This is a genomic window from Robinsoniella sp. RHS (assembly GCF_001029355.1).
In the GTDB taxonomy this organism is placed as follows: Bacteria; Bacillota; Clostridia; order Lachnospirales; family Lachnospiraceae; genus Robinsoniella; species Robinsoniella peoriensis.
Genome location: NZ_JNGB01000032.1, coordinates 57,672 through 98,222 on the forward strand (window position 1 = coordinate 57,672; position 40,551 = coordinate 98,222).

The following is a 40,551-nucleotide window of genomic DNA, read 5'->3' on the forward strand; positions in this document are numbered from 1 at the left end:
TTAGAAGCATTGTCCAGGTGCGGGCGCAGTGATCTGGCTTTCCGGATCCTGCTTGATAAAGAATACCCCGGCTGGCTGTATCCTGTGACTCTAGGTGCCACTACTATGTGGGAGCGGTGGGATGCACTGAATCCGGACGGAAGTATGAGTGACAGCGGCATGAATTCCCTGAACCATTATGCCAATGGCTCCGTACAGGAATGGATGTATTCCCGGATGGCAGGAATTAAGCCTCAAAGTGACGGCGCCGGTTTTAAACACGTATCTATAAAGCCTCAGATCCATCCGGGAGCAGGGTGGATGGAGACGGTGCTTAAGACAGCAGCCGGTGTATATAAAATCCGCTGGGAAATCCAAAAGGACAATAAAATGTTATTAACCTGCAGCATTCCATTTGATGCCACAGCAGAAATTACTCTGCCCTGCTGTCCTGGCAAAGTAATTCTAAATGGAGAAGAACAGCCATACCAGCCGGAAAGCATAATACCTGCAGATGCAGGCGAGTGGGTATTCGAATATGTACTTTCCGATAATTACCGCCCATGTTATCACTTGGAGGACAGTGTGAAAGAGCTGGTGCACAATCCGGTCATTAAAGACTATCTGTATAAAAAAGTACCTATGCTGGTTCATACAGATGGAGCGGAGATACAGAATATGACTCTTACTGAGATGTCAAAACTGCCATTTTTTCTTGGGATCGGAACCAGGCTGGGACTGGATGAGGAGGTTTTGGAGGAAATTGAGGGGTATGTTTGTGGGATTGGGAAGTGGTAAAAGATGAATTAAAAAGGAATATTTCATATATTAGATAATTGGGATATCGCAATAATTGAAAAAGTTAACTTGTTGGAATAAAAAATTGAAGTAATTGGATTGTTAATAGAAAATTATAAGCAAGTATAAAATCGTCACTATGGAAGTGGCGATTTTTTGATATAATGAATAAAAAATATTGCTGTTTGTATTTAAATATTGGGTAAATTTATATACTTAAGTAGAAACCAGATGAATATATGGTAAAAAATTACAATTACTTATATACAAAAGGTTAATGTTTTAGTATAATTATAAATATTAAAATTTAGAATAAACCTATAAAGAAAGGAATTACAAACTATATAATTAGAAAGGAAATATTATATGGAAAATAAAGAAAAATATAATCAATTGCTATTGAGTATGAGTACCTTCTATGCTTTTAATGGGAAAGTAAAAACTTCGGAAGATTTACAGGCATTATTAAAAAAGTATATAAATATAAATTCAACAGATGAACAAGAAGAATGTAGGAAAGTCATATGGGAATATTCAGATCTGGAAAAGGATCAGGAGGGTGAGAAAATCACTGGATTAAGTCAGTTAGAAGTGATCCCTAAAAAGCTGATTGTAGATTTGAGAAATGCAGGTGAACAATTAGATGAGATTTTAATAATTTCTACGGAAGAAACAGAAAAAAATATTTCATTTACTGTTAAAGAAAATGATAAGACAGAAAATAGTAGTAGTACCGCTAATGATAATAATAATTCTGAAAAGATAATAACTTCAAATATATCTTCCAGAAAATTTTTTGAAGAACGAATTAAGAATTGGTGCAAATTAAAAGAATATCACATTCCAGATTTCAAACCTGTAATAATAAAGGAAGAATCTAAAGTACCAGGAGATAAATTCCTTGAGATAGTAACTAAAATACGCGATAAAAAGAATAATAAGGATTATAGTCTATGGATAGATACACATGGCGGATTGAGAAATATTCAATTTTTAATGAATGCCATAATCTATTTGTTAAAGGATGAAGAGATAGAGCCGAAAGGGATATATGGTATTGAGGCTAATAATAATACGAAAAAAGGTAAAATTATCACGGAAAATGAAAAATATCAAGTATTTACTTTTATGGCGGGAATGAATGAGTTTATTAATTTTGGGAGTGCAGCCAGACTAAATGCTTATTTTAACGCAATCAAACAAGATGGTGACTACAGTGAATTGTTGAAATGCATTACTGGAATATCTGAAGCAATCCAGCTGTGTAATATGACTGCTTTTGGAGAAAATGTAAAGAATTTAAAAAGTTTATTTAAAAATAAGGAAATTAAAAAAAGTAATTCTATTATAGAAATTTTTATTGATAGAATAAATAATGAGTATCAAGATTTATTCGATGATTATTCCTGTGAAAACCAAATACGTTGGTGTCTTAAAAAGAATTTTATACAGCAGGCATTAACTTTGGTTGAAGCTAAGATGCCGACAGAGATTGTTAAAGCCGGACTTCTTGTAGAACAAGATAATAATAGTATGGTAATTAATAAATTAAAAAGTAACAAAAAAAAATCAATTGAAAATTGTATAGTTGAAACTGTAGCAACAAAAATATATTATAGTGGTACTTTGAAATATAAAAAAGAAAAAGTCTTATATTTAAGTATAAATATCGAAAATAAGAAACATTATTTTAATATATTTGTATTTGACAACATCGAAAATCATAAAAATATTTTAGAATATTTTTTATATCTTCATTATAAGTTAAAATCGCACCGAAATAATGCCAATCATGCACTTGATATAAAGCGTATTGTCAATGAGGTAGATGAAGTGACAAATAAAATAAATGATTATCTAAAATTATTTGATTTACTTAAAGAAACTAACATTAATAAAGAGATAAAGTCCTTAGATATTGAGGAACATATATTGGACAAAAATCTTTGGGAGACTTGGAAAACAGAAAAATAAAATAATAAGGGAGGAACGGCTATGAAAAAACAATTAGCTATGTACGACATACGAGGAATACAAAACTACATATTTAAAACCAACAAACTAAAAGAAATTATTGGTGCATCTATGCTGGTGGAAGACGTTATAATGGGTTCACTTTATAAAGTATTCCAGGAATACAAAAATGAGTTTCCAGATTTTACATATTTCATGGATTGGGAAGAACAAGAAGAGTTTGAAGACGTATATCATGCAAATGTTCTATTTGTTGGTGGTGGAAATGCATATGTAATCTATGGTGATCAACAAATTGCACATAATATAAATCAAAGGCTCGCGCGTAATATATTAGAGAAAACATATTCTCTGCAGCTTGCTACGGCCATGGTAGATATTTCTTATAATTATACGAATGACTATGAAAATATACAACAAAAGATGAGTGAAGTTAAATCAGCTATGCCTAAGTCCACACTTTTGGGAGCATTGCCAATTGTTCGCAAAGAAGTGTCAACCGGGTTTCCACTTGCAAGAGTTTCTGAAACTGATTGGAATAAATTTGAAGAAGTAAGTGAAGAGACTTACTTGAAATTATCAAAAGTAAAAGAGATGAATGAGACATACATTAGCCTTGATGAAATGACGAAAAAGTTTGAGGACAGTACAATCGCTATCGTGCATATTGATGGCAATAACATGGGGCAGAGAATCCGCAAATTGCTTAGCGGGATATCTATGTATGAAAAAGCAATACCCAGAATTCGTGAAATTTCTAAGAATATAAAGAAAAGTTTTCAAGAAACCTATGAAAAAATGGAGAGCATATCAAATTCAATTCAAGATAATAAGAGATGTATTCAAAAAATTATTCTTGGCGGTGATGATGTCACATTTGTATGCAAAGGCAAATATGCGCTAAGTCTCACAGAATGGTTTTTAAAGGATATTATGAACAAAAAAATGTATGGAGAAAATAATGAAGAAGATCTGATAAATTATGGTTTTACTGCATGTGCTGGAATCGCATATGTACATTCTCACTTTCCATTCTCCTTTGGCTATGAGATAGCAGAGCAGTGTTGCAGCAGTGCAAAGAAAGCGGCAAAATTATCAGCCAGAGAAAGTATGTGTCATGTAGAAATAAACAATGGATCAGATCCCCTACAGATCGTTGGCAGTTATGTGGATTTTCAGATTTGCAAGGAAGTACAGGCCGTGAATCTGCAGGAGTTTCGGCGTAAAAATTATAACGTGCCCGACGAAACATTCCTTTTAAGACGTCCGTACTATATCCCATTTCGGGAGGATAATTCAGTATGGACAGCAGTAAATTTACAGAAGAAAAATATAGAGTGTAATATTGATGATTTTAAAAAAGACTATAACTATTTTAAAAACATAAAGGGGTTTTCAAGGAAATTAAGAGATGCTTATTCAGGCGGAAAACATGAAGTGAAGCAGATTTTGGAATATGGAAAAGCAAAAGGAAAAATAGCAAAGGACGATGTGTTATTCACAGAAGAAGCATATATTGGTGATCAGAAGAATATAGCTGCATGGTATGATGTGGTTGAAATGATAGATCTATATGAGGAGGTGGGCATAAATGGCTAAAATCAGAATTACATTACTAAGTGACACTTGTATTTCAGATGGGGAACGATATAACAGCTATATTGATACCGACATCTGTTATGATAGTTATGGATTGCCTTACATTCCGGCAAAGCGTATTAAGGGGTGTTTAAGAGAGACTGCTATGGAATTGAATGACATGGGAGAGAAGATAAACATCGATTGCTTATTTGGTAAAACTGACAGCATAATAGCCGGAGTTTCTTTTGGAAATGGAAAACTGATAGATGAAGCTGACTATATGGAAGATATTAATAAAATAATGAATACAGACAGCCCAACTATTATTCATGAACAAAATGTATTAGATCATTTCACCTATATCAGGACACAAACAGCTATTAACGCAAATGGGGCGGCAGAAGATAACTCACTTAGATCAATTAGAGTTCTAAAGAAAGGACTTGTATTCATTGCCAAAGTAGAATGTTCCAAAGACAATGAACAAGATCTGGAAAAATGCTGTAAAGTGTGGAGACATGTGGGATATAACAGAACCAGAGGACTGGGTGAGATAAAAGTCTCTTTGATAACGGAAGCCCAAGCTTGCGAAAAGCAAAAATATGAAGTTCATAATAGAAATCCAGAGATAATAGAACAGGAAGCAGTTTCAAATAAAAATGTTACAATGAAGTATTGGATTGAATTAAAGTCTCCTGTATTATTCAGGGGAAGTGGGAACGGACTCATACATAATCAGGATTATATAGAGGGTGGAAAGCTGTTAGGGTATATTGCGGGGCAGCTTGGTAACATCGCATACGGTCAATTCATGAAAAAGGGGAATTTTCAGATAAGTAATGCCTATTTATCTGAAGATGAAGAACGATATACACCCATTCCCGCATCTTATTATCATGACAAAGATGATTTTCCTGACTTCATTATAAAAGATAGAGTTCACGAGGACAGTCAGTCGGATTCGGCTCAAGTTTTGCCAATGGCAGGAGGGTATATGCATTCTTATGAAGAAGGAATAAAGTATCTGATTCCTGAAAGTGAAATCAAATATCACCATTCCAGGTCTGAAGATAAAGGGGTAGGGAGAACGAGGTTAAATGAGAATGGCGCAGAGCTTTACCAATTATCTGCACTTTGTAAAGGACAGAAGTTTTGTGGGTTTTTGAGGGGAAGTCATAGCCAGATTATGGAAGTAAAGCAAATGATGGAAAGAAAGCCTTATTTCAGGATGGGTAACAATAGAACCGCAGAGTATGGAGAAGTGAGAATAACTTTTGATAAAAATATAGAAGGACCTTCAGTGTTTCATGAGTCCAAACGGTTTGTTTTAAAATGTAATGCACCGTTGATTTTATATAATGATGATGGTATGTATACTACTAGTATAGCAGAAATAAAAGCTACTGTTGCTAGAAAATTAAAGCTTGATCCACAAACGATAAAGGTTGAGAAATCTTTTGTAAATTATACAACAATTGGTGGCTATAATGCAACATGGAAGATGGACAAGCCATGGATACAGGTAGTGGATAAAGGCAGTGTTTTTGTATTCAAAACAGATATACCGGTGGATATTGGTATTCTAAAAAACGATTTCTTAGGCGAAAGAACAAGTCAGGGATTTGGAGAGTGTGAGGCATATGATATTCCTGAAAATTATCACCAGAAAGTGAAAAAGGATTTGGAAAGAAAAAGCGGCGGTTCCGATTTATTCAAAATAGACTTAGAACAGATGAAATCTTCGCTAATAAAAGATATTTTAACGAGACAAGTTAAAATCAAAATAGAAACAATAGCTATAAATTGTACGAAAGAACATGAAAAAAGCTTACAAAAGAAAAGTTCTAATGCTGCTATTGCAAAGTTGCTTCTTGTTATAAAGGAGCATACACATAAACAGGAAATTTTGGAAGAAGTTGAGGCCTGGGAAGATGAGAATAAGAAAGATATTGCAATTAGTTGGTTAAATAGTATGAAAGATTATAAGTGCAAGAAGCCGGAAGAATGGACTAGCATAGAAAAACTATATTCTAAGATAAATATGTCAGAAGACGATGCCTATCATTGTTATATCAAAGCGTTTATGTTGCAGTTGAAAAATTTAAATGAATCGAAGAAAAAACAGCAGGGGGAGTAGAATTATGAAAAATACCATTACAGACAGAATATATCTGTCAATGCAAATACAATTGGAGTCTCCTCTTTGCGTTGCAAGTGGAGAAATGCTGTTAACGGATCATGATATTATACGTGATTTTGATGGTAAGCCCTTTATTCCCGGAACAACAATAGCAGGTGTAATGAGAAGCTATCTGGAAGAAGAAGTTAGTAGAAATTTATTTGGATATAGCGAAAATGAGCAATCTAGGATGAGCAGTATTTTTATATCAGATGTATATTTAAAGAACATAGAGGGAAAAGATGTCTCTACTCAAATTAGAGATGGGGTATCTTTGAAAAATAAAATAGCAGTTACAAATAGAAAGTATGAAATGGAAGTGGTAGACACCGGGGCGGTGGGAATGCTTTATTTGGAGTTTATTCTCAGGGAAAAAAATTCATTAAATACAGGTGAGTTGAAAGAGGAAATTAAAAAAATAATATTTGGTTTGGTAAGTGGAGAAATTCGATTTGGACATCGGAAAAACCGTGGATACGGGAAAGTCAAAGTGCTAAATGTCTGGTTCAATCATTTTGTGGTTGGAAAACATTCTGTAGCAGACTGGATTGAATTTAATCCTAAAGATGTAAAATGTTATAGGGAATCATATGGAATAAAAGAAATCAATTGCATCTTAGATGCGAATATAAAACGAAAATATATAGAATTGAAGGTTCCTCTTAAACTTACAGGAGGAATTAGCATACGGCAATATCAAGCGAAAAAAGATGCGCCTGATTATAAACATATTACAAGTAATCATATTTCGGTTATTCCGGGAACGAGTTGGTGTGGAGCGATCAGAAACGGTGCAGAGCGTATCTTAAAGGAACTAGGACTTAGGAATATCCAAGAAAAGCTGGAATATTTGTTTGGAAATATAAATGAAGGGTCTGCAGAGGCGAAAGAATCCAAACTTATCGTTAGTGAAAGCTGTTTGCAGGATGGCAGACAGAAGATAATAACGAGAAATAAAATAGATCGGTTTACAAATGCTTCCGTTCAAGGGGCATTATATACAGAGCAGATGTACGTAGGGGGTAATCTGTATTTAAATCTGAAAGTGCAGGATCTGGACGGGTACCAATGGGTGGTCGGATTGCTGCTTCTAATAGTAAAGGATATTCAAAATGGTTACATTCCTGTAGGTGGAGAGACTGCCATAGGTCATGGAATAATGGAGAAAGGTGAAAAAGAAATATATATATCTAAAGGGAAATCAGATGATTATATGCGGTCATTGGAACAAATATGTGTTCAAGAAAGGAGGAGAGTATATTGATTTATAACTTGAAAAATTTAGGGTTAGAAAAAATTAAAAACGCGCCATCAACGGGGTACATTTTGGCATATTGTAAAAAAGGAGTTCTATTTAGAATATATGATGATACAGTAAATAATTTCAGAGAACCTCAGGACTGGGAGGACGGAGAGTTACTGGAACTACATATTTTTAATGAGAAAAAAGAGTATAGGGCAGTGTTTTCGGAAGAGAGACAGAAGTATATAGAAGCAATAATACAAGAACAGAATGATGAGGGAGTAGAATTTGTAAAAGTAGAAAATATGTTCTTGAAAAATAGCAGTAAAAAGTTAAAAGTAGTTAATTATATTACATATGATGAGAATGATATGATTGTAATTAATAATTATAGATTGGCAGGAGTGATTTCAGATCTTTCGGAGAGGAGAATGTGAGATATGGAAAATTTTATAAATCCTTATCATTTTATACCGTTGCCAGAGAAAAAGACAGAGTTTCATTCGGAGGAAGAAGAATTAATTTCGGGTGTGATTGAATATGAAATAACAACAAAGTCACCATTGTTTATTCCAGATACAGAAAATGACCACGCGTTTGAAAAATATATAAAAAGGGATAAGATGGATACAACAGAGAAACATATCTCTTATGATTTTTATTCATATCGAGACATAGAAACTGATAACCCAGCAGAAACATGTCAAAGACCTGTGATACCAGGGAGTGAACTTAGAGGTGTGTTTAGAAGTATTTACGAAACATTAACAGGTTCATGCTTTAATAATGCTATGGAAGATCAGTTAATTAGTAAGCGGACGCCGGAAATATTTAAAGCCGGTTTACTGTACAAGAAAGATGATAATAAATTTCAACTTTATGAGGCAGAAGATTATATCTATTATCCTTATAAGGGGAAAGATTATAAACAAAAAGAATATGAAAATGAAAGATACAAAGAAGGGCAGCGGGTATCGGCAGAATGTCATGGAAGAAAGAAGGGCAAAGGGAAAGTAGTTAAAATTATAGATAGATATGATACACGTGGTGAAAAAAAGAATGTGAAAGAAGGATATATAATAAAAGGAGAGCCAGGACCCAAGTTAGGAGATCCGAGAAATGAGAAGCATAATATGCATATCTTTGTATCAAAGAAGATTAAAGTCTCTAATCTAGATGAGAATCATCTTAAGAGGCTGCATAATGCAATTGAAACATATCAGAAACAACCGAACGCAAATAATCCCTATGAACAATATTATGTTAATTTACAGGCATTTGAAAAAGGAGATAAAGGTAGTTATTTTCCTGTCTACTATTCAATTGTGAAGAATAAATTATTATATTTATCCTGTGCATCTATTACAAGAGAAGTATATTATAACACCATTTATAATATTCTGGAAAAAAAAGAAATTAATAAATGCAATTCCATAAACAAATTATGTCCGGCGTGTTCTTTGTTTGGAATGACGGGAGATAGCAATGACTGCTCTATTGCCTCAAAAATTCGGGTAACAGATGCACAAAGTAAAATTTTGATAAATAATGAAAATTATTATGAAAAAATAGTTACCATTCCTGAGATGGGACAGCCAAAACCTTCTAATACAGAATTTTATTTACAAAAACCTGGATTAAAGAATGAAAATATAGATTTTTGGACTTATGATTATTATCTACAGTATGGGAATCAAGGAAAAGAACTAAAACTCTATAATGATAAAAATACAGCATATACACTGAAATTAAATGGTCGCAAGTTTTATTGGCATCAGAATTTAGACTGCAATAAGTTCAAGGACAAAGATCATAAACACATAAAATCATCTTGCAGGAATCGTACGATACGACCTGTTAAAAAAGGTGTAGAATTTATAGGAAAGGTCTATTTTGATCAGATATCTAATAAACAATTGAGACAATTGATATGGATATTAAACTGTGGCAGCAAGAAAGATAAGACCGATGGTGGGAACGGATATAAAATAGGAATGGGGAAACCTCTGGGATTTGGAAGCATTGAATGTAAAGTCACGGATGTAAAAATTAGAACTTTAGCTTTTAATAATAATCAAATAGAATATACTCAAAATTCCTTGTTTCAAAATAAGAAAGATGATACAGAAGATAAAATCGGTACATATAAAGAGGTCGGTTTTATTGAGGATGAAAAAATTAAAAATGCATTTTTTTTAATGACTTCTTTTAATGCGCTAAAGGATAAGATTGTGTCCTATCCATTTGTGGAAGGACAGAGAGACGAAATAAATGGAGAATTTGAAGGATATCGATGGTTTGTAGATAATCATGGATCCGGTATGAAAAATTGTAGAAGTAAAATGATAATTAAAAAAAGTCTACCTCGAATGGAAAGCTATAAATTAGAACAAATGAATAAGAAGAAAACATCTCGCGAATAAAGTATTAGGCATTGTGACAGAAGTCTGCTTTGTCCGGCTTTCCGGCAAAATATTATTGACAGCAAACAGTTACACACATTTCACACTGAACTGCCGAAAACACACTCTGCTGAGAAAACCAGCTTTGTGGCGACAACCTGAATCTCGGAAAGATACAAGTTTCCCACTCCCATCTTTCCGTGAACCATCTCAATTTACAAAGCGTTCCTTAATCAGCTAAACCACAACATAATAAACCTGCAATATGATTAAGCGTTTCTACCAACTGCCGTAAATAATTGATTATAGTTCTTTGAATTATAGTAATATTTTTACGGCAGTTGTTCTTTACCAAAATAAATTTAGAAAGAGCGATTCCAATGGACTACAAATATCTGGATATGGACGAATACAAAAGAAAAGCACATTTTGAGTATTTTAATAGTTTTGATTATCCATATGTCGGGTTAACTGCAAATGTCGATATAACAATCTGATCTAAACAGAAAAATCAAAAAAATTACCCGAGCATATTCTTATGGTCAGTCTATTATAGTATAATTATTTTTTGCAATTTCTATGCCTCCACCCCGCCTATCCACGCAAAAACGCCGCCCGCAGTCTTCTTTTGTAAATCTTGATGGTAAAGTATTTCAGGGAGTCCCTGTTTCAAGTAATGACACATAAAATTATTTGTAATAGTAAGCCATATAGGAAAAAGTTGCGAAATTACGAGATGTAGCGGGCTGCACAGACTATTTTCTGAATATGTCAAGAGCATGACTTGTAATACCCAGTAAATCTTCCCGCTCGCAGGTGGCAAAGTGATAATTCAAAAACAATTCAAATGCTTCATCGTCCATTGCATCTACATCTTCCCGCATCAATAAGGCACAGCCGTCAGATGCTGCGTAGTGCAGCCGGGACACAGAAAATGCAGACATCAAATCGTCTATGTTTTCTTTGCGGACAAGTTCAAATAAATCCTTTGGCTGGGACTTTGCGGCAAATGTTTTGGGATCAATCAAGCCCTTTTCAATATATCCGGCAACACTGATATTACCGCGTTTGAACCCTTCGTCAAGGAGACAGCCGTCAGATATGACATACGCGGCGAAAATCACACCGCCCGGTTTTGTCACACGGATTGCTTCGCGCAGGGCCTGTTGTTTGTCTTCTTTGGTGTAAAGATGGTACAGAGGACCTAACAGCAGAGTGATGTTATATTGATTGTCAGAAAAAGCAGACAAATCCAGAGCATTACCTTGCGTAATGGTGATAGTCTCATCAGACTGGGTATTTTGACGGAAAATGTCTATGTTATGCTGGATTAGTTCCACTGCGTCTACGGCATAACCCTGACGTGCCAGTGCGTGGGAATACCGGCCGGTTGCAGCGCCGATTTCAAGCACCCGGTTACCGGGTCTTATGTATTTTTCGATATAATGCATCGTAGTGAGGAATTCAACCGACCCATGCTTTAACGCCAGCCGGCTGTCTTCATCATAATTATTGTAAAATTCGGTTAGGTACTGGTTTGTTTTCATATGGTATCCTTTCTTTCAAGTCAAGCTAATAGATAAAGCCCATTTGTTTCTGGATTCTGATATCACAGATAATATTGGCAATCGTAAATTAAAATAATTAAAGCCCATTTGTTTCTGGATTCTGATATCACAGTCGATATTGGCAATCGTAAAATCTTAAATAATTAATTCCCATTTGTTTTGCAGTCTGATAACACATGCTGTATTGACAAGGTGAATCTCAAATAGATAAATTCCAATCTGGTTTTTCCTGTCTTATAAGAGCAGACAATAAATTTACCACCATTTTTTCAGCACTATTTCTATCCAATTCTATTTTTTTCGTCGCGGTTAGGACTGCAATACCATGAGTATATAGGAATAAATCCAAAAATATTACTTTTGCGCATTCTAACTCGACTCCAATGGCTTCCGAAAAAGATCTTGCTTTATTTTCATTATCAATTTCTTTATAAAAATCCTTTGCCTCTGCCATTTTCAAATCCATATCGTTGATAAATAACAACTTAAATAAATGTGTTTCTTCCTGGGCAAATTCAATGTAGGAAAGAGGAAGAATTAAATGGGGACTGATTTTTTCAGAATTACCATAATGGATAACATACTGTTCATAGTATTCATATGCAGAGGCAAGGAAATCCGTTTTTAATTGATCCATGTTTTCATAACAGGTAAAAATAGGTCTTGTAGAACATTGCAGTTTATTTGCAATACTCCTTGCATTTACAGTTTCAAATCCCGACTCTCTTGTAATTTCCAGAACAATATTTAAAATCATTTCTTTCGTTATTTTTGCTTTCGGCGGCATAGTCCAATTCACTTTCTTATATAAAATTATTAAATAACATATGTTGCATAACTATTGTTGCATATTAAATAGTATATGTCAAGCGGGAATTCTAGATGCTTCTTGAGGGTGCACTTTAATTATTTCCCAATATTTTGTGAAAAATAAAAAAATACTATTATTTTAGATACGAATATTGTAGAATATAGTCGAAATATATTTGGGCAATATAAAATAATGTGGTTATTTTGCTGAAATTACCATTAAATTCCACAGAATACAGGATAAAATGTCTGGTGGTGACAAAAGATTTAAAGTAAAATAGAAACAGAAGGTGACAAAAGAGTATTTTTTGTAAAATGGTGGAGGAAAGTTTATGATCAAGGTAATGATTGCGGATGATGAAGAAAAGGTGTGCCGATTGATTTATAAACTAATTGATTGGACTTCATTGGAAATGGAAGTAACGTCGATAGCTTATAACGGGATGGAGGCGTTGGAACAAATAAAAGTTTTTAATCCCGATATTGTAATTACGGATATCCGAATGCCTGGATGTGATGGTTTAGAGCTGATACAAAAATCAAAAGAGCTTAATGAATTTGTAGAATTTATCATTATCAGTGGTTATCGACATTTTGACTATGCGCAAAGTGCCATTAAATATGGGGTCAATGATTATCTGTTAAAACCTATTAAAAAAGAAGAACTGATGCAGACTCTGAATAAAATGCGAGAAAAATATCGTAAGAAAAATGAAAACAGCTCCAGGGAGGAAAAAATAAAGCGGCTGCTGGAACAGAGTATTCAGAAGATCCGTTCCAGTATTTTTATAGATTTACTGATGCAGCAGACGGAAGAAGAGAAATTCTATTTAGAAGATATAAATAATAGATATCAGTTTCAATTTCAGGAGGGCTGTTTTCAGGTTATTATAATAAAAATTGATCACAGTGGTGATTTAAGTAAAGCAAGTATTGAGTATCTGGGAGATAAAGTTGCTAATGCCGCATTGAACCGGATTAAAGAACTATGCTGGGAGATAGAATGTTACTTTATAGCAGGGGCTGAATACTGCCTGTTAAATTATAAGGAGGAAAATAAAAAGATTATCCGAAAACAAATCAAAGCGTTACTGGATGAAATAACCCTTCAGGAAGCTTTATTTGAACAGGTGAAATTTACAATAGGAATTGGTACAGCGGTGGAAAAAATACAAAAACTGCATCAGTCATCCAGAGCAGCGGAACTGGCACTGGAGCAGCGGTTGATAGCGGGCACCGGCAAAATCATAGAGGAGGTTTCATCTGAAACTAAAAATATTTCAGCAAACCCAATGTTCTTTGCCTTTAATAAATCTTTGACGGATGCTTTCGAGCGGATGGATGCTGAATTGGCTAAATCGTCCGTAGAAATTTTAAAAGAGAATATATTTAGCCAGTCTGATATAACGGGACATGATGTAATACAAGCGGCAGAGGAGGTGTGCAATATCTTTATATCTTGTATGCGGAATAATCAGATCGTTGTGAAAGAGGCCTATTCAAGTATAAACCGGTTTCGGCAGCAGGCTGCTGATTGCAGCAGCGGAGAGCAGCTGTTTTCCTTTCTGGGGGAAGCAATAGCTGACGGACTGCAATTAATTGCTGAAGATAAAAAGCAGGAGGATAGCAGGCCTATAAGAACTGCTAAGTTATATATACAGGATCATTACATGAACGCTGTCACAATCGAAGAGGTCAGTTATGCAGCAGGCTTTAGTGCAACCTATTTTAGTTCTCTTTTTAAAAAAGAAACCGGTAGTACTTTTCTGGAATATCTATCTAAGATCAGGATGACAGCAGCAAAAGATATTCTAAAGAAAACAAATTTGAATGTTGCAGTTATATGTGAACAGGTGGGGTACAGTGATGTGAAATATTTTACGAAAAACTTTAAAAAGCATACTGGATTAAAACCGAATGAATACCGAAAATTATATTCGTAATGCTTGCAGATATAGGAGGATATCCGTATGGGTAATGATAAAGGGAGTGGTGCAAAAAGAAGAAAAACTAATTATATTATGATACGGAGTGCAGTCATAATGTTCCTGCTGGGAGGGTTTTCACTGATTATGCTTATTATGCTTACAATTTTCCGGCAAGAGGGCATGTTCTATATTCTGTTATTGATTGGTCTGTATGGCCTGTTTGGGGCAATTATTTATTTCGGATATCAATTTTTATATAAGCCTTACCGGGATACGGAAAAGGTGTGCAGGTTATTTTCAGAGGGATATTTGCTGCAGGGGTTATTTGAACTAAGAGTGCCTCTGTCTCCCCAGATGGAAGCCGCCACAAATAAATTCAGGGAATTACTGGATATGAAAGAGTTGATAAGTTTGACGAAAAAGCAGGCAGAGTACCTGGCACTGCAAAATCAGATCAATCCCCATTTTTTATACAATACCCTGGAAGGGATAAGAAGTGAGGCATTATATGCAGGTATCGATTCGGTTGCAGAGATGACGGAGGCACTGGCGACCTTTTTTCGCTATACCATCTCAAACGTAGAGCACTTGGTGACTTTAGAGGACGAACTTGCCAATATTGAAAATTATTATATTATACAGCAGTTCCGGTTTGGTAAAAGGCTTAAATACCATGTGGAGATTGACGCGGAGGAAGAACGGGAAATCTTAAAATGCAGGCTGCCAAAGCTCATACTGCAGCCCATAGTAGAAAATGCAATTTATCATGGGATAGAACGTAAGATCGGGGATGGAATTTTATGTGTAAAAATAGAGAATACGGCTTCCCGGTGTATTATCACAATTTCTGATAATGGACTGGGAATGAATGAAACTGTAGTAGATGGTCTGAATGAAAAATTAAAGACTGCTTCCATTACTACATTTCATCAAGATAAAAAAGGCGGCAGTATTGCAGTCGAAAACGTGAATAATCGTATCAAAATATTATTTGGTGAAGAATACGGTATTTATATCTATAGTAAACAAAATGTGGGAACGGATGTGGAAATTACACTTCCCATTGTAAAGGAATAGCTAATGAAAAAAGAAATCCTGAGAATGGAAAACGTTACAAGACAAATTGAAGGGATTACCTATCTGAACAATATTAATTTTCATATATTTAAGGACGAAATCATGGGCCTTTTGACTTTAAATTCCCAGGGGGAGCATCAGCTGGTTTCGTTAATCAGCCAGAATCTGCCTATCCAATACGGTAGAATTTACTTTGATGATCTTCTGGTAAATAGCTATGCCCATAGTGATATGACCAGAAACCGGGTCTCCTTAATAGGGGCAGGGAGCAGATTGGTTAACAATCTGACCATATCAGATAATATTTTTGTTTTGCGCCGGGGGTTTAAGAAGTGGTTTATTAAACGCAGCGTACTGAATCTCCAGGTGCAAAAATTACTGGAAGAGATCAATATAGAAATGAAGCCGGGGCGGCAGGTCAAAGGACTTTCATCCTTAGAGCGGTGTACGGTGGAATTGCTGCGGGCCGTAACGGCTGGCTCTGAGTTAATCATCCTTAACAATTTAAGCAGCTTTTTCAGCACGGTGGAGTTAAGAAAATTTCTGGATATTGTTCAGTTTTTCCGAAAGGAAGGAATTGCATTTCTCTATATCAGTTGTGATTATAAGGAACTTATTCAAGCCTGTCACAGAATTGCCATCCTGGATTCAGGCAAAATTATAAAAATTCTGCCTAAAAAGGAGATGAGTGCCGGGCATATCAGCCCATATATTATTTCTTTTGATTCCCTAACCATGATGGAGAGTCCGGAAGCAGGAAGTTCTATTTTTCAGTTTGAAAATGTCAGTACAGACTATATTGAGAACTTGTCTTTTTCCATAAACAAAGGGGAATGTACTGTTATTTTAGATATGAATAATTCTGGTTTACAAGAAATAATTGCACTGATATTGGGTGAAAAAAGCCCGTTACAGGGGGCTGTTTTATGTGAAGGAGGAAAAGAGTCCGCACAAAATATTGGAATTATTCCGGCAGATCCCATTCCCGGTCAAATATTTGAAAACTTCAGTTATGCAGAAAATATCTGTTTTTTTACTGACGTTAAAATAAAAAAAAGCATTTCCAGAAAAAAGCTGTTAAAAAGCGTAATAAACGAATATGAGCCATTCATTGGACCGGAAATACATACGAAAAATATTTCAGAGCTGGAACTGTCTTCTTTGTATAATATTGTATATTTCCGATACCATCTCTATCATCCCAAAATCCTATTTTGCATACAGCCTCTAGCCCAGGCTGATATGTATCTGCGGCGCCATATTCTGGGGCTGATTCAAAAATTGAAGAATAAGGGAATCACGATTGTAATTTTAACCGTCAGCATATCAGAATTGATGGATGTTGCGGACCGGGTATTGATTATGAAAGATGCTAAGATGATAAAAGATTGCAGGAGTGATGAATTTTTGTTGTTTCAATCTCATTCCGGGGAACAAAATTCTATTTAAAACCGTAAGAATCACCCCTTAAAAAGGAGGATACACCCCTACCTGCCAGAGGATTAAAATGATACACTTTTCATATAGAAAAGCAACAGATCAAGTCGGAATAACTGGAGAATCCAGATGGCAGAAAGGGTATAGGGATGGTTGAAAATGTATTGCAGATGTCAAACATAAGTAAAAGTTTTAAAGGTGTCCATGCACTGAAGGGAGTAACATTTCATGCAAAGGCAGGCAAAGTGAATGTCCTGATGGGAGAAAACGGGGCAGGAAAATCAACATTAATGCGTGTTTTAGTGGGCGCACATAAAAAAGACAGTGGTGAGATTTTGATTGCTGGGGAAAAAGTTTCTATTGAGAGTCCCAGTGACGCAATCAAACATCATATTGCCATGATATACCAGGAATTAAATCTTATTATGGATATGACGGTAGAAGAAAATATCTTTATCGGACGGGAAATAACAAAAAGTTTATTTTTAGACAAAAGAGCATTATTGTCAAAAACCCGTCTTTTGATGGAAGAATATGGGGTAAATATTGATCCTAAGGCAGTGGTCAGTCAACTGAGTGTCGCAAATCAGCAAATGCTGGAAATTGTTAAAGCGCTTTCCCTGGATGCCAGAATAATTATAATGGATGAACCTACATCTTCACTTACTGCACCTGAAGTACGTTTACTATTTAAGATTATTAAAAAACTGAATGAACAGGGAATCACCATTATCTACATATCACACCGCATGGAAGAAGTATTTGAGATCGGTGATTATATTACGATTATGCGGGATGGAGAACTGGCAGGTGAATGGTCCCTAAAGGACATGAAACCAGAAGAAGTGATCTGTGCCATGGTTGGTAGGAAAATTTCAAAACCGTTTCCTAAAGAAAAAACAAAATTAGGGGAAACTGTTTTAAAAGTGGAAGGACTGTCAAAAAAAGGAGTATTCGAAAATATTAATTTTGATTTGAGAAAAGGTGAAATTTTAGGAGTTTCCGGACTGGTGGGGGCAGGAAGAACGGAGATGGCGATGGGGATTTTCGGTGCGCTTCCCATTACAGACGGCAGGGTGTATTTGAATGGGAAAGAAATTAAAATACGAAATCCTGGTGATGCAATAAAATATAAAATTGCATATGTGCCGGAAGACAGGAAAGTTCTGGGACTTGATCTGAACGCCCGCATCAGCAATAATATATCCTTAACCAATATGGATCAAACAGCCCCAAAGGGTTTTTTGGATCGCCGGAAAGAAAGAGAACTTGCCAACAGAATGGTTGAAAAACTTAAAATAAAAACCCCCTCTATTTTTCAGGAAGCGGGAAATCTTTCAGGAGGAAACCAGCAAAAAGTAGTTCTTGCAAAATGGCTTTCCAGGGAGTTAGATGTCCTGATTCTGGATGAGCCGACCAGAGGGGTAGATATCGGAGCGAAAGAGGAGATTCATAAGCTGATATCAAAACTGGCGGGAGAAGGACTTAGCATTATCCTGATTTCATCTGAAATGACGGAAGTTCTTGGGATGTCCGACCGGGTGCTGGTGATGCATGAGGGTCAGCAGAAAGTAATATTAGATGCAGGTCTGGCAACACAGGAAAAAGTGATGTCATATGCAGTATAACGACAACAGGAGGGAATTGATATGGATTATAAAAAGGTACCGGCAGGCAAAAAGCTTGTATGGGAGAGAGTAAGCAGGTTTCCGCAATTTAGTATTCTCATTGCGCTGTTATTGCTTCTGATTGTATTTTCATTTGTTTCAAATTCATTTTTTACTTTTAATAATATTATCAATGTATTTCGGCAGACATCAACTAGTATTATTGTGTCTATTGGTATGACATTTGTATTTATTCTGGGCGGCATGGATCTTTCTGTGGGTTCCGCTGCCTGTTTGTCAGGACTGCTTGCAGCAGGCCTGATGACCGGAAAAAACGGCATGCAGCCGATCCCGGTCGTTGCAGCTATTCTGCTGGCACTTTTGGCAGGTACTTTTATCGGGCTTATAAATGGGATTATTATTACCAGGATTAAACTGCCGCCATTTATTGTGACACTGGCTATGATGAGTACAGTTAGAGGTATCGCACTGGTTTATACAGACGGTTCACCAATTTCAAAATTACCAAATCAGGCATTGGACTTGGGCAGAGGATATTTAGGTGCAATTCCGATTCCGGTAATCGTGATGGCTGTAGTTTTGGCAATTGCGTGGATTGTACTTGCCTGTACAAGGTTTGGGAGATATATCTATGCCATTGGCGGAAATGAGGAATGTACGAGGCTTTCTGGAATTAATGTCAATAAAATAAAATTGATTGTATACTCAATCAGCGGCCTTTGTGCAGCTATTACAGGAATATTGCTTACCATGAGACTGGGATCCGGACAGCCTACTCTGGCAGAAGGATTAGAGATGGATGCAATTACTGCGGTAGTTTTGGGAGGGACTGCAATTACAGGTGGCAGAGGTTATATGCTGGGTACACTGCTGGGATGTGTTTTCCTGACATTTTTAGGGAATGGTTTTAATATCATAGGTATTTCATCTTTTTGGCAGCAGATACTCAAAGGTATCATTCTGATTGTCGCGATCAGTTTGTATAGTACAAAGAAAAAGTAATGGAAAAGGAAGGGTATGAAAATGAAGAAAAAATTATTGGTGGTTTTAGCAGCAGGTATTATGGGAGCATCCTTATTGGCAGGATGCGGTGAAAATAATACCTCATCGGAAACAAAGGCAGTCCAGGAAAAAGCAGCAGAAGAAAAAACGGAAACAGAACCGGGAACCGGGCAGTCAAAAGAAGCATCGGATGATAAGGTAATCGGTATGTCGCTTATGGCATTTAATCATCCTTTTATGCAGGATATTATGAAAAGTGCAATGTATACTGCAGAAGAAGCAGGCTATACCGTATCGGCTGTGGATGCAAACTGGGATGCTGCAACACAGCAGCAGGGACTGGAGGATTTAATCAGCAGCGGAAAAATGAAGGCATTATTTGTCAACGCGGTTGATGGTGATGCAATTGTTCCTGTAGTGGAAGAAGCAAATAAAGCAGGAATACCGGTGATCACAGTAGATACAAAATCCAATGGTGGGGATGTATTTGCCCACGCAGCATCGGACAGCAAAGAGATTGGTAAAATGGCAGGTGAATACGCTGCAAAGCTGTTAAAAGAAAAAAATGGATCGGAAAAGGGAAAGACTATCGTAATTAATTATCCGCAGGTAACGAGTATGGCAGAAAGAGTCAGTGGTTTTAAAGAGGAATTATCCCAATATCCTGAAATTGAAATTATTGAAAAAAATGTACTTGAACTGACACCGGAAAGTGCCCAGGCTTTAATGGATGATTTGATCCAGACATATCCTGAAGGCTCATTTGATTTATTATTTGCGGCCAATGCTACGACTGGCGTTGGTGCAAATGCTGTTACGGAATCCGCAAACAGAACGGATTATCTGGTAATTGCCGTCGATGATGATCCGGAATTAATTGCAGCCCTGCAAAGAGGAAAACAGTTTAAAGGCATGGTAGTACAGGATGGCATCGATATCGGGAAAAAAGGAATGGAACTGTGTATAGCTGGTGCGGAAGGAAAAACTGCAGAAGAAAAAATAGTTGCTACCAGAATTTCACTGGTGACAAATGAGAACTTAGAAGAGTATCAGAAAGAATATGCAGAGAGACAAAAGGTTATAGAATCATACGGCCAGAAATAAATTATGTCACAATAAAAGTGTGAATACAGATAACTGATTTGGGCTTATTCCAAAATTGAAATAAGCCCAAACCGGAAAGGATTGGGTAGGGATATGAATAATATTGACAAATGGATCGATGAAGTGAAAGAATTGACCAGTAAAATATCAGAAGCAGGGCAGATCGGGATTTGTACGTTTGCCCAGGGTAATGTGGAGGATTGTGAAATGGTTAATTTTGACGATTCTGCCTGGGAGAAGGTGATGGGAAAAAGTGTGCCCATCAATGGAATCAACACTGGCTCCGGAGGGAGTGTTCAAGGAGAAGCAGGGATAGAAACCCGTGACTGGAATATGTCATATGGGGAAGCAGCTTTAAGGAAACAAATCACTTACCCATCTACCGTGGAGGGGATATGCACTGATAATGCAAAAATATCGATTACCATGACTATACTTGCACCGGTTCAGGTTTTTTTAGACGGAGTAAAGATTGCAGATTTTAAATACTGGGGGGATACCCGCCACTGTGAACTATGTATAAATGAAAATCATAAAAAAGGCCAGAAATATTTACTGGTATTGAAGACGCCGGAAACAGGGGGGGATGCTTATCTGGGGATCTATATCAATTGCGATATTCTGGAGAAACAGATGCTGGAATTGATGACTGCTGTTGAACAACTGTTGTTTACTCAAAAACTTGCATTACTGCATGGTTCTGAGATAAATAAATACCTGGATATCCTGGAAAGGAAACTGGATACGGATACTGTACGGAACCGGAATTGGGTGGAAATCCGGAAACAGCTTGAACTGATTGATAAAGTGCTGAAGAACACCGACGTATTTGCAAAAGAGTTTAAAGTACATATGATTGCCCATGCCCATATTGATATGAACTGGCTTTGGGATTATCAGGATACCGAAGATATCTGTATCAGGGATTTCAGGACAATCTGCAATATTATGGATGAAAATCCGGATTTGAGATTTTCTCAGAGCCAGTCTTGTGTATATGACATTGTGCAGAAAAAAGATCCTGCAACGTTTGAAAGGGTTCTGAAAAAGATTCAGGAAGGCACATGGGAAGTGACGGCAGCTACCTGGTCTGAGAATGACTTAAATATGACTGGCGGGGAGACCATGGCACGTAATCTGTATCATGCTTCTGATTATGCAAAAGAGGTATTAAAGACAATACCTTCAAGAGTTGTCTGGGAACCGGACACTTTTGGCCATCCGGCATCCACACCAAATATACTTGCCAAAGCAGGGGTGGAATATTATTATCATTTCAGATGTCCCAGGGGTGCGGGACTTACCTGGTGGGAAGGAACCGATGGCTCCCGGATACTGGATTTTGCATTTGGACCGTATAATAATATGATCCGCCCCCAGAATGTCATGCCGGTTGTTCACAGTTTATTTGATCATTATGGGCTAAAAAGTTCCATGTTTGTGTTTGGTGTGGGGGACCATGGGGGAGGACCGACAAAATATGACATTAAGGTTAAACGATATCTGGATCAAAAACCGGGACTGCCCAGGTTTGTATTTTCCAAAGTATGCGATTTCTTTGATGAAGTCTTGACATTAAAAAAGGATTTTCCTGTTGTTAAGGATGAGCAGAACCCGATATTCGCAGGATGCTACACAACAAAGACAAAGATTAAAAAGTATGCCAGAGACGGGGAGGCAGGACTGCTGAATGCAGAATCGGTACTTGCATATCAGAGTACCTGTCAGGATCAGATACATTATATGGGGGAACTTACAGAAGCGTGGAAAGATTTGGGGTTCTTGGGATTTCATGATATTATATGCGGATGCGGGAATCATGCACAGGACGAGTATGACTATGCTTTGGGGAAAAGTATAGTGGACAGAGCCGAAAAAACGGTAAATGGCATGTTCCATACCAATGAATCGGATCAGGTAATCAGTGTTTATAACCAGCTTGCTCAAACGCGGAGTGAGGTGGTAAGAGTGGATGCACCGTCAAATATCCCTCCGGCTGGAACCTTAAAAGATGCAGACGGCTGTTTGATTCCTTATCAGATCGAAGATGGGAAGCTGCATTTTACAGCGCGGGATCTCCTTCCGCTGTCAGTTACAAAATATCTGATAACAAATGAAAAGATACCGGGAACCAGCGTTCGAATTGAAAAAACCGGAACTCCCAAATCCGGCGGCTTTTTACGGGCGGAGACAGAGCGGTATGTGATGGAACTCAGCACGCTTACCGGAACAATTATGAAACTGTATGATAAAAAGGAAAAGAAGCATGTACTAGAAGAGATGCAGCCCTATGCTGAAGATGCCGGTTCATTCTGTGCACATAAAAGTTCCAATCTCTTGAAAATTTCTTTTGAGCAGCCCCGTATTATGTCCGCATGGATTCTGGGAAATGAATATAAATATGAAAATATCATAGGAATTCCTGAGATATCAATTGCTGCAAAGGGACCAGTATTTACGACAATTAAAATATTGCATACCTATAACAAAACCACGATTGAGCAATACATAACTTTATATACCCGGTTCGACAGAATTGATTTTAAAGCAGATGTTGACTGGCAGGAATTTGGCAGCGATGTGATCGGTGTTCCAACATTAAAAGTTGGAATTACCAGCGACATTCAAAAGCCTGATTTTATCTATGAAACGCCTTTTGGAAGTATTACCAGAGGCCGGCATAATACGGAACTTCCTTCTTACCGCTATACAGCCGTTTCCGGTGAAGAAAGAACACTTGCAATGTTCAATAACTGCAAATTCGGATTCTCGGCACAGGGATCAACACTGTCTATGACTATGGTCCGGGGTTCCTATTCTCCGAGTGCAAGGCCAGATGAAGGTATGACCAGTACTTGTTATGCCTTAAAGCCATACTATGGATTAACGGATAAGGCAGAACTTACCAGGGACGCGGCTTCCTTCAATCAGCCGCCGATTGCAGCCTGCTGCAATTACGATAACAGTAATAACGAAAGTCCATTGCTTCAATGTGATAACAAAAATATCTGGATATCCTGTGTGAAACCTGCATTTAACAGGGATGCTATTGTAGTCAGGATAATGGAATGCTGCGGACAGAAAACTGAGACTGCCTTAAAGCTTCATCAGCTTTTCAACAAGGCTTATATTACAGATATAAAAGAGGAAATCCAGACACCGGTACCCGTAAATGACGGGGAAGCCGTATTCAGCCTGGGTGCGAATGAGATTATTACCGTGCTGATTACAAAATAGTATAGCTAAAAATCTAGAGAGTTCCGGATATTCATTTTAGTTTCCGCAAGTTTATGCAGCAAAAAACTGTATATAACTTGCGGAATACAAAGCTTACCTCAGGATTAGATTTTTCGCGGTTTAAATATAGACACATTCATCATCCGGATCCCATTTGTACCCAATATCATCCGCTATCTTAACCGCCACATCAATATCCAGAATATCCGCAATAAATCCCAGTGTCATATCCATTCCCGCCATACTTCCCGAGGAAGAATAATATTTCCCGTCAGCAGCCCATTTTGCACCTTCAATCCAGTGTACCCCATTCATAGTATGCAGTGCCCAGAATATGTTTTTTTCGTACTGAGCCATCCTCCGGCGGAATGCTTTTCCTGTTTTTGCAAGCAGGGCAGATCCGGTAGAAATAGTCAGGCAGTAGGAACTTTTTTCAATAGCTTCTTTCAAAATCTCCAGGGAATCGAAGTCCTCTAAGAGCCTTCTGGCACCCGAACCGCCAGGGATTAATATGGCATTTCCTATTTCGTCCGGAACCAGCGGTTCTGTCCACACTTTAACACCCTGTGCGCTGTTTACGATTTTACCGGTCAGAGACACGTATTCGATATGAAATTCTTCTGGTATCTTTCCAAATAATTCAGCAGGACCAAACGCATCCAATGTTTCAAAATCATCATATAGTACAATACTTACCTTCATGCAAATACCTCCATTTTGTATAGACTAAGTGTATCAAGACAGATATTCCTTTACAAGCCTTGTGGGGGGATATTATTTGAAAAATATATCCCCATGGGCGGCTTGTATGCTGCTCATTTTTCGTTTATACTTTTAACTATACAAATGAAACAGGGAGCCGATATGGAAAAAAATACAGATTATATGCATCCACACCCGCATCATACACATCCCCATGAGAATACAAAAGCAGTTTTGAATCGTCTGTCCCGTGCTATCGGGCACTTGAAGTCTATCAAGGTGATGGTTGAGGAAGGGCGTGACTGCAGTGAGGTTTTAATACAATTATCAGCAGTGAAAGCGGCTATCAATAACACAGGAAAAGTAGTTTTGAAGGATCACCTTTCCCATTGTCTGATTGATTCTATTGAAACCGGAAATATGGAAGCCATTGAAGAATTAAATAAAGCCATTGACCAATTTGTAAAATAAGCAGCCTTTATGGTCCTGCTTATTTTTATTTTATGGGAATATAGATTTCCACCATATTTTCCGGGTCATCAAAAGCAGTTATTTTACTACGGTATACCTCAAAATCTTCCCGTTCATCCAACAATCCTTTTCCTGAAAGCAGCCAGGTACCGAAAATATAATCATAAGTCTGCTCCAGAGTGCCAAGTTCCCCACGGTGCGTGAATACGGCATATTTTCCGGCTGCAACTGTTTTTTGTATTAAAATGTCCGGTATATAAGAAAAGCTATCAGCCGGCGAGCCGATCATCACGGAGAATGACACATCACCTGCTTCGTCATAAACAGCCCTGTCTGTTTCACATACACTGAAACCATCTGCATTCCCGGCAGAATATTTTTCACGAAGCTGCAGATATTGTTCCCACAGATCAGGCAGGCGATTATCGGCGAGGGTTGTCGTTCCACGGATTCCAGCCAGTTTCACCTCCTCCATTTCCACAATTACCGGTTCTAATGTAATGTTTCCGGTAATGTGTCTCAGGCTTTTCTTATCTAATTCCTTTTTTGCTTTTATTACCAAATCCAGCCCATTCTTACGGTAAACTGTGGGGCTGCTTCCAAATATGGATTTAAAAGCGCGGCTAAATGCCTCGGAGGATTCAAATCCACTTTCCAACGCAATATCAATTACCCGCATATCGGTATACAGAAGTTTCCTGGATGCATTGTAGAGTTTACGTTTATGGATGTAGCTGCCAACGGGTTCCCCTAAGGCGGAGGCAAACAGGCGGGTCATGTGATAATAGGAATAACCGGTTTCCATGGCGACATCATTTAGTCCGATGTTTTCCTCTAAATGGGTTTCAATATAGCTGACGGCTTTTTCTAAAGGGGATATATCGTTCATTTTCTGCTCCTTCCTTTCTGTAAATTATTATAGCATAAGTGGATGTTATTGCGACAGCCTAATAAGAAGTAATAATTTATCTGAATGGATCGCTAAAAACGGCATGGCAAAAAGCGCTGAGGGTCAATGCTTTTTGTCATGCCGTTTAAATTCCCTTACTATGTCCGTATAAATGTGATTACTATTTCGTAAGATCATTAATATAAGCATCCCACAATTCGTAACTTAAATCTATCATGTTCTTGATCTTCTCCTGAATTTGATTATTTATAATATCATACATTTTCCGGGTCTTGAAAACATGTAATTTTTCCAGTTTGTCTGTGCTGTTATAAGTATAAATAATAGTAAACTTACCGGAAAAAAGTATAGTAACCGGTGGAAAATCATTGGTAATAATTTTTAATTTTTTCTTGTCATTTCGAGTCACATATTTATTAAATCTTTTCAGGAAGGAGATACGGGTTTCCGCTGGGATTTTTATTTCACCGGACAGAGGAACGATAATTTTGCCTTTTGTATAAAAGCCGGTCATTGCGTAATTAGAAACATAAAAGGCAGAGTCGTCAGACAGAATTCTTTTGAACAATTTTTGCATCTGTTTATTTAAAATCACTTTATTTTCTTTGCGCTTAATATCGTCATCTTTAATTAAATAGCCCATGGAAAGAAAGTTATATACTGCATCAATGCCGCTGTCTGTCAATTCATCCACAAAGGAAGGATGCTTGTCTAAATATGCAATTGCTTCCTTTGTAGTATAACTTAATTTATTTATATTTCCATTTAACAAAGTATTGAGAAATATTGTTAAATAGCTTTTATACTGAATTAACTGCATAAAAATAGTTCCATCTATCTGTGTAGTAAAATACACCAGAAATTTTCCTTTTAAAAGAATAAAAGGATGGCTTATCTGGTTATTCATCTCCCAAAGATTCATCTGGGAATATTCCTGTAACCGTGTAATATTGCCAAGAATATCGAATTGATTTACCGTAAGGGTATCAAACTGAGATAAATTAACCAGATAATTTATAATTACACTTCGCATTTTGTCTGGACAGGTGGCTTTAATTCTTTTGAATATTTCATCATAATAAATATCATAATTGAAAAAGGAACTGTAGAATACAAATGATTCATTTTCAGCACTATTTACGATTACATCGGAAATCATAATGCACAAAATATTTAAAATCATTTTATCCCCCATATAGTAAGGGCCTTTTTCATAATAATCTGTGGGGACTTTATTTTCACATGCAAAATCACGATTCAAAGCGTATTCCACAGATGAACGTATAAACTCCTCAAGCTCACGCTGTGAATCAAAATCATAGATGATCGGAAAAATACGCTGTAATTTCAGATAACAATTTCTTGCATAAATATGCTGTGAGAAATAGTTTGCTGCCTGATTACAGAATTCCCATTTTTCTTTTAGCATGGGTAATCTTTTTCCGGTTAAAATTTTGCTAAGTCCACTGGGAGTCATATTCATATGCAGTGCAAAGTCTGTTTTTGAAGTTTTTGCGATAGTTACAAGTTCATTTAATAATATACCTACCATTGTGCGGCACCTCATATTTGATAATATATTTAAATCAATAAATTTCATTATAAACTCATTTAAATTTTATTTCTTGCTAAAAAAATAAATAAATTGTAATATTTTTTCCTTTTTTGTCAATTTATGCAGATATATTTATATTTAATTTCAAGCACTAAGCAGTTTAAAACGGTATGATGACTCAATAAAAGAGTCTTTTCCTATAAACAAAATAACAAAGGAGAAAAGGTATGGAGCAAAAATTTTATATTTGTAAACATTGTGGCAACATTGTGGAGTTAATCCAAAAAGGCGGGGGTGTTCTTGTTTGCTGCGAAGATAAAATGGAGGAATTAGTACCAAACAGCACAGAAGCAGCAAATGAAAAACATGTTCCGGAAATCATTGTATACGGATCACAAGTGATTGTCAATGTTGGTGCCGCGCCGCATCCCATGACGGAACAGCATTACATAGGGTGGATTTGTATACGTACTACAAAAGGAGTGTATCGCAAAGTCCTGGCACCGCTTGATGAACCTACAGCTGCCTTTGCACTTGCCGAGAATGAAAGCATTATAAGTGCCTATGCATACTGCAATCTTCACGGATTGTGGAAGAACGACAAAACTACGCTGATATAATGGAAGAAAAAGGAAAAAAATCTATCTGGTATAGAGCTGGATTGTGAAAAGTAACGAGAGCTTTAAGCCTGTAGGTAATACAGATTTAAGGCTCTTTTGCGTATAAAGGATTTGAAATACATCTGATAAACAGATCCCCTGTTGTAACAGATTTACAATATGAAGGAGAGGGAGTGATATACAATGGAGCATAGAGTAAAGCGGCACTATACCCGTTTAGAATGGACTGGGTGGTATCAGTTTGCAAAAGAATATTATCTGAAGAATGGAAACCTGAAAATCCCTGTGAAGTACAGGACGGAAAATGGATATTTATTAGGGCGGTGGATTGAACGGCAGCGGGCGGCGTATCATGAAAAAGGGGTTTACAGGATAGATGCCCACAAAATATATCTGCTGGACCAGATTGGGATGATCTGGAAAATAAGCGTACGGACAGAATGGAATATTTGGTATGAGTACTGTAAAAGATATTATATCGAAAATGGAAATATTGACATTCCGAGGAATTTGATATATCAGGATGCAGCAATTGGAGAATGGATCAGCTACCAGAGAAAATGTTTCCGAAAGAATAATTTAAGTTACCAGAGGCAGTTAAAACTGGAAGTATTAGGTATGGTCTGGAGGAAGCGGCAAAGAAGAGCATGGGATGAATGGTATGAAGAGGCCCAGTGTTATTATGAAACTTTTGGAAATCTTCAAGTGCCTGTAGATTATGTGACCGGGGACGGAAAGCGCCTGGGAAGATGGGTCTATACACAGCGGGAAAAAGTACGGGGAGACGGCACGTTAAATCTGGATTCAGAGAAAATCAAAAAATTGAAAGAAATAGGTATAAAATATTGACTTTTCTGTGATGTCAACTTGACAAATAGTTTAAAGTGCGTTATTTTATTATCAAACAACAAAATTCAACAAAAAACAAAATACAGGATCACTGTGTCTTTTTTCTGATTTAGGAAATGTTTTATGTGGCAAGATAATGTTAAATAATGAATGGAGAAAACTATGAATCTGATTGAAACAATTAAAGATGCCGGGATCGTCGGTGCGGGCGGTGCAGGATTTCCTACACATGTGAAATTGAATACCAAAGCAGAATACTATATTGTAAATGCTGCTGAGTGTGAGCCCCTGATAGAAACAGATAAATATTTGTGCAGAACATTTGCAGATGAGCTGATTAAAGGAATTATGATGATCTCCACACATCTGGAAGCCAAGAAATCTGTCATTGCAATAAAAGCGAAATACAAACCGGAGATAGCTGCATTAAGGGAAGCCATTGAAAAAAACGGTGCGGATATCGAAATCTTTGAAATGCGGACGTTCTATCCGGCAGGAGATGAACAGGTTATCGTTCAGCAGGTAACCGGAAGAAGTGTCCCCGAGAGAGGGCTTCCGATTGAGGTTGGTGCGGTAATCAACAATGTCGGTACTATTGTCGGAATGTATAATGCCATAGTTCACGGTAAAAAAAATACCAGTAAATTTCTTTCTGTTGTGGGAGAGGTTCAGGAGCCGATTATGCTTCAGGTACCTATCGGAACACCGATCAGAGAATGTATTCAGGCAGCTAACCCGAAGATTTCCGATTATGCAATTATTCTGGGTGGACCAATGATGGGACGAGTGGTTGCAGATGACGAGGCGATAGACCAGCAGTTCGTAACAAAGACAACCGGAAATATTATTGTACTGCCAAAAAATCATTATTTAATTGAAAGAACCCATGTGCCTATGGACAGGATCAAACACCAGGCAAGAAGTGCTTGTATACAGTGCCGTATGTGTACAGATTTATGTCCGAGATTCCAGATTGGCCACCGCATTAAACCACATCTTGTTATGAGAAACATCTGGAGAGAGAATAGCATTGATTCTGATAAACAATTTGAGGAATGTTTTGGTGATGCGGTAAATTGCTGTAACTGCGGATTATGTGAATTATTCTCATGTCCTATGGGGCTTTCTCCAAGAAGAGTCAACGGATATATGAAAGGAAAGCTCCAGGAAAGAGGAATTACGGTTGAAAAGAACATGCATCCTGTCTCCAGACCGACAGTGGAGTTGAACAGAGTCCCAACCGACCGTTTAATTGCCAGACTGGATCTGGGCAAATACAATGGATTACATGCACATGACTGTATAGAACTTCATCCGAAAGAAGTTTTCATCCCATTGTCACAACATATAGGCAAGCCGGCAGTAGCCGTAAAAAATGTGGGTGACAAGGTGTGTGAAGGTGACGTGATTGCCAGTGCTGATGCAACAGGTTTATCCACAAATATACATGCAAGCATAAATGGAACCGTATGTGATGTAACATCATCTGGCATCAGAATCAGTGAAAACTAATGGAGGATTAAGGAATGGGAAATTCAGTTGGAATGATAGAACTATCCAGTATAGCGAAAGGAATTGAAACCTGTGATGAAATGTTAAAGGCAGCGAATGTAGAATTATTGAGATCATCTACAATCTGTCCTGGAAAATATATGATTATCATTGGTGGAGATACAGGGAGTGTAGATGCTTCCATGAAAGTCGGAGAAGCAGCAGCAGGACATTTCCTGGTAGATAAATTATTAATTGCCAATGTCAGTGACCAGCTTATGCCTGCCATCAGCAGTACTTCGCAGGTTCCTACAGAAGGGGCAGTGGGCGTCATCGAATTTTATTCCGTTGCATCGGCTATCGTTGCAGCAGATACTGCAGCAAAGGCAGCAGCGATCACGCTGATTGAGATTCGTACCGGATTTGCGGTAGGCGGTAAAGGATTCGTTACTATGAGCGGAGATGTAAGTGCCGTAACAGAAGCAGTGAAGGCGGCAGAGGCAGTGAGCGAGCTTATGGTTCACAGCGTAGTGATTCCAAGACCGACAGATAAGTTGTATGAAGCGTTACTGTAATTAATGTTGTAAAAAGAAAATCGATTAAGAGTTATAGCAGAGGCAAAGCCATTTATAGGCTTTGCCTTTTTAATTGAGATCTATTGTGCTGAAAATAGCTTTAGTCAGCAGTGTTGCATTTTACAAACAAGAGGTATATAATTAGAAATATGCTTGTAAATTAATGCATAAAATTACACAAGGAGGAAATGAGTTATGAAGAGATTCAAGCAGAGTAAACGAATTCTTAGTATCATTATGGCAGCGTCAATTGCAGTTTCATCCAATATCGTGGTATTTGCGAATGAAACAGGAGAAAATCCAATGCCTCAGACAGAAGCATTTACAGAAAATCAAGAGACCGGCACAGTTTCAGTGGAATCAGAGACAGATACCGGGAACAATGATTCTGAAAAACCACAGATGGGACTTGGAATGCAGGAAACAGAAACAGAGCAGGAGACGGATAATAAAGAGATTATTACGGAAACACAAGAAACTGAGTTTGTAGAAACAGAACAGGTATCTGGGAATAACACTGAAGCCGTTAGAAAACAGGCAGAAGAGAAAAGTTTAAACAATCAGCAAAAAGGGTCTTCAGATCTGAATTTAAGCGAGTGGGAATATGAACAAAATGATAAAATGATCACATTAAAAAAATATAAAGGAAAAACGGAAAACCTTGTTATTCCCGGTCAGACAATTATTCAGGGACAGGAATATTCAGTCAGAATTGCTAAATATACGGAATCAAAAGATTATCCATATTTTAATGGAGCTTTTAGTGCTAATTTTGCAATAAAAACAATAAGATTTTTGGATGGCGTGAGTTTTGAGGATAACGATATGTCGTATTCATTTGCCGATTGCAATAATTTAGAAAGTGTATCAGGCATTCCGGATAGTGTTACGAAAATGGAAAGCACATTCATGTTCTGCTCAAAATTAAAGAAAATAGATAAACTACCGGCAAATCTAAAAGATATGGTACGGGTATTTATTAGTTGTGAAGCGTTAGAAGAATCTCCTGGGATACCAAGTGGCGTAACCAACTTAATAGGAAGCTTTCAAGGGTGTGAAAGTTTAAAAAAAGGACCTGAACTTCCGCAAGGGATCACGGATATAAGCAATATCTATGAAGATTGTATTAATTTAACAGAAATATCCCGATTACCGGACTCAGTTAGAATTATGAAAGGGGCTTTAAAAAATTGTAAGAGCCTCAATAAAATAGAAAATTTACCGGTACAATTAGTGGATATGGGTGAAGCATTTAGCGGTTGTGAAAAGTTAGTGCAGGTACCGGACATTCCCAAAGGAGTAACCGAGCTAGACAATACATTTAGTAAATGTTCTTCTTTAAAGGAAATGCCAAAGCTTCCTGCTGGTTTGAAAAGTTTGGATGGTACTTTTTCAGAATGTACAAGTCTGGTAACGAGCGGTTCTATTCCTGGTGGAGTAACTGAGATGAATGGTACTTTCTATGGTTGTGCTTCTTTAACGAAGGCTCCTAAATTACCGGAAGGATTGAAATCTATCGCTAATTTATTTTTTGACTGCAGTAAATTGGAAGAATCACCTTTAATACCGGATAGTGTCATCAATATGTATGGAGCGTTTTCTTATTGTCAATCTTTAAAAAGAGCACCAAAGCTTCCTTCCAAATTAAAAAATATGGGAAGTGCATTTTCAGGATGTTTGAAGATTACTAAGGCACCTGATATACCCGAGACAGTAGAGAATATGGCCTGGGCATTTACCAATTGTCGTAGTTTGAAGGGAAGCATGACCATCTATTCGCCCTTTGAGAAGGATCGCATTAATGATGATGGCGAGTCGTCACATGGCCCATATACAAGCTGTTTTGACAATACGGCAGAAGATAGCACGGGGTTAACTGTAAATTATGGTCCAAAGTGTAAAAAGATCGATAATATCATTAAAGAAGGGGCCTATCATAATAAAAAAGTAAAAAAAGGCCAGCTTGTGCTTCAGGTAAAATTCAAAGCAAATGGCGGAACCACAGAAAAATCCTATAAAAATGTTTACTATAAAAAGAAATATGGTAAGCTTCCCACTCCACAAAGGGCAAAATACAGCTTTAGTGGATGGTATACAAAAAAAAGCGGCGGTACAAAGATCACATCATCATCAAAGATCACTGGAAAGAAGAATATCACTCTCTATGCTCATTGGAAAAAAGTAACGGTAGGTAAAGTATCTTCTGTTTCCTTAAAAAATACCAAAGCAAATAGAGTGACAGTAAATACAAAGGCAGTATCGGGTGCTAAGGGATATCTGATTACATATGCAAGGAATTCTTCTTTCACAAAAGATAAAAAGGCTCTCTTCACCTCATATGTCAATAAGAATATAAACAAACTTCAGAAGAATAAGAATTATTTTATAAAAGTCAGGGCATACAAATTAGACTCTGCCGGTAAAAAAATCTATGGTAAGTACAGCAGTGTCAAAAAGATCAAAATTACGAAGTAAAAAGGACTCTGTTATCAGGTTCCATTCAGCCCCGCCGAGCTGCCAAAGCTCGGCGGGGCTTTTCGTGGGGTGTGTACAGGTCTTGATAGAATTATGAGAATGGTAGAAATTCTGTAAGAAAATTATAAGGAATTCTACATTGCATTTTTATACAACCGTGCTATACTAATAAAGACAGAAAATTTAGTTGTTCATAGAGTTTTAATATTATCGGATTTGAGGCTTTATGGACGAATGGTAATTCCAAAGGGGGAGTCATCACAAATGGCAGCCGAAAAAAGAATGGATCCAAAAGATGAGCAGCAGTTTTTGGATCTTGTGAAAGAAATAGTAGAAAATCCAAAGTACACAAAGTTAAAAGAATATATACAGCACGGAGAAACAACCGTTTATGAGCACAGTCTGGCTGTCGCTTATTTAAGCTATTGGATCGCACTGAAATATGGCTGGCAGGTTCAGGTTAAGGAATTGATCCGGGGGGCACTTCTACACGATTATTTTTTATATGACTGGCATGAGAAGAGCGCAGACCACCGTTTTCATGGATTTACACATCCGGGCAGGGCGCTGAAAAATGCCTGTTTGGAATTTGATCTGACCCAGATCGAAAAAGATGTGATCAGAAAACATATGTTTCCACTCACACCGATTCCGCCCCGATACCGTGAGACAGCTATTGTTTGTATGGCGGATAAGATCTGTTCCGTGTATGAAACTTTCCATATGACATTATTTGGGGAATTGTATCCCGTTTCTTAATTGAAAATGTATCACTCAGCACGTTTTTCAAATATAGACAGCAGCCGGAATAACAGGCTGCTGTCTATATTTTTTTGCCTTTAAAGATTTTCCAACGCTTACTTCTGTTTTGTTTATCATTATACAAATGGATAAACATATCCTTCAACCGGTTCTGTGGGAGTAATCTTCGTAACCTGGATCTGGGGCTCTTTCAGAGTCTTATCGTTATATTGATATTCCCCGATCGAAAGTGTACCTTCCACTGTCACCCAGGATTCGCTTTCAAGTTCGGAAGCCTTGTCATAGATACACCGGACACCAGTAGGTGATAAATCAGCAATACAGCAGGTCATTGCCAGCCGTGAAACAATGAATTCGTTTTTCTTTGGTACTTTGAAGGCATTCATGACGAACCCTGTCATAGTGATTGTGTAGCCTTCATACTGTATGCCATTTGAATCCATCTCGGCAAGCCATAATGCAAAATCTTCGTTAGAAACGGTGATTTTCTTGTTCTGAACATCCAATCCAGGCAGGTGAGAAGCATCATCCGCTGTATTGGTGTCATTCTGAACAGCGGCAGAACTGGGATTATCAATACGCGATGTTGCAGAAGAAGGCTCTGCTCCTTTGTCAGTTGATTGGCTGCTCGCGGACAGATTACTCGCGGACAGGCTGCTTCCTGGACTGTAATTATCCGTGATATCGGAAAGTTCCATAGGGGAGTGAGGCAGTAAAACCATCAAAATAGGGATTGCCAGGACAAGGCAATGCATGGAGCGTGCTTTGTATTGGGGCTGAAGCAGGCGAAATACTCCAGCCAGAGCCCATATCCCCATCACAACAGCGGAAAAATAAAGATATGGTTTCATCCTGGGAGTCACATAGGAGAGGTATTTCTGACTTCTGATCAGATAGACCAGCAGACCGGAAAAGAATCCGCAGCACAGGCATTCCAGAAAAATCTGTGGATTGAATGTTTTTACCTTTATCTGCATTTATATCCCTCCTAATTGATAAAATAAGAACACAACAGCAAAACAAACGAAAAATGAAGTAACCAGCAAGCGAATGATAAATCGTTTTGAAAAACCTGCGGAAAGCATCAACATATTTTTAATGTCCATCATCGGACCAAATATAAGAAAACCCATAATAGCCATCATAGAAAACTGGGCAGAAAAACTGCGCGCAACAATAGCATCGGAGGAGGAGCACAGGGAAAGAACAAATGCCATCGCCATCATAATCATGGCAGATACTGCATTTCCCGCTTTATTCTGCGCATTTATGAACAGATCCGTACCGAATCCCTGAAAGACGGAAGCAACAAAAGATCCGAGAATCAGATATTTCCCCACATCAAAAAATTCAACCTGTGCGTGGCGGATAAACCACTCCATTTTAGTACGCAGACCAGATTCGGAACTGGTTCCCGGGTAACATCCGCAGCTGCACATCACACCATCAAATCTACCGGTGGGTAATACCTGTCCTTTTGAAGGGCAGGCTGCAAAACTTAGCCCGATCACTACAGCAGCAAAGCTGCCCATACCCACACGTCCCGCTACAACTGCCAGATCTCCTCCAAATGCATAATAGGTGGATAAAATAGCTACCGGATTAATAACCGGAGCGGCCAGCATAAATGTAACAGCGGCAGGAAGGGGTACACCCTTTCGTACCAGGCTTCTGAAGATGGGAATGGAAGCACAGTCACATACGGGAAGACAAAATCCGCCCACCAGGGCAAGCAGCATTCCTCCGGCAAGAGACTTTGGAAACCGCTTTTCAATCCAGTCTCCGGGGACGAAAATCTGGAGCAAGGAAGAAAGGAGCACACCCAGAAGCAGAAATGGAATTGCCTGCAGTATAATGCCCAAAAATACATTTATAATCGTATTTGTGGATAAAGAAAGCTGATCCAGAACTGGTTTCGTTAAAAAATATGCCGCTGCCAGAAAAAGCAATGATCTGAAAAAGGAGTAAAGCGGCGAGGGCTTTTTCTCCAAAACCCTTTTATATAAGTTTTCCGGATACGTATCTTTTAGTTTAAAAATAGGGACACCGGGATTTATCTTTTTTATCATATGGCGCATTCTCTGATACACAGCCTTACCGTAACTTGTCTGGGCAGTGCGCAGGATAACGGCATCACTGTTTGCAATTTGTTCCGGCAGTGAGTTCCCGGTTCTGCCTAGAGTTTCTTCTAAACCTGGGGCATCTGCAATGTGAATGACTTTTTGTATTCTGCAATTGCGCAGCAAAGGACTCAGGAAAAACTCCTGTAAAAGGGAAAAAGATGTTACCCCATTCCATTCTATCCAGATCTCATCCGGAGTCTGATTTTTCACACATTTATATATGGTTTTTATAATCGCATCCGGCTGTCCTTCCAGTTCTTTTTTGGAAAAACAACGGCTGGTGCAATAATCTGATGATCCGTGAAATTTTTCCTCGCCGGATTCAAACTGCAGCAATAAAGTCTGGATATCGCTCCGGTCATCCCGATTTAGCATGGCATTTAGAAAAGAGGTTTTTCCGGCATATAAGAATCCGGTAACAACATAAACAGGAATCATCATGGCCTAGTTCCCATCAAACAGGAAGGCTAATTCATCTTGTTTCAGCCCCCGTCCTATAATACACAACATGTCACCACTGGAAGAACACTCCTTCATCTGTACGCTCCCTGGCACATACTGAACATTCAGATATCCGCCTGCAGTGTGGACAATTCCTTTGGCACGCAAAACAGTTCCGGATGTGTTTCTTTCCATCTGCCACAGACGTCTCTGTAAATCAGTAGTGTTGAATACCTTTGCGGTATGTATCGTCACCGTGTCAAAAACCTCTTCTGCTGAATGGCTGCTGACGCAGCTACCGGAAACATGATCAGAATTCTGGGTATGGCTGCAGCTGCAACTGCAACCGCAACCGCAGGAAACTAGGTCAGAGTTCTGCTGGGTATGGCCGCAGTCACAGGAATCTTGTCCTTCATCTTGTTCGGTATGGTTGTCACAGTAAAGTGGTTTAAGTTGTCTTTTCAGTTCAGGATTATCGATGCAGTGGCATTTGGCCAAATAATCCTTCTCAGATATCATAGATTGATCATTTCGATAGAGATTCAGAAGCCGGGCTGTATTGATTTTCATCCAGGGTTCAGAAAGTATTTTTGCATCTGGGTTCAATCTGCTGACCAGTTGGAACGCACTTTTTACTTTGCCCGGATAATCTTCTGCCCAACTAAGCAGTATTGTATCTGCATTTATTATCTGATCCTCAAAAAACTCACCAAAATTCTCAAGATAAATGGCACATCGCTTCACATCAGCAACCGTAATTTTTTGCTTGATCTGCGCAAGAGAACGGATCTGTGGATTTGCGCAGAACTTTGTAATATCAGATAATTTTCCAACACCGGAAGGTTCAATCAGGATAATATCCGGATGAAATTGATCCAGAAGGTCTTTCATGGCTTTTACAAAATCGCCGGAAAGACTGCAGCAAATGCAGCCTGCGTTCATTTCTTTTACCTGTACATTTCCATCTCTTAGCAGAGCCGCATCTACGCTGATATCCCCAAAATCATTTTCAATCAGAGCTGCCTTCTTACCTTGGAATCCTTCTTTTAGCAGTTTTTGAATCAATGTAGTTTTGCCGGCTCCTAAAAATCCTGAAACAATATATATATCGGTCATCGTTCTCCTCCTTTTTTCTGCTTCCTTGAAACCGGTACAGGCCAGTTTCTCTGTTATCATATATATTACCTGGGAAATTTATTTATTCATGGATGTTTAAAACTAATATCGTGAGGTTTTCATGACATAAAAAAGTCTTTTCAATACACTGAATATAATGTATCTCTGGTTCTAGGTTATAATATTTATCCCGGACATGGAACGAAATTAGTAAAGTGCCGGAAAGGTAAAGAGAATACTTCAGGAGGAAAAGGAAATGGAAAGAAATTTGGACCCATACGGAACCGGAACCCAGTTTAACTATAAGCAAAGCGTGCAGCCGGTTGAAGAAAAGAAAGAAAATATTATAGCAGGTATAGTAGGAGCATTTTTGGGAACTCTCATTGGTTTGTTATGTATCGTAGTAGTGGACCAGCTTGGATATATGGCATCTATCTCAGGTGTAGTGATGGGTGTGTGTGCGATAAAAGGATATCAGATGCTGGCCGGAAAGATGAGCTTGAAAGGAATAGTTATATCATCTGTTTTTATGATCTGCGTAGTCTATGTGAGCCAGCAGCTCAGTTGGGCAATAGATGCGGCAGATGTACTAAATATAGATGTTTTCAGTGCGTTCCGCCTTATTCCGGTCATGATCAGGCAAGGAGCTATAGACGGGGGGATTTACATAAAGGATCTCTGCATGTTATATGCTTTTACTGTATTAGGAGCAGTACCCACTATATGGAATACGATTAAAACAGTTACGAATAGAAATACTTTGTAAAATAATACTTAACTTCACACCCCTGGCTGCCGTAATGGCAGTCAGGGGTGCAGGAATATGTAATGAGATTGATTCCGTCTACCGGGTATGCTGAACGTAGAAATGCGGCAAGGACCAATCATCAGCTGATAGAACTTAAGCCGGGTGAGAAAAAAAGGTAACTTTGGAATTGGGGGTGAACGAGCTCTAAAAAGCTCTAAAAGAACTTTCCATGGCCAAAAACATTTGACTTTTAAATGTGTTTGAGATATTATGGTAAAATAAGAAGAAATTTAAGGATTGCGGTCATATTCCACAGATGATGTGGGATAAAATGTTAAAAGGGAAGCCGGTGAAAGACCGGCACAGTCACCTCTACTGTAACGTGGACGAAGAAACAGGATGCCATTGATATTGAAAAATATTGAGAAGGCGTTTCTGAGGATGAAGCGAAGTCAGGATACCTGCCGTAATGCCCAGCTTACTTTATTTCCGGGATGAGGAAATGAGTTTATTTTTGTGCAAAAATTTATATGTTATGAAAAGCCTTTCAGTCTATGTACAGAAGGGCTTTCTTTTTTAAAAGAGGGATACAAAGGAAAAGGGAGAGTAAAATGGGAAGTCAAGTACTTATTTATAAGGGAGGAAATGTCGGCTTTCGAGTATTTGGCATGCGGGAAGGAAAACAGTGCGCAGATAAAAATCTGAGTATTGGAACAATTTTTGATGAAGTTTCAGATCAGGCACTTCGTAATAAAATACGTCTGAAAACGGCAGATCTTTCTCCGAATATAAAGAAAATCGGGAAAAGAAGCTTTTACGGATGTACTTCATTATATAAAGTCAGCTTTGGAAATCTGGAAGTGGTGCAGGAAGAAGCATTTTGCGGATGCTCAAAATTAAAGGAAATATATTTTCCAGCTAGTACAAAGTCAATCAGAGATGGAGCTTTTAAAGAGTGTAAACGTCTTGAGTCAGTCACATTTGAACCAAGCAGGGTGAATTTTATCATACCAAGAGAATCATTTTATCAATGTCAGAATCTCACAAAACTTATACTGCCAAGCAAAATAAACCGTATTGAAGAACGAGCGTTTTATAAATGTATGAATTTATCAAAACTGCATTTTCCGGTTACATTAGAATCTATTGGTCGTGAGGCGTTCTATCAGACGGGCTTTACGATGCTGAAGCTTCCCCGTAACCTGAGGGTCTTAGAAGACAGCGCATTTTTTAAGTGCAATCAGTTAGAGTATGTGTTATTGCCGGAATCCCTAAAGAAGATTGGCAAATGGGTATTTCATGGATGTAACCGGCTGAAAATACTGGAGATCCATCATGATCCGGATGAAATTGGGGATTGGATTATTAATAAAAGTGCTGTTATACGATGTAAAAGGGGTAGTAGAATGGATGAATACTGTGATAAATTTGGGTTTACACGGGAATACTGCTAAATATTGTAAAAAAATTACAAATAGTATAAAAATATTACATAAAAACACTTGTATAATAGTATAGAATACTTATTATATTCAAGATATTGGAGAACTATGTTCTTAATGATTTGAAATATAACTCTATATCATTTATTTGTTATATAAATATTTACTTAATGTTTTTTGTGGAGTTTAAAAATTAATTATAGATAGAATTAGTAGTTAATAAAAAATATTGTTTATTATTATAAAGTGTACAGTATACTATTGACAACTAAATTTATATGAGCTAAGATGTATTACATAAAATCACAAAATTAAATATGGAAT

31 protein-coding genes and 1 riboswitch (1 of these 32 cut by a window edge) are annotated in these 40,551 nt (G+C 37.6%); of the genes, 23 read left to right on the top strand and 8 right to left on the bottom strand.

Translation table 11 applies throughout. The annotated features are described in order from the left end of the window. From RHS_RS15535 to RHS_RS15565, 7 genes are all read left to right on the top strand, one after another. Positions 1–777, top strand: the 3' end of a protein-coding gene (locus tag RHS_RS15535; RefSeq protein WP_047833698.1) for an alpha-L-rhamnosidase. It extends 2,037 nt beyond the left edge of the window; 777 of the gene's 2,814 nt are visible here — the last part of the coding sequence; its start codon lies off the left edge, out of view; its stop codon occupies positions 775–777. Positions 778–1,143: 366 nt separating this feature from the next. Further along, a complete protein-coding gene (locus tag RHS_RS15540) occupies positions 1,144–2,751 on the top strand; it encodes a hypothetical protein (RefSeq protein WP_047833699.1) in 1,608 nt (535 codons plus the stop codon). A 21-nt stretch (positions 2,752–2,772) separates the two neighbouring features. Further along, positions 2,773–4,350 carry a hypothetical protein gene (locus RHS_RS15545; RefSeq protein WP_047833700.1) on the top strand — a complete coding sequence of 526 codons (1,578 nt, stop codon included), beginning with the start codon at positions 2,773–2,775 and terminating at the stop codon, positions 4,348–4,350. Further along, positions 4,343–6,469 (top strand): RAMP superfamily CRISPR-associated protein, encoded by a 2,127-nt coding sequence (locus RHS_RS15550; protein ID WP_047833701.1) that lies wholly within the window; start codon positions 4,343–4,345, stop codon positions 6,467–6,469. The genes RHS_RS15545 and RHS_RS15550 overlap by 8 nt, the downstream gene beginning before the upstream one ends. A 4-nt stretch (positions 6,470–6,473) precedes the next feature. Next, positions 6,474–7,775 (top strand): RAMP superfamily CRISPR-associated protein, encoded by a 1,302-nt coding sequence (locus RHS_RS15555; protein ID WP_047833702.1) that lies wholly within the window; start codon positions 6,474–6,476, stop codon positions 7,773–7,775. Then, positions 7,772–8,191 carry a hypothetical protein gene (locus RHS_RS15560; RefSeq protein WP_047833703.1) on the top strand — a complete coding sequence of 140 codons (420 nt, stop codon included), beginning with the start codon at positions 7,772–7,774 and terminating at the stop codon, positions 8,189–8,191. The genes RHS_RS15555 and RHS_RS15560 overlap by 4 nt, the downstream gene beginning before the upstream one ends. A 3-nt stretch (positions 8,192–8,194) precedes the next feature. Further along, on the top strand, positions 8,195–10,177 hold the full coding sequence (locus tag RHS_RS15565) for a TIGR03986 family CRISPR-associated RAMP protein (protein WP_047833704.1): 1,983 nt from the start codon (positions 8,195–8,197) through the stop codon (positions 10,175–10,177). A gap of 734 nt (positions 10,178–10,911) precedes the next feature. Here the strand turns inward: RHS_RS15565 and RHS_RS15570 are convergent. Further along, a complete protein-coding gene (locus RHS_RS15570) occupies positions 10,912–11,703 on the bottom strand; it encodes a bifunctional 2-polyprenyl-6-hydroxyphenol methylase/3-demethylubiquinol 3-O-methyltransferase UbiG (protein ID WP_044293366.1) in 792 nt (263 codons plus the stop codon). A 220-nt stretch (positions 11,704–11,923) separates the two neighbouring features. Then, positions 11,924–12,511 carry a WHG domain-containing protein gene (locus RHS_RS15575; protein ID WP_044293363.1) on the bottom strand — a complete coding sequence of 196 codons (588 nt, stop codon included), beginning with the start codon at positions 12,509–12,511 and terminating at the stop codon, positions 11,924–11,926. A gap of 355 nt (positions 12,512–12,866) precedes the next feature. Here RHS_RS15575 and RHS_RS15580 point away from each other — a divergent pair, with 355 nt between their 5' ends. The 7 genes from RHS_RS15580 (at position 12,867) to RHS_RS15610 (ending at position 23,947) form a co-directional block, all read left to right on the top strand. Further along, a complete protein-coding gene (locus tag RHS_RS15580) occupies positions 12,867–14,477 on the top strand; it encodes a response regulator (protein WP_047833705.1) in 1,611 nt (536 codons plus the stop codon). Positions 14,478–14,504: 27 nt separating this feature from the next. Beyond that, complete coding sequence (locus tag RHS_RS15585; protein ID WP_395022590.1) at positions 14,505–15,539, top strand: sensor histidine kinase; 1,035 nt, start codon at positions 14,505–14,507, stop codon at positions 15,537–15,539. A 3-nt stretch (positions 15,540–15,542) separates the two neighbouring features. Further along, positions 15,543–16,988 carry an ATP-binding cassette domain-containing protein gene (locus tag RHS_RS15590; RefSeq protein ID WP_047833706.1) on the top strand — a complete coding sequence of 482 codons (1,446 nt, stop codon included), beginning with the start codon at positions 15,543–15,545 and terminating at the stop codon, positions 16,986–16,988. Positions 16,989–17,125: 137 nt separating this feature from the next. Then, positions 17,126–18,604 carry a sugar ABC transporter ATP-binding protein gene (locus tag RHS_RS15595; protein WP_027292045.1) on the top strand — a complete coding sequence of 493 codons (1,479 nt, stop codon included), beginning with the start codon at positions 17,126–17,128 and terminating at the stop codon, positions 18,602–18,604. A 21-nt stretch (positions 18,605–18,625) separates the two neighbouring features. Beyond that, positions 18,626–19,606 (top strand): ABC transporter permease, encoded by a 981-nt coding sequence (locus RHS_RS15600; RefSeq protein WP_081820069.1) that lies wholly within the window; start codon positions 18,626–18,628, stop codon positions 19,604–19,606. A 21-nt stretch (positions 19,607–19,627) separates the two neighbouring features. Beyond that, complete coding sequence (locus RHS_RS15605) at positions 19,628–20,710, top strand: substrate-binding domain-containing protein (protein WP_027292044.1); 1,083 nt, start codon at positions 19,628–19,630, stop codon at positions 20,708–20,710. Positions 20,711–20,803: 93 nt separating this feature from the next. Then, positions 20,804–23,947 carry an alpha-mannosidase gene (locus RHS_RS15610; RefSeq protein ID WP_047833707.1) on the top strand — a complete coding sequence of 1,048 codons (3,144 nt, stop codon included), beginning with the start codon at positions 20,804–20,806 and terminating at the stop codon, positions 23,945–23,947. A 120-nt stretch (positions 23,948–24,067) separates the two neighbouring features. Here the strand turns inward: RHS_RS15610 and RHS_RS15615 are convergent, their stop codons facing one another. Beyond that, positions 24,068–24,649 carry a DJ-1/PfpI family protein gene (locus RHS_RS15615; protein WP_027292042.1) on the bottom strand — a complete coding sequence of 194 codons (582 nt, stop codon included), beginning with the start codon at positions 24,647–24,649 and terminating at the stop codon, positions 24,068–24,070. A gap of 162 nt (positions 24,650–24,811) precedes the next feature. On the opposite strand from RHS_RS15615, the gene RHS_RS15620 reads away from it, so the two are divergent. Continuing rightward, positions 24,812–25,120: a metal-sensing transcriptional repressor gene (locus RHS_RS15620; RefSeq protein ID WP_027292041.1), complete on the top strand. Its 309-nt coding sequence runs from the start codon at positions 24,812–24,814 to the stop codon at positions 25,118–25,120. Positions 25,121–25,145: 25 nt separating this feature from the next. On the opposite strand, the gene RHS_RS15625 is transcribed toward RHS_RS15620, so the two are convergent. Continuing rightward, positions 25,146–26,009 carry an AraC family transcriptional regulator gene (locus tag RHS_RS15625; RefSeq protein WP_047833708.1) on the bottom strand — a complete coding sequence of 288 codons (864 nt, stop codon included), beginning with the start codon at positions 26,007–26,009 and terminating at the stop codon, positions 25,146–25,148. 181 nt (positions 26,010–26,190) lie between these two features. Continuing rightward, a complete protein-coding gene (locus RHS_RS15630) occupies positions 26,191–27,582 on the bottom strand; it encodes a hypothetical protein (protein ID WP_047833709.1) in 1,392 nt (463 codons plus the stop codon). A gap of 230 nt (positions 27,583–27,812) precedes the next feature. On the opposite strand from RHS_RS15630, the gene RHS_RS15635 reads away from it, so the two are divergent. The 6 genes from RHS_RS15635 (at position 27,813) to RHS_RS15660 (ending at position 34,354) form a co-directional block, all read left to right on the top strand. After that, positions 27,813–28,205 (top strand): desulfoferrodoxin family protein, encoded by a 393-nt coding sequence (locus RHS_RS15635; RefSeq protein ID WP_027292039.1) that lies wholly within the window; start codon positions 27,813–27,815, stop codon positions 28,203–28,205. A gap of 183 nt (positions 28,206–28,388) precedes the next feature. Next, positions 28,389–29,054 (top strand): helicase associated domain-containing protein, encoded by a 666-nt coding sequence (locus RHS_RS15640; RefSeq protein WP_044293345.1) that lies wholly within the window; start codon positions 28,389–28,391, stop codon positions 29,052–29,054. A gap of 162 nt (positions 29,055–29,216) precedes the next feature. Further along, the gene (locus RHS_RS15645; RefSeq protein WP_027292037.1) at positions 29,217–30,566 is read left to right on the top strand and encodes a 4Fe-4S dicluster domain-containing protein; all 1,350 of its coding nucleotides are present in this window, start codon (positions 29,217–29,219) and stop codon (positions 30,564–30,566) included. A gap of 14 nt (positions 30,567–30,580) precedes the next feature. Further along, entirely contained in the window at positions 30,581–31,120 is a 540-nt protein-coding gene (locus tag RHS_RS15650) for a BMC domain-containing protein (RefSeq protein WP_027292036.1), read from the top strand. A 195-nt stretch (positions 31,121–31,315) separates the two neighbouring features. Continuing rightward, positions 31,316–33,595: a leucine-rich repeat protein gene (locus RHS_RS15655; RefSeq protein ID WP_047833710.1), complete on the top strand. Its 2,280-nt coding sequence runs from the start codon at positions 31,316–31,318 to the stop codon at positions 33,593–33,595. Positions 33,596–33,859: 264 nt separating this feature from the next. Continuing rightward, on the top strand, positions 33,860–34,354 hold the full coding sequence (locus RHS_RS15660; protein ID WP_044293339.1) for an HD domain-containing protein: 495 nt from the start codon (positions 33,860–33,862) through the stop codon (positions 34,352–34,354). 119 nt (positions 34,355–34,473) lie between these two features. On the opposite strand, the gene RHS_RS15665 is transcribed toward RHS_RS15660, so the two are convergent. The 3 genes from RHS_RS15665 to RHS_RS15675 are packed head-to-tail and all read right to left on the bottom strand — an operon-like array spanning position 34,474 to position 38,037. Beyond that, entirely contained in the window at positions 34,474–35,334 is an 861-nt protein-coding gene (locus RHS_RS15665; protein WP_044293336.1) for a TIGR03943 family putative permease subunit, read from the bottom strand. Beyond that, on the bottom strand, positions 35,335–36,921 hold the full coding sequence (locus RHS_RS15670) for a permease (protein WP_047833711.1): 1,587 nt from the start codon (positions 36,919–36,921) through the stop codon (positions 35,335–35,337). A 3-nt stretch (positions 36,922–36,924) separates the two neighbouring features. Further along, positions 36,925–38,037, bottom strand: a complete 1,113-nt coding sequence (locus RHS_RS15675) for a GTP-binding protein (protein ID WP_047833712.1) — start codon at positions 38,035–38,037, stop codon at positions 36,925–36,927. Between the two features lie 256 nt (positions 38,038–38,293). Here RHS_RS15675 and RHS_RS15680 point away from each other — a divergent pair, with 256 nt between their 5' ends. Both RHS_RS15680 and RHS_RS15685 read left to right on the top strand, forming a co-directional pair. Further along, positions 38,294–38,803 carry a hypothetical protein gene (locus RHS_RS15680; protein ID WP_395022605.1) on the top strand — a complete coding sequence of 170 codons (510 nt, stop codon included), beginning with the start codon at positions 38,294–38,296 and terminating at the stop codon, positions 38,801–38,803. A 265-nt stretch (positions 38,804–39,068) separates the two neighbouring features. Further along, positions 39,069–39,269, top strand: a riboswitch (cobalamin riboswitch). Between the two features lie 127 nt (positions 39,270–39,396). Further along, on the top strand, positions 39,397–40,239 hold the full coding sequence (locus RHS_RS15685) for a leucine-rich repeat domain-containing protein (protein ID WP_027292025.1): 843 nt from the start codon (positions 39,397–39,399) through the stop codon (positions 40,237–40,239). Positions 40,240–40,551: the final 312 nt, after the last annotated feature.

Bases quoted from the DNA above. Each gene is read 5' to 3' on its own strand.
- RHS_RS15590 (WP_047833706.1), top strand. From the start codon at position 15,543: ATGAAAAAAGAAATCCTGAGAATGGAAAACGTTACAAGACAAATTGAA.
- RHS_RS15605 (WP_027292044.1), top strand. From the start codon at position 19,628: ATGAAGAAAAAATTATTGGTGGTTTTAGCAGCAGGTATTATGGGAGCA.
- RHS_RS15670 (WP_047833711.1), bottom strand. From the start codon at position 36,921: ATGATGATTCCTGTTTATGTTGTTACCGGATTCTTATATGCCGGAAAA.
- RHS_RS15675 (WP_047833712.1), bottom strand. From the start codon at position 38,037: ATGACCGATATATATATTGTTTCAGGATTTTTAGGAGCCGGCAAAACT.
- RHS_RS15645 (WP_027292037.1), top strand. From the start codon at position 29,217: ATGAATCTGATTGAAACAATTAAAGATGCCGGGATCGTCGGTGCGGGC.
- RHS_RS15550 (WP_047833701.1), top strand. From the start codon at position 4,343: ATGGCTAAAATCAGAATTACATTACTAAGTGACACTTGTATTTCAGAT.
- RHS_RS15640 (WP_044293345.1), top strand. From the start codon at position 28,389: ATGGAGCATAGAGTAAAGCGGCACTATACCCGTTTAGAATGGACTGGG.
- RHS_RS15600 (WP_081820069.1), top strand. From the start codon at position 18,626: ATGGATTATAAAAAGGTACCGGCAGGCAAAAAGCTTGTATGGGAGAGA.
- RHS_RS15570 (WP_044293366.1), bottom strand. From the start codon at position 11,703: ATGAAAACAAACCAGTACCTAACCGAATTTTACAATAATTATGATGAA.
- RHS_RS15685 (WP_027292025.1), top strand. From the start codon at position 39,397: ATGGGAAGTCAAGTACTTATTTATAAGGGAGGAAATGTCGGCTTTCGA.
- RHS_RS15630 (WP_047833709.1), bottom strand. From the start codon at position 27,582: ATGGTAGGTATATTATTAAATGAACTTGTAACTATCGCAAAAACTTCA.
- RHS_RS15680 (WP_395022605.1), top strand. From the start codon at position 38,294: ATGGAAAGAAATTTGGACCCATACGGAACCGGAACCCAGTTTAACTAT.
- RHS_RS15625 (WP_047833708.1), bottom strand. From the start codon at position 26,009: ATGAACGATATATCCCCTTTAGAAAAAGCCGTCAGCTATATTGAAACC.
- RHS_RS15580 (WP_047833705.1), top strand. From the start codon at position 12,867: ATGATCAAGGTAATGATTGCGGATGATGAAGAAAAGGTGTGCCGATTG.
- RHS_RS15565 (WP_047833704.1), top strand. From the start codon at position 8,195: ATGGAAAATTTTATAAATCCTTATCATTTTATACCGTTGCCAGAGAAA.
- RHS_RS15585 (WP_395022590.1), top strand. From the start codon at position 14,505: ATGGGTAATGATAAAGGGAGTGGTGCAAAAAGAAGAAAAACTAATTAT.
- RHS_RS15650 (WP_027292036.1), top strand. From the start codon at position 30,581: ATGGGAAATTCAGTTGGAATGATAGAACTATCCAGTATAGCGAAAGGA.
- RHS_RS15555 (WP_047833702.1), top strand. From the start codon at position 6,474: ATGAAAAATACCATTACAGACAGAATATATCTGTCAATGCAAATACAA.
- RHS_RS15620 (WP_027292041.1), top strand. From the start codon at position 24,812: ATGGAAAAAAATACAGATTATATGCATCCACACCCGCATCATACACAT.
- RHS_RS15595 (WP_027292045.1), top strand. From the start codon at position 17,126: ATGGTTGAAAATGTATTGCAGATGTCAAACATAAGTAAAAGTTTTAAA.
- RHS_RS15655 (WP_047833710.1), top strand. From the start codon at position 31,316: ATGAAGAGATTCAAGCAGAGTAAACGAATTCTTAGTATCATTATGGCA.
- RHS_RS15540 (WP_047833699.1), top strand. From the start codon at position 1,144: ATGGAAAATAAAGAAAAATATAATCAATTGCTATTGAGTATGAGTACC.
- RHS_RS15615 (WP_027292042.1), bottom strand. From the start codon at position 24,649: ATGAAGGTAAGTATTGTACTATATGATGATTTTGAAACATTGGATGCG.
- RHS_RS15610 (WP_047833707.1), top strand. From the start codon at position 20,804: ATGAATAATATTGACAAATGGATCGATGAAGTGAAAGAATTGACCAGT.
- RHS_RS15660 (WP_044293339.1), top strand. From the start codon at position 33,860: ATGGCAGCCGAAAAAAGAATGGATCCAAAAGATGAGCAGCAGTTTTTG.
- RHS_RS15575 (WP_044293363.1), bottom strand. From the start codon at position 12,511: ATGCCGCCGAAAGCAAAAATAACGAAAGAAATGATTTTAAATATTGTT.
- RHS_RS15665 (WP_044293336.1), bottom strand. From the start codon at position 35,334: ATGCAGATAAAGGTAAAAACATTCAATCCACAGATTTTTCTGGAATGC.
- RHS_RS15545 (WP_047833700.1), top strand. From the start codon at position 2,773: ATGAAAAAACAATTAGCTATGTACGACATACGAGGAATACAAAACTAC.
- RHS_RS15635 (WP_027292039.1), top strand. From the start codon at position 27,813: ATGGAGCAAAAATTTTATATTTGTAAACATTGTGGCAACATTGTGGAG.